General features: G+C 56.2%; 42 protein-coding genes, 1 tRNA gene and 1 pseudogene (1 of these 44 only partly in view). 33 read left to right on the top strand and 11 right to left on the bottom strand.

Going from position 1 to position 43,577, the window contains the following annotated elements; genetic code table 11:
- The 20 genes and pseudogenes from H4684_RS06015 to H4684_RS05920 form a co-directional block, all read left to right on the top strand.
- Window positions 1-303: hypothetical protein (locus tag H4684_RS06015; protein WP_225940275.1), on the top strand; the 303-nt coding region annotated here is incomplete at its 5' end.
- A gap of 330 nt (window positions 304-633) precedes the next feature.
- Window positions 634-1,485, top strand: a complete 852-nt coding sequence (locus tag H4684_RS06010; protein ID WP_192623159.1) for a class I SAM-dependent methyltransferase — start codon at window positions 634-636, stop codon at window positions 1,483-1,485.
- Between the two features lie 182 nt (window positions 1,486-1,667).
- Window positions 1,668-1,844: pseudogene (locus H4684_RS06005) on the top strand (ATP-binding protein); the annotation flags it as partial.
- A gap of 125 nt (window positions 1,845-1,969) precedes the next feature.
- Window positions 1,970-2,434, top strand: coding sequence for a transposase (locus tag H4684_RS06000; RefSeq protein ID WP_192623158.1), 465 nt, complete (start codon window positions 1,970-1,972; stop codon window positions 2,432-2,434).
- A 61-nt stretch (window positions 2,435-2,495) separates the two neighbouring features.
- Window positions 2,496-3,956 (top strand): class I SAM-dependent methyltransferase, encoded by a 1,461-nt coding sequence (locus H4684_RS05995; RefSeq protein ID WP_192623157.1) that lies wholly within the window; start codon window positions 2,496-2,498, stop codon window positions 3,954-3,956.
- Window positions 3,957-4,114: 158 nt separating this feature from the next.
- The gene (rfbB, locus tag H4684_RS05990) at window positions 4,115-5,182 is read left to right on the top strand and encodes a dTDP-glucose 4,6-dehydratase (protein ID WP_192623156.1); all 1,068 of its coding nucleotides are present in this window, start codon (window positions 4,115-4,117) and stop codon (window positions 5,180-5,182) included.
- A 109-nt stretch (window positions 5,183-5,291) separates the two neighbouring features.
- Window positions 5,292-6,200 (top strand): glucose-1-phosphate thymidylyltransferase RfbA, encoded by a 909-nt coding sequence (gene rfbA, locus H4684_RS05985; protein WP_192623155.1) that lies wholly within the window; start codon window positions 5,292-5,294, stop codon window positions 6,198-6,200.
- Window positions 6,197-6,742, top strand: coding sequence for a dTDP-4-dehydrorhamnose 3,5-epimerase (rfbC, locus tag H4684_RS05980; RefSeq protein WP_192623154.1), 546 nt, complete (start codon window positions 6,197-6,199; stop codon window positions 6,740-6,742). The genes rfbA and rfbC overlap by 4 nt, the downstream gene beginning before the upstream one ends.
- A 245-nt stretch (window positions 6,743-6,987) precedes the next feature.
- Window positions 6,988-8,400, top strand: a complete 1,413-nt coding sequence (locus tag H4684_RS05975) for a glycosyltransferase (RefSeq protein WP_192623153.1) — start codon at window positions 6,988-6,990, stop codon at window positions 8,398-8,400.
- A 111-nt stretch (window positions 8,401-8,511) separates the two neighbouring features.
- Window positions 8,512-9,579: a glycosyltransferase gene (locus H4684_RS05970; protein ID WP_225940274.1), complete on the top strand. Its 1,068-nt coding sequence runs from the start codon at window positions 8,512-8,514 to the stop codon at window positions 9,577-9,579.
- Window positions 9,576-10,133 (top strand): hypothetical protein, encoded by a 558-nt coding sequence (locus H4684_RS05965; protein ID WP_192623152.1) that lies wholly within the window; start codon window positions 9,576-9,578, stop codon window positions 10,131-10,133. The genes H4684_RS05970 and H4684_RS05965 overlap by 4 nt, the downstream gene beginning before the upstream one ends.
- A 13-nt stretch (window positions 10,134-10,146) precedes the next feature.
- Window positions 10,147-11,394, top strand: coding sequence for a hypothetical protein (locus tag H4684_RS05960; protein WP_192623151.1), 1,248 nt, complete (start codon window positions 10,147-10,149; stop codon window positions 11,392-11,394).
- Window positions 11,395-11,397: 3 nt separating this feature from the next.
- Window positions 11,398-12,372: a polysaccharide deacetylase family protein gene (locus tag H4684_RS05955; protein ID WP_192623150.1), complete on the top strand. Its 975-nt coding sequence runs from the start codon at window positions 11,398-11,400 to the stop codon at window positions 12,370-12,372.
- Entirely contained in the window at window positions 12,369-13,679 is a 1,311-nt protein-coding gene (locus tag H4684_RS05950; RefSeq protein ID WP_318779618.1) for a glycosyltransferase family 4 protein, read from the top strand. Before H4684_RS05955 ends, H4684_RS05950 begins: the two co-directional genes overlap by 4 nt.
- Window positions 13,667-14,752, top strand: a complete 1,086-nt coding sequence (locus tag H4684_RS05945) for a CgeB family protein (RefSeq protein ID WP_192623149.1) — start codon at window positions 13,667-13,669, stop codon at window positions 14,750-14,752. The genes H4684_RS05950 and H4684_RS05945 overlap by 13 nt, the downstream gene beginning before the upstream one ends.
- A gap of 3 nt (window positions 14,753-14,755) precedes the next feature.
- Window positions 14,756-16,231 carry a glycosyltransferase gene (locus tag H4684_RS05940; RefSeq protein ID WP_192623148.1) on the top strand — a complete coding sequence of 492 codons (1,476 nt, stop codon included), beginning with the start codon at window positions 14,756-14,758 and terminating at the stop codon, window positions 16,229-16,231.
- Complete coding sequence (locus tag H4684_RS05935) at window positions 16,215-16,997, top strand: SDR family NAD(P)-dependent oxidoreductase (protein WP_318779617.1); 783 nt, start codon at window positions 16,215-16,217, stop codon at window positions 16,995-16,997. Before H4684_RS05940 ends, H4684_RS05935 begins: the two co-directional genes overlap by 17 nt.
- Complete coding sequence (locus H4684_RS05930) at window positions 16,987-18,519, top strand: LTA synthase family protein (protein WP_192623146.1); 1,533 nt, start codon at window positions 16,987-16,989, stop codon at window positions 18,517-18,519. Before H4684_RS05935 ends, H4684_RS05930 begins: the two co-directional genes overlap by 11 nt.
- A 159-nt stretch (window positions 18,520-18,678) precedes the next feature.
- The gene (gene cysQ, locus H4684_RS05925) at window positions 18,679-19,485 is read left to right on the top strand and encodes a 3'(2'),5'-bisphosphate nucleotidase CysQ (RefSeq protein ID WP_192623145.1); all 807 of its coding nucleotides are present in this window, start codon (window positions 18,679-18,681) and stop codon (window positions 19,483-19,485) included.
- Between the two features lie 219 nt (window positions 19,486-19,704).
- Window positions 19,705-21,390, top strand: a complete 1,686-nt coding sequence (locus H4684_RS05920; protein WP_264080938.1) for a bifunctional sulfate adenylyltransferase/adenylylsulfate kinase — start codon at window positions 19,705-19,707, stop codon at window positions 21,388-21,390.
- Between the two features lie 171 nt (window positions 21,391-21,561).
- On the opposite strand, the gene H4684_RS05915 is transcribed toward H4684_RS05920, so the two are convergent.
- Window positions 21,562-21,996 carry a DUF2846 domain-containing protein gene (locus H4684_RS05915; protein ID WP_192623143.1) on the bottom strand — a complete coding sequence of 145 codons (435 nt, stop codon included), beginning with the start codon at window positions 21,994-21,996 and terminating at the stop codon, window positions 21,562-21,564.
- Between the two features lie 400 nt (window positions 21,997-22,396).
- On the opposite strand from H4684_RS05915, the gene H4684_RS05910 reads away from it, so the two are divergent.
- Complete coding sequence (locus H4684_RS05910) at window positions 22,397-23,620, top strand: hypothetical protein (RefSeq protein ID WP_192623142.1); 1,224 nt, start codon at window positions 22,397-22,399, stop codon at window positions 23,618-23,620.
- A gap of 98 nt (window positions 23,621-23,718) precedes the next feature.
- Here H4684_RS05910 and H4684_RS05905 read toward each other — a convergent pair whose 3' ends face one another.
- Together H4684_RS05905 and H4684_RS05900 are read right to left on the bottom strand one after the other, a co-directional pair.
- Window positions 23,719-24,933 carry a tyrosine-type recombinase/integrase gene (locus H4684_RS05905; protein ID WP_192623141.1) on the bottom strand — a complete coding sequence of 405 codons (1,215 nt, stop codon included), beginning with the start codon at window positions 24,931-24,933 and terminating at the stop codon, window positions 23,719-23,721.
- A gap of 238 nt (window positions 24,934-25,171) precedes the next feature.
- A tRNA-Met gene (locus tag H4684_RS05900) sits at window positions 25,172-25,248 on the bottom strand.
- 199 nt (window positions 25,249-25,447) lie between these two features.
- On the opposite strand from H4684_RS05900, the gene H4684_RS05895 reads away from it, so the two are divergent.
- Window positions 25,448-25,747 carry a PilZ domain-containing protein gene (locus H4684_RS05895; RefSeq protein ID WP_092192893.1) on the top strand — a complete coding sequence of 100 codons (300 nt, stop codon included), beginning with the start codon at window positions 25,448-25,450 and terminating at the stop codon, window positions 25,745-25,747.
- A gap of 22 nt (window positions 25,748-25,769) precedes the next feature.
- Here H4684_RS05895 and H4684_RS05890 read toward each other — a convergent pair whose 3' ends face one another.
- Entirely contained in the window at window positions 25,770-26,786 is a 1,017-nt protein-coding gene (locus tag H4684_RS05890; protein WP_192623140.1) for an alpha-hydroxy-acid oxidizing protein, read from the bottom strand.
- Between the two features lie 3 nt (window positions 26,787-26,789).
- A complete protein-coding gene (locus tag H4684_RS21110; protein WP_192623139.1) occupies window positions 26,790-27,488 on the bottom strand; it encodes a FadR/GntR family transcriptional regulator in 699 nt (232 codons plus the stop codon).
- Window positions 27,489-27,643: 155 nt separating this feature from the next.
- Between H4684_RS21110 and H4684_RS05880 the strand changes: the two genes are divergently transcribed.
- Window positions 27,644-27,943 (top strand): hypothetical protein, encoded by a 300-nt coding sequence (locus H4684_RS05880; RefSeq protein ID WP_092192887.1) that lies wholly within the window; start codon window positions 27,644-27,646, stop codon window positions 27,941-27,943.
- Window positions 27,944-27,947: 4 nt separating this feature from the next.
- Here the strand turns inward: H4684_RS05880 and H4684_RS05875 are convergent, their stop codons facing one another.
- The 3 genes from H4684_RS05875 to H4684_RS05865 form a co-directional block, all read right to left on the bottom strand.
- Window positions 27,948-28,568 carry an NF038143 family protein gene (locus H4684_RS05875; protein ID WP_192623138.1) on the bottom strand — a complete coding sequence of 207 codons (621 nt, stop codon included), beginning with the start codon at window positions 28,566-28,568 and terminating at the stop codon, window positions 27,948-27,950.
- Window positions 28,569-28,994: 426 nt separating this feature from the next.
- Window positions 28,995-29,585, bottom strand: coding sequence for an NF038143 family protein (locus H4684_RS05870; RefSeq protein WP_192623137.1), 591 nt, complete (start codon window positions 29,583-29,585; stop codon window positions 28,995-28,997).
- An 83-nt stretch (window positions 29,586-29,668) separates the two neighbouring features.
- On the bottom strand, window positions 29,669-30,535 hold the full coding sequence (locus H4684_RS05865; protein ID WP_192623136.1) for an ABC transporter substrate-binding protein: 867 nt from the start codon (window positions 30,533-30,535) through the stop codon (window positions 29,669-29,671).
- A 128-nt stretch (window positions 30,536-30,663) separates the two neighbouring features.
- On the opposite strand from H4684_RS05865, the gene H4684_RS05860 reads away from it, so the two are divergent.
- The 4 genes from H4684_RS05860 to hysD all read left to right on the top strand — a co-directional run bounded on the left by H4684_RS05860 (window position 30,664) and on the right by hysD (window position 35,072).
- Window positions 30,664-31,632 carry a hypothetical protein gene (locus H4684_RS05860; protein WP_192623135.1) on the top strand — a complete coding sequence of 323 codons (969 nt, stop codon included), beginning with the start codon at window positions 30,664-30,666 and terminating at the stop codon, window positions 31,630-31,632.
- Window positions 31,633-31,980: 348 nt separating this feature from the next.
- Entirely contained in the window at window positions 31,981-32,928 is a 948-nt protein-coding gene (gene hysB, locus H4684_RS05855) for a NiFeSe hydrogenase small subunit (protein ID WP_092192877.1), read from the top strand.
- 15 nt (window positions 32,929-32,943) lie between these two features.
- Window positions 32,944-34,488 carry a NiFeSe hydrogenase large subunit HysA gene (hysA, locus tag H4684_RS05850; RefSeq protein ID WP_092192875.1) on the top strand — a complete coding sequence of 515 codons (1,545 nt, stop codon included), beginning with the start codon at window positions 32,944-32,946 and terminating at the stop codon, window positions 34,486-34,488.
- A 116-nt stretch (window positions 34,489-34,604) separates the two neighbouring features.
- The gene (hysD, locus tag H4684_RS05845; RefSeq protein WP_092192873.1) at window positions 34,605-35,072 is read left to right on the top strand and encodes a NiFeSe hydrogenase maturation protease; all 468 of its coding nucleotides are present in this window, start codon (window positions 34,605-34,607) and stop codon (window positions 35,070-35,072) included.
- 65 nt (window positions 35,073-35,137) lie between these two features.
- Here hysD and H4684_RS05840 read toward each other — a convergent pair whose 3' ends face one another.
- Complete coding sequence (locus H4684_RS05840) at window positions 35,138-35,671, bottom strand: DUF2059 domain-containing protein (RefSeq protein WP_161949152.1); 534 nt, start codon at window positions 35,669-35,671, stop codon at window positions 35,138-35,140.
- A gap of 237 nt (window positions 35,672-35,908) precedes the next feature.
- Window positions 35,909-37,090: a formate-dependent phosphoribosylglycinamide formyltransferase gene (purT, locus tag H4684_RS05835; RefSeq protein ID WP_092192869.1), complete on the bottom strand. Its 1,182-nt coding sequence runs from the start codon at window positions 37,088-37,090 to the stop codon at window positions 35,909-35,911.
- Window positions 37,091-37,235: 145 nt separating this feature from the next.
- Here purT and H4684_RS05830 point away from each other — a divergent pair, with 145 nt between their 5' ends.
- The 3 genes from H4684_RS05830 to H4684_RS05820 all read left to right on the top strand — a co-directional run bounded on the left by H4684_RS05830 (window position 37,236) and on the right by H4684_RS05820 (window position 39,630).
- Entirely contained in the window at window positions 37,236-37,787 is a 552-nt protein-coding gene (locus tag H4684_RS05830) for a glycine cleavage system protein R (RefSeq protein WP_192623134.1), read from the top strand.
- A 10-nt stretch (window positions 37,788-37,797) separates the two neighbouring features.
- Window positions 37,798-39,171 (top strand): PFL family protein, encoded by a 1,374-nt coding sequence (locus tag H4684_RS05825; protein WP_092192865.1) that lies wholly within the window; start codon window positions 37,798-37,800, stop codon window positions 39,169-39,171.
- Window positions 39,172-39,252: 81 nt separating this feature from the next.
- Complete coding sequence (locus H4684_RS05820) at window positions 39,253-39,630, top strand: hypothetical protein (protein ID WP_092192863.1); 378 nt, start codon at window positions 39,253-39,255, stop codon at window positions 39,628-39,630.
- Between the two features lie 65 nt (window positions 39,631-39,695).
- On the opposite strand, the gene H4684_RS05815 is transcribed toward H4684_RS05820, so the two are convergent.
- On the bottom strand, window positions 39,696-40,667 hold the full coding sequence (locus H4684_RS05815) for a calcium/sodium antiporter (RefSeq protein ID WP_092192861.1): 972 nt from the start codon (window positions 40,665-40,667) through the stop codon (window positions 39,696-39,698).
- 373 nt (window positions 40,668-41,040) lie between these two features.
- On the opposite strand from H4684_RS05815, the gene H4684_RS05810 reads away from it, so the two are divergent.
- The 3 genes in view from H4684_RS05810 to H4684_RS05800 are tightly spaced (at most 50 nt apart) and all read left to right on the top strand, a layout consistent with a single transcriptional unit that may run on beyond the window.
- The gene (locus H4684_RS05810) at window positions 41,041-41,790 is read left to right on the top strand and encodes a cytochrome c3 family protein (protein WP_092192859.1); all 750 of its coding nucleotides are present in this window, start codon (window positions 41,041-41,043) and stop codon (window positions 41,788-41,790) included.
- Between the two features lie 7 nt (window positions 41,791-41,797).
- Window positions 41,798-42,994, top strand: coding sequence for a 4Fe-4S dicluster domain-containing protein (locus H4684_RS05805; RefSeq protein ID WP_092192857.1), 1,197 nt, complete (start codon window positions 41,798-41,800; stop codon window positions 42,992-42,994).
- Window positions 42,995-43,044: 50 nt separating this feature from the next.
- On the top strand, window positions 43,045-43,577 hold the 5' portion of the coding sequence (locus tag H4684_RS05800) for an RnfABCDGE type electron transport complex subunit D (RefSeq protein WP_092192854.1). It continues 424 nt past the right edge of the window; only the first 533 of its 957 coding nucleotides appear in the window; the start codon lies at window positions 43,045-43,047; its stop codon lies off the right edge, out of view.

Here is a 43,577-nt window from a genome sequence, read left to right as displayed (position 1 = left end):
AACTGGAAAAGGTCGGTGTCTTTCATAGGCGAACGAATTACCCGGATGCGGTCAGGGGTTCAAGGCCCCTACCCACTTGAAACAGCGAGGAACCCTATTAATGTGATTAAAGATGATTTTAGGCTTAAAGGATTTGGTTTTCATGATTATCCTGGATATAAAAATTATGGAGTTGCGTGCATTGCTAAAGAATGGTTTTTTGGGGCTGCTTCCTGTGCTGGTCTTGAAGTTCTCGAATTTAGGCGAGATGTATGGGCTGGTCAGGATGTTGTTGTAGTGAGGCGTCTTAACTCGCTATCTTGATTTGTGGGGTTAGTCAGTATCACGTAACAGCATTTGCTTATTGACAATATGATCGAAATTGCGCCCCAATCTACTCATTTTGTCTTGGAGAACTTCAAGCACTATGGGTTTGTTTAGTCCTAAAATTTACATAGTATATATCTAAAATACTCGCGAATATTAGAAATTGTTTAAAAAAGTTTGGAACAAAAAAAAGTAGTTGCGTTACTTCTTCGTGGACACTTAGGTGTTGAGTTGAGTGCGCTTTAGACTGCTAAAAATTTAGTTTTTAAGTTTTTTAGCACTATTACTTTGTTCACTATATTCCTTATAAATATTTGAGGGTTTCAAATGAATGAATTATTGTACGATAAAATGCGTATGGTGTCCACGAATGAGTGGTTAGCTGGATTGCTACGAGATACAGACAAATTTGAATGGTGCGCAGCGCTGCCAAGTCTTCCTGATGAACAATTTCAGCGGCGCTTTGTCGGGCGGGCTTATAGTGAAGCGATGCAGCAGGCCTTTGATGCGGTCGAGGAATTTAGACAAGGATTAGCAAGACTAGGTTGTCAGTTCGATGAAGATGCTGTCGCCCTCGATTTTGGCTGCGGTTGGGGACGTATTAGTCAAACAATGTATCGCTATTTTAGACCTTATAATATAATATCTGCAGATATACAATCTGACGCCGTAGATTTTTGTTTTAAATCTGGGTTAGCGACAAAAATTATTCAAGTCTACGATAATAATTTACATCAAATTTTGAATGAATCTGTCGACTGTATATTTGCTTATTCAGTATTCTCTCATTTGTCAGAGAATGCTGCGAATATATGGATCAAAGAATTTGTTCGCATCCTTAAACCTGGTGGTGCAATTGCGGTAACTACTAGGGCTCCGTCTATTATACGTCATGCATTAAATCTTCTCAAGCTTCCAAAGCAAGAGATTCCTCTTCATGGTCGAGGACTTATTGAAGCTTTTTTTGATGCGGATAAGGCTTTAGAGGAATATAACGACGGTGTTTTTGTTTATAGGGACTACCCCCATCCTACTAAATCTGGAGTTGATTATGGAGAAGCAATTATCCCGGAGCATTATGTTGCGAATGTGTGGTTGCCAATATTTGGAGGTGGCTACTCTTTCTTACCGCCTGTTAGAACCTTAGATCAGGCCATCATTTTTCTCAGGAAGTTATAATGATAAACAACTCACCGATGCAGCCTAAACAATCGGACCACCAGCGCAGCTTCCTTGTCCGGATCTGTTTGATCACCACGAACCTCAAAACCACATTCTCGGGTCGGCAAAGGTCATCTTGTGGCAGGTCTTCGAGGACAACGTCCGACCGCTTTATGCTGCTTCCGGTCGACCTGGAGAACCTCTCCGAGCAGACGTCGGTGATAATCACCACCAACCTGAGCTTTGGCGAGTGGTCGCAGGTCTTCGGGGACGCCAAGATGACGACGGCGTTGCTGGACCGCGTCACCCATCACTGCGAGATCTTCGAAACAGGAAACGAGAGCTGGAGACTGAGGCAAAGGACATCCGTCCAGTAGCGCTGGTGCGGTCATCGCACAGCCCTCTGGCCGGATGCTTACAGACACCCCTGGAGGGTGTCAAAATTGGACGCCGATCGTGGGTCACTTTTCGATGCTGTTTGACATACAAGGCCAAAGCATCCGTGACCAGGGAGAGCGGCATCATCGTTGGCGCAGTGTCTTTCCAGGGCAACCCCTATGATGCTCCCTCGCTGCCTGCGGTTCTGTCTCAAGTCGATAGCATCTTGGGGCAACGGCTGAACATGGTGACCAGTGATCGTGGTTACCGCGGCAAGCGCAAAATCGGCGTGACCAGCATCGAAATCCCCGAGTCAGGCAAGCGGACCAAAACAGCTTCTGACAAACGTCAAGCCAGGGATCGATTCCGCCGTCGGGCGGCCATCGAGTCGATCATTGGCCACCTCAAGCACGACCACAGGATGCTGTGCAATTACATCATGGGCCAGATCGGCGATGCCGTGAACCTGTTCATGGCCTGTGTTGCGTTCAATATCCGGAAGTTCGTCTGGACGCTGTGTTTTTTGTACCTCAAATTCTTTGGGCACATACTTCGCCCCAATGTTCAGCCCGTGCAGGCCTATGCCTGATGTGACGTTTTAAGAGTTTTTCAGAATCGACTAATTATCTTGCCTAAATCAGAGTACCACTATGACCTTGGTTTTTGACGGCGAGCGTTACGTTCCCGAGATTGGCGGGTTTATTCACGCTGAGCACATGCACCGCTATCGTATTGCCCAGATTTTGACTACGGGCAAAGATGTATTGGATGTTGCTTGTGGCGAGGGATATGGCTCGAATTTACTCGCGGCGGATGCGCTTTCGGTGACCGGAATTGATATTTCGGCAAAAGCTCTTGATAATGCCCAACTGACCTATTCGCGAGACAACTTGTGTTTCATTCAAGGGAACTGCGCTGAATTGCCGTGCAAATCTTCATCATTCGATGTAGTTGCGAGTTTTGAGACCATTGAGCATCACGATCAGCACGAAGAGATGCTTCATGAGTTGCGTCGCGTACTGCGACCGGACGGCGTGTTGCTGATATCAAGTCCCAATCGGCCGGAATACAACCGTTCTCTAAGTGAACCAAATCCATATCATGTAAAGGAGCTTGATTTTAATGAGTTTGCTGTCCTATTGCAATCTCATTTTCAAAATGTCGTTTTTTACGCCCACCGTGTGCTTAACGCTTCCTGCATTGCGCCGCTAGATGATTGTGCACGATTTTTTCGTCATTTTGACATCAGCGGAGGAGGGGCGTTCGATATCCCACGTCCAGTTTATTATCTCGCAGTCGCAAGCAATGGTCCTTTACCGGATTTAGGCGCTTCGGTGTACGAAGTGCAGACAATGGACTTGCTATCACAACGGAATGGGGTTTCCGAAGCTAGACTTTACATTTCAGAAATTGTCGATGAAGAGTTGCAAGCTTACTCAGAATCGCGTGGTGCGGCCGTACTTTACCCAGTTTCAGGGCAACGGCAAGTCCTGCGCCTGCCCATGCCTGCCGATTTAAACCCGCTTGCATGCATTCGTCTCGACCCCGCTAATCGTCCAATGGCTATGTGGATTCATGGGCTGGCCTTGGAGAAAGTGGATGGTTCAGAGCTTTGGCGCTGGAATGGAGACGCAAGGACGTGTGTAAACATCGGTGGGCTTTCCATCCGAAACGAGGCAGATGGCTTGCTGCTACTGTGCCTGAACGATGACCCACAGTTTGACTTGGATTTGCCTGGCGATGTGTTGGCAAGGATGCCGGCAAACGCCTGTCTCGTAATTGACGTAACTCCTCAGCCCTTGACCGATGTCATCGCCGAGGTTTTGAGAAAGAATGATCGCTTGATTGCCGACTTGCGCGCCGACTTGTCAAAGCGTGAGCCGCTCAAGAGTCTTCCATTGTCCGCAGTCCCCGATACGCCAACACTGCACCTTGCGAACGATATTGAAATGATTTCCTCCATGCTCAAGAACACCTTGGACCGACGTGATCAAACCATTGCTCGGCAGGCGATGCAGCTCAAACAGATGCGTGAGCAGTTGCTCCGCGCCGAGGCTCAGCTGGATCTTCTCAAGGATGTGATGCTCGGGGGACCTGACGATCAGTTATAGGCGCTCCTTGCCGCCTTTCCTGTGTCGTTTCTTTCACAGCGCGACATAATCTATATTTCAGAACAGGGATGCTTGCGGAGATGGAACTGGCAAAGTCTGTTTCCGTGCCTTTGGCCGGCGTCCCAGAAGGTCGGATATCTGGAAAACAAGGATATAATATGATCATGGTTACCGGCGGCGCCGGCTTCATCGGCGCCAATTTTATTCTGGACTGGCTGGCGCCGCGCGACGAGCCGGTAATCAACCTCGACAAGCTGACGTACGCCGGCAATCTGCAGAATCTGGCGGCGCTGGAGGGCGATGCGCGATATTTGTTCGTACAGGGCGATATTGGCGATGCTGCCTTGGTCGGGCGCTTGCTGGAAGAACACCGTCCGCGCTCCATCGTCAATTTCGCGGCGGAATCGCATGTCGATCGCTCGATCCATGGGCCGGAGGATTTCATCCAGACCAATGTCGTTGGCACATTTCGGCTTTTGGAAGAGGTGCGGACGTATTGGGGCGGATTGCCCGAGGCCGACAAGGCCGCCTTCCGGTTTCTGCATGTCTCGACCGACGAGGTGTACGGCTCGCTGGCCCAGGAGGATCCGCCCTTTGCCGAGACGAACCGCTACGAACCCAATAGCCCCTATTCTGCCAGCAAGGCGGCTTCGGACCATTTGGTCCGCGCCTATCACCATACCTATGGCTTGCCGGTGCTCACCACCAACTGCTCCAACAATTACGGCCCATGTCAGTTTCCGGAAAAGCTGATCCCATTGGTCATCAACAACGCGCTTCAAGGCAAGGCCCTGCCCATTTACGGGGATGGGCAGCAGGTGCGTGATTGGCTTTACGTCCAGGACCACTGCAGCGCCATCCGCAGGGTGCTCGAAGCCGGCCAGGCCGGCCAAGTGTACAATGTCGGTGGGTGGAATGAGATGCCGAACATTGAGATTGTGAACACGATATGCGCTCTGCTGGATGAACTCCGCCCGGATCCTGCCGGACCATATTCCCGTCTGATCACCTATGTGAAGGATCGACCCGGTCATGACCGGCGCTATGCCATCGATGCCCGCAAGATTGAACGGGAGCTTGGCTGGAGGCCGGCAGAGACGTTCGAAACGGGTATTCGCAAGACCGTGCAATGGTATCTCGACAATCAGGATTGGGTCAGCAATGTCGCCAGCGGCGCGTACCGTGAATGGCTGGGTTTGCATTACGGCGATTCCGGGAATGGATGATTTTCACTCAGGCTGGGCTGACGGCTGTATAAAGATGTCTTCACAGTGGACTGCGCCATTTCCAGGCAAAGATTTGCAGATCCTCAAATAATTACTGTAAGGGTGTTGTATGCTTTCTCGTAAAGGTATCATTCTCGCTGGCGGCGCAGGCACGCGACTGCATCCCGCTACGTTGTCCATTTCCAAGCAGCTCTTGCCGGTTTACGACAAGCCCATGATATATTATCCGCTCAGCACTCTCATGCTGGCCGGAATCCGGGAAATCCTCCTGATTTCGACACCTCAGGACACGCCTCGGTTTGAACAGTTGCTGGGCGGCGGTGAAAAATGGGGTATCGATATCCGGTATGCCGTTCAGCCAAGCCCGGATGGGCTGGCACAGGCTTTCGTGATCGGGAGGGATTTCATCGGCGCTGCGCCGAGCGCCCTGATCCTTGGTGACAACTTGTTCTACGGGCATGATTTCGCTGAACAGCTGAAGTCTGCAAGCAATGGAGCCGCTGACGGGGCTGAAAATCCCGTCGGCGCAACTGTCTTCGCCTATGCGGTGAGCGACCCGGAGCGTTACGGTGTTGTCGAGTTCGATGACAGCCAGCGCGCGATCAGCATCGAGGAGAAGCCGCAAAGGCCCAAATCGCGCTACGCCGTGACAGGGTTGTATTTTTACGACACGCAGGTGTGCGACATCGCCGCCTCGATACGGCCTTCTGCCCGCGGCGAATTGGAAATCACCGACGTGAACCGCCGGTACCTGGAAAAGGGGCAGCTCAATGTCGAGATCATGGGGCGCGGCATGGCGTGGCTCGATACCGGGACCCACGATTCACTGCTGGAAGCCGGCCAGTTCATCGCCACGTTGGAAAAACGTCAGGGTCTCAAGGTTTCCTGCCCGGAAGAGATAGCCTGGCGGCAAGGCTGGATCACTGACGAGCAGCTTGAAGCAGCGGCCGATACGCTCGGCAAAAGCGGCTATGGTCAATATCTTTCTCATCTTTTGGCTGAAAAAGTATTCTCATGAAGCGTATCGATACGGCTATTCAGGATGTTTTTCTGATCGAACCTAAAGTTTTTGGCGATGAGCGCGGCTTTTTTTACGAAAGCTGGAATAAGCTCGCGCTGGCTGGTTTGGGTCTCGATATGGATTTTGTGCAGGACAATCACAGCAAGTCTGCTCGCGGCGTATTGCGCGGCCTGCATTATCAGATCCGGCGCCCGCAGGGTAAACTCGTCAGGGTGGTGGCCGGCGAAGTGTATGATGTGGCGGTGGATTTAAGGTGTTCGTCGCCGACATTCGGCCAATGGGTAGGCTTCACCCTTTCGGCGGAAAACAAGCGGATGGCCTGGATACCCCCGGGATTTGCGCACGGTTTCTACGTGACTTCGGAGTCGGCAGAGTTTCTCTATAAGACGACGGATTTCTGGTGCCCCGAATTCGAACGCAGCCTCCTCTGGAACGATCCCGCGGTGGGCATCGGTTGGCCGCTCAAGGGCGAAAGCCCGAAGCTGGCCGCCAAAGATGCGGCGGGGACTCCTCTCGCGGTCAGTGAGACATACGAATGAAAATTGCCATTGCCGGAACCGGCTACGTTGGCCTGCCAAACATTGATGTTTGTCACGACACAACCGTTTGTTTCAATCGACATTGTCCTTAGGAATGTCGCGGTGCTCAACGTCGAAGAAACTCCTGTCGAAGCCTCCCGGAACCGAGGCCGGCAAACAACGGGCGTAGAAATGCAAAGCCTACAAAATGGATCTTGTTCCACTGACTGCGCGACAAACACAAGGCTGTGACAATCGTTTTCCATATGAATTTACTTCAGCAGGCCAATGAATATCTTCGAATGAAGTGTTATGATGAAGCCATCCGTGTTTACGTGGAGGCACTTCAAACCTATCAACCGTTGACCCATGTCATTCTGCCCAGCCTTGAACGTGCTCAGGCTTGCAGAGAGATGGCGCGTTCTTCTGTCGATCTCCCACGCGTGTTGATATGTGGGTGGGACCTCTCGGGAAATGCTGTTGGGCGCGTTCATACTTTAGCTGAGATTTATAAAGAAATTGCGGATGTGGGTGTTATTGGATGCTTCTTTTCAAACAGGGGTGACATCTTTTGGACTCCAATGAAGAGAGTATGTAGTATTATAGATTCAATCCAAGTCCAGGATCAGAGAAATTTTATCCCACAAGCCGTAAAACTTGTTTTAAATAATCCTTGCGACATTCTTCATCTTTCAAAGCCTCGGTTTCCAAATATTCTTATAGGGATCCTGTACAAGCTCGTGTGGAATAGTTGCGTATTTATGGATATAGACGATGAAGAACTCGCATTTGTCTCAGCAGAAGAGGCGTTAAGACCTGACGAGTATTTGACTATTCATTCTTGCCTTCCAAAACTTGACGATCTGACAGGAAAGGGGTGGACCCAAATTGGAGTTGCCCTGGCGAGGATTTTTGATGGAGTCACGGTTGTCAATCCACCCCTCCAGCAGCGGTATGGAGGGGCCATAGTACGGCATGCGCGAGATGAATCAGTGTTTAAGCCTTCATTGGAACGCCGCCAATCCAGTCGGGCCATGCTCGGTATAACTCCTGAGCAAAAAATAATACTCTTTCTTGGGACTCCACGAGCGCACAAGGGCTTGCTTGAAACTGCCAAGGCTATCGCTACCCTTGAGCGTGACGATGTCCTTTTTTTGATTGTCGGGGACTTTCCGATGTCCCTGCAATGGCTTAAAGCCGAAATCGAAGGACTCTCAAATTTGAATAAACGTTTCCTTGCTAATCAACCCTTTGAAAACATACCGGATATTCTTGCAGCAGGGGATCTTTGCGTACTTTTGCAAGATCCAGACAACTTGGCCGCACAATTTCAAACCCCTGCCAAGCTCAGTGATGCGTTAGCTATGGGGCTGACTGTTCTGGCCGAGCCGACCCCCGCCTTGGCTGATTTGGCTGAAAAAGGGGCATTTCAACCAGTAAGCAGAAGCAATCTCTCTGAAGTACTTGGGGCCGCGCTAAATCAAATCTCCGGCGTGCATGGTGAGCCTACAGCACACCCTGTATTTAATGAGTACCTTTCCATAGTTTCCAATCGACCAGTCGTTGAAAGTCTCATGAATGCCCATAAATGTAATCCACGGCAGTTTTTTCACAATAATCCAAGCTTGAAAATTGTTGCAAAAATTGCAAATTTAGAATTTTTATTGCCTGTTCATTAGCATTTCAAGTTCTAATTGATTTTATAAAAAAGTTTTTTAATTATACATTGAATAAAATTTTTGATCAGTCTAGCATGTGCTCACTTGGTATCAATTTTGGAGTTTATAAACTTGCCGAAATTTGTATTTTTTTGTACGAATGGTGTTGGTTTAGGTCATATGTCGCGCTGTTTATCCTATGCTCGACGTCTACAATCAAATGCGTCCATTACTTTTTTCTCTTTAGCATCTGCAATTGACATCATTGAAAAATTTGGATTCGAAGCTGATTATTTCGTCTCACATTACTGGACTTGCAATACGTCATCCGAATGGAATCGCGAACTTGCCGTCCGTTTCGGAGTAATGCTGGAACGAGTGCAGCCAGATGTGGTGGTTTTTGACGGCACTTGGCCTTTTCAGGGATTCATGGCTGCGTGCAACGCCTATGGAAGACCTGCTTTGGTCTGGTCGAATCGTGGCTTGAATAAGGAGAGGTCGTCGTCGCTATCAGTTGACGAGAACCTTTTTGATTTGATTATCGTTCCCGGTGAACTGGGTGCTTCTTTCGGCACTGAGTCCCTGGCGGGTGGGCGCAAAAAAATCACAGTGCCCCCGGTTACGATCCTTGATGACCATGAATTGATGAGTCGGCGTGCCGCCCGCGATGAATTAGGATTGGATGCTGTGGGGCGGTACGCGTTGTTTTCTCTTGGAGCAGGCAACATAAATGATATTGGCGGAGTCGGAGCTGACTTGATTGCCCGTTTGGAGTCCGAAGGGTTTTCCATCGTATGGACACGTGCGCCTATCTCTATGAGGGATGTCGAACTTCCGCCCAAAGCTGAGCCGCTTTCAGTTTACCCCTTAGTGCGTTATCTGCGCGCTTTTGACGTGTTTATTGGGGCTGCCGGGTACAACACGTGCTGCGAGGTTGTTCAGGCTGGAGTGCCGAGTCTCTTGATTCCCAATGCCAGCACAAGGCTGGATGATCAGGCCAGGCGCGCTTCTTTGGTTGCGGAGCATGCCCCGGTAGTGGTGTCCGATTGCCAGACCCCGGCGGAGTGTTCTGCGGCTGTTAAGGATTTACTGGAAATGCTTGGTCGTTCGACCTCTCGCACGAGCTCTATCCCGATGAACGGCGCGGCCATGGCTGCGGACGAAATTCTTGCCTTGGCCCGCCGCCGGAGAAAGCGATGACGCTTGCGCAGGAAACCGAGGCGCTTCGCGCCCGGCTGGAGGAATGGGCCGATGACCCGGAATGGGCCCTGCTGGTGCGCTACGAGCTGCTGCCCCAAAAGCCCTCGCCGGTCTGGCACCAACGCCTTTCGCACAAAGTGGGACGTTTGCTTCGAGTGTTGGGCTTGGGCCGATCCCGGTATCTGAAACAGCCCTGGCATTCGGGTCTGAAGCATGTGCAGAGCCCCCCGCAAGCGAGACCCTTGCTGATCTGGTCCGAGGGACATGATCGCCGGTTTGTGCGCGACGCGTGCGAAGGGATGAAGCTTTTGCTGAATGATCATGAGGAATTTTTGCCGGTCCTGGTGACCGATGTGGCGGACTTCGCCTTTTACTCCCGTCTGGGCTGGCTGGTCGAATACCTCTCGGAATTGAGCGGAAGCGGGCCTTCGTATCGTGACAGAAAGCGGCGTTATCTGGCCTGGCGTTATCGTGACGCGCTGGCGGTGCCGCTCGCGGCGGGGCTGGCGAGCAAGGAGGAATGGGAGCAGGTGCTTGGGATAACCAGCGTATGAGGATCGCGGATTCGTGTTGAATATAAGTGATGACATCGAGTCGATGCGTGACTTGTCCAGATGGGAACGGCCTGTGCATGGTCACGCCAGCCTGGATGCATTTCTGGCCACAAAGTCACTGCAAGATGGAATTCACGCCATTGCGTACCGCGGCGTGTATCTTGAATTCAACCTGCATCGCCGTGCCTCGAAGTCCATGCTGGTGTTTTTCAATGCGGCCTTGTCTTCCAGGACTTCAGACGTAAAGTTGCCCGCATTTTCCGGAACCAGGGCGCCACATGCAACGGATGCCTGCGTACTCATGGTCAGCGATCCGGGGCTGTATTTGGACAGGGATATCCGGCTCGCCTGGTATGCCGGCGCATCGGGGATGCGCTTGCAGGAAGATATGGCCAAGGTGTTGCGGCACATCCAGGACGTCCTGTCGATTGCGCGCATGGTGCTGTACGGGGCGAGTGGGGGCGGTTTTGCGGCGCTCTATTACGCGCCGTTTCTCAGGAACGCCATTGCCGTGCCCTGCAATCCCCAAATAAACCTGCTCATTTATTCCCCGGGTATTCTCGGGCGCTATCTGAGAACTGCTTATGGATACAAGGGCGCTCCTTCTGCGTTCGAGAGTGCCGACATACCCGACAGGCCGACCGTCAGAATTAGACCCGAGCACGTGCGTGGCTCGCGCATCGTGTATCTCCAGAACGCCTTGGACGCGCGGCATTTCAATCGGGAGTTTCTGCCCTTTCTGCACGAGCAGGGCTTCAGTCGGGGCCGGGGGGTGGTGGAAGTTCATTCCGATCGTCTCGTCTCTGTCTGTGGCGATAATTGGGGGGAGGGGCATCGCGCTCCGCCTGCGAAGTTCGTCTACGACCTTTTGCACAGTCTGACCAAGACGGACGGATGGGATCGACTTCCGGAGACGATTCCGGCCCTTTATGCACGAACGGCTAACCGGTTCCGGCAAGTCGTGCTCAAGCTCGAGAATGGCGGCTTCACAGCCCAGGCTGTGCTGCATGAACCACAAGGCGAAGATGAAATTACCATGGTGCTCTACAGGGATGACATCGAGATTGAAACCATCCGGGTGGCCAGCGCTGAATTTGGGCGGTTTTCCTGCGCAGCGGACAACGGTCGGTATCGTGTCACTGCCAGAGCTGCACGGGATCACTCCACAGAAGAGAAAACCTGGGGGGACCGATTGTTGAGTTTGTTTCGAACCAGAAACGTTTTTGACGAGATGAGGTCTCGGGTAGTGGTGGTCGGCTAGGTCATGCCGGGAAAAAATCGTTACGCGATGCTGACCGTCGATACGGAGGCCCTGCCCAGGCGCGCGGCTGAAGATCATGTGCAGAGGTTGATCTGGGGGAGGCATGGAAATGCCTCCGCCGGGATTCGCGAGATGTGCCGGATCGGCGACGAGGTCGGGGCCCGGCATGTCTTTTTCGTCGACGTGTGCGGCGCGTATGCTTACGGGGATCAAGTCGCCGAGGTCGTACGCTGGCTGGATCAAGCCGGACAGGATGTCCAGCTGCATGTCCATCCCGAGTATTTGCCGGAAGCGTTCTGGGTGGAGCACGGCTTCGACTATCGACCCAGATTCATGAACCAGTTCGGCCTGCCCAAGGCCGAGTTCACGCTGCGTCATTTCGGCAAATTCATCTCGGATATCACCAACAAGCCCCTCGTGGCATTCCGGGCCGGTTCTTTCCGCTGGAACGCCGCGACTCTTCGCGCGCTTCGTTCCACAGGCATTGCGCTGTCCTTCAACAATTCCATGAAGGCGTTTTTGGACGGCGTCTGTCCTTACGGCGAACCGACCAACGCACCCTTTGCCTGGTCGAACGGGATCATCGAAGTCCCAGTCTCCGAGAGGAGGCCGTTGCCGTTTCATGACGGGCTTGGCTGGGAACGGTTTTCATGCCCCTATTCGAACACGTTTTTTGTGCCTCCATGGCGGATGGTCTGGCCGTTTGCGCTGGGCATCGACAGTTCGTTCCTGGTGCTGCTCATGCACTCCTGGAGTCTGCTGCACTGGGATGAGAATGGCCATGCGCACTATCGCGACGATCGGCGGATCGAGAGCTATCGGCGATTGGTCCGCAAATTGTCAAAGGACTGCGACATCATCACAACAGGTGATTTTCTGGATTTGCATGCGCGTGGAAAGATCAGGACAACACATTCCGTGGATATGGCGCTGACAGAACTGAGGATCCCGGACAGCCGGGGAAAGGTGATATCGTGATTTCCGAGCATTACTTGTCATTGAGCCGCCAGGTCACAGGAGCGACGCTTTCGTGGCGGTTGCGCCAAGCAAGACGGTCTGAACCGGCATTCGTGCCGGTTGCCGACCGGATGCTCTATGTTCCGGCCAGTTGCCTGCCCTATCACATCAGCGGCTACACCACGCGCACCCAGGCCGTGATCCGTGCGTTGCGTGATGCCGGCACCAACGTGTGCGCCATGACGCGTCCGGGCTATCCGTGGGATCGCAATGACAGGTGTTGCGATGCCGCCGAAAGCCGGACGCTTGCGGGTGGCGTGGAATACCGCCATGCGCGGCGTCCATTCAATAACGTGCCGGTGCTGGCCTATGCCTTTCTTGCGGCCAAGCCCATCATCAGGATGGCAATCCGGGAGCGTGTGGCGGCAATCCATGCGGCATCGAATCATGTCAACGCGTTGCCCGCGCTCTTGGCGGCCAGGCAGCTGGGCATACCGTTTCACTATGAGATGCGGGGCCTTTGGGAACTGACGCGCATTTCCCGAATGCCGGAATACGAAAGGTCACAGGCATTCAGGCAGGGCCTTGAGCTGGAAGCGCTGGTTGCCCGCAACGCGGACAGGCTGTTCGTGATTTCAGAGCAGCTCGGGCGCTACGTGCGGGAGAACTGGGGAGTACCGGCAGAGCGGATGTCCCTGCTTCCCAACTGCATCGACCCTGGCGATGTCCTGGCGGCTGACCCCGCAATGGCCGAGCCGAACACCATAGGGTACGCCGGATCGCTGATCGTCTACGAAGGATTGGACACCTTGCTTGAAGCTGTCGCGCTGCTTGCGGGGCAAGGCCGGGCGGTTCAAGTCAGGATCGCGGGCGAAGGGGAAGCCAGGCGGGATCTGGAAGCCTTGTCCGCTCGTCTGGGTCTGACGCGGCAGGTGCGCTTCCTGGGACGGATGGAGCCGGCCGTGGCGCGGGACATGATCGCCCGCTGTTCCCTGGTCTGCCTGCCCCGCAAGCCCTTCCAGGTCTGCGAGATCGTGCCGCCCATCAAATTGGTGGAGGCCCTGGCCATGGCCAAGCCCGTCATCGTGCCGGATTTGCCCGTGTTCCGCGACGAGCTTGGGTCCGACCCCGCCGGCTGGTTCTTCCGGGCCGGCGACGCGGCGGACCTGGCCGGGGTGATCGAGGGGGCGCTGCGCGAGCCTGCCCGGCTGGCGGGTCTGGGCGCCAAGGCCAGGCAGTATGTGCTGGGGCACAGGACCTGGGATCGATTCGTGGGCGGGGTGCTTGAGCCGCACGGGCAAAGCGAGGCAAAGCCATGCTCGGACTGATCGCCCGCAAATTCAGCGCCACGTTCTACAACTATCCCCAGGCCCCGGTCGTGACCGAACGGAAGGGGGAATTCGCGAGGCTCAAGGTCGCCCTCATCGCCGACCATTTGACCGAAACCTGCCTGACCTTCGAATGCCGGGTCCGAAACGTCACGCCCAAGAACTTTTCTGACGTGCTGCGCTCCTGGCGGCCGGACCTGCTGCTCGTGGAGTCGGCCTTTCACGGCTGGTGCGGGTGCTGGCGCTACGAGTTGGCCAGGCAGTCGCGCTGGATGCGGCTGACCAGGCCGACGGCCATCTTCCGCGTCCTGGACTGCGCCCGGTCCCTAGGCATCCCCACCGTGTTCTGGAACAAGGACGACGGCGCGTTCTTCGACCACTTCATCGACGTGGCCAAAAACTTCGACCATATCTTCACCACGGACGCGACCTGCGTCCCGCGCTACCGGGCCGTCGCGCCCTCCGGCACCACCGTCGGCACGCTCATGATCCCGTATCAGCCGGCCTTCCACTCCTTTGACGGCTTCGATTTCTCGACCCGCACGGCCTGCTTCACGGGCAGCTATTACCGCAAGATCCTGAACTCGCGCCGCCTGTACCTGGACATGCTTTTCGAGGCCGCGCAGGAGTCAGGGGCGCGCATCGATGTTTTCGACCGCAACCACGACCGCCTGTCCAGGCGGTTCGAATTCAGCTTCCCCGAGACGGGCGCGGTCCGGGTCCACCCGCGCGTTTCGCACTGGGAAACCGGCCGCCTCTACAAGAGCCACGCCCTGTCCATCAACGTCAACTCCGTCACGGACTCCGAGACCATGTGCTCCCGCAGGCTGCTCGAAATCCTGGCCTGCGGCGGCATCGCCATGACCAACCCCAGCGCGTGCGTGACCAGGCATTTCGCCCCGTACTGCCAGGTGGTCTCCACCCCGGAGGAGGCCAGGGAGACTTTCGCGCGCCTGCGCCACGGCCCGGACAGCACGGACCTGGAGCGGGCGGCCGAAGGGGCCCGTTATGTGAGCACCGCCCACACCTGGAGCCATCGGCTGCAGGACATCTGCGCAACGGCCGGGGTCTGAACCATGATGCAGTTTTTGGCCACGCTGATGGAACTGGTCTTCTACGCCGTGATCGCCTGCTTCGCGGTCTACGTGCTCCTGGAACTGCGCATGGTCCGGGTGTCCAGCCAGGCCCAGCGCCGCAAGCTGGCGGAGATCCGCCTGTGGCCGCAAGAAGAGGAGGAATTCTTGCCGCGGGTGGGGGTTTTCCTGCCGGTCTGCAACGAGTCCGGGGTGATCGGCCGCCTCATCCATGCGGCCTGCAGTCTGCGCTATCCACGGGAGAAGCTGGAAATCGCGGTGCTCGACGATTCCACGGACATGACCACTGATCTGGCCAAATCCCTGGTCGAGGAGTACGCGGCCCGGGGCGTGAACATCCGCTACCTGAAGCGGCGCTCGCGGCGCTGCTCCAAGGCCGGAAACCTGAGCTACGGCGCGGCCCAGATCGACGCCGAATTCCTGGCCATTTTCGACGCGGACTTCGTGCCGCCCCCGGATTTCCTGCTCAAGACCATACCCTGCTTCAAGGACCCGAGCCTCGGCTTCCTGCAGACCGGCATCGACTACGAGAACCGGAACGCGTCCTTCCTGACGCAGTTCCAGGCCATGGAGATGGGGCATCAGCAGTTCGTCACCGTGGGGCTGAGCGAGGAGGGCAACATGGCCTCTCTGAGCGGCAGTTCCTGCGTCTGGCGCCGGGCCTGCATGGAAGCCCTGGGCGGCTGGAAGGCGGCCACGGCCACCGAGGACGTGGACATCGGCTACAAGGCCCAGCTTGGGGACTGGAAATACGCGTACCTGAAGGACGTGGTGTCCATGTCCATCCTGCCGGAGACGGTCAGCGCCTTTCGCGTCCAGCGCGAGCGCTGGGGGCGCGGCCTGATGCACAGCGCCTTCCGCCACGGCGGAAGCATGTTCCGCAAAAAAATGCCGCTGCTGCGGCGTCTGCACGCCATGTCCATGATGTTTTCGTCGCTCTTGCTGGCGTCCATCTACGGCCTGTTCCTGCTCAGCCTGCCCCTGACGCTCTTCATGCAGTTCGAGGGCGCCGGGTTCGTGCTGGCGGCCCTGGCCTTCTTCGCCCTCGTGGCCGTCTGGGGCTTTGCCAACATCGTCGGATCGCCCATGTGGGAGGATTTTGCGAGGGGCAGGGGAGTCTTGCGCACTCTTCCCCATGTCTACGCCTACGTCAGCCTTTTCCTGCCCATGGCCCTGTACTATTTCGTGGGCGGCATCCGCGCCGCCCGGGGCGTGTTCGAGGAGTTCAACCGCACCCCCAAGTGCGGGGATGAGGCCTGCCTGGAGCGGCCGAAAATAGACGCCTGGCTGCATCGGGGGGAGATGTTTTCCCTCGCCTACGCCGTGCTGACGACGGTGACTGGGGTGATGACCGGGAATGTCGTCCTCTTGCCCATCAGCGTCACGGCCTGCCTGGGTTTCGGCATGGTTCTGCACTGGGGCCGGCGGGACAGGAGGCTGCGTGGCGAAGCGAAATGACGGAAACGGGCGGCGCGTCCTGATCACGGGCGCGACCGGGGCCATCGGCTCGGCTCTTGCCGGGTTGTACGCCACCGAGGGCGCGACCCTTTTTCTGCACGGCAGGAACGTTGATCTTCTTGATAGCCTGGCCGCCTCGTGCCGGGCTGCCGGCGCGCAGGTGCATGTCCACGCCTGCGACGTGCGCGACACGGACGCTTTGCGACTCTGGGTGCGGACGGTCTGCGCGGCGGGGGCCCCGGACGTGGCGATCCTGGCGGCGGGCATGAATACCAATGTCGGCCCTGCGGGGGAGCCTGAGCCCTGGGGCGAGGCCGAGGCACTCATGGACGTAAACGTGAAGGGCTGCATGGCCGTCATCGACGCCCTGCTGCCGGACATGCTTGCGCGCGGGGCAGGGCAGATCGCCATCTTCAGCTCCCTGGCCGGGTACTTCGGCCTGCCGCTGACGCCGTCCTACAGCGCCAGCAAGGCGGCCCTGAAGGCCTACGGCGAGGCCTTGCGCGGGTGGCTCGGGCCCAGGGGCATCCGGGTCAGCGTGGTCATGCCCGGCTACGTCGCGTCCGCCATGTGCGACCACATGCCCGGCCCCAAGCCCTTTCTCTGGCCCCCCGACCGGGCTGCGAAATGCATCCGCCGGGGCCTGGAGCGGGACCGGGCGCGCATCAGCTTCCCCTTCCCCCTGAACTGGGGCACGTGGTGGCTGGCGGTGCTGCCTGCGGCCCTGTCGACGCGCATCGTGCGCTGGCTGGGCTATGCGCGCTGATCACGCCCTGCTCGCCCCTGTGGCGGCCGCCATAGCGAGTATTCTCGTGGCTGCGGCCCTGGAGCTGCTTCTTAACCCTCGGCCGTCGTTCGCGCGCCCGGCCAGGGCCTGGGCCCTGCACGCGGGGGTGCTGTCCGTCATGACCGGAATCCTGACCGTGCTGCTGGGCAACCCCTGGCTGGCGACGGGCTGTCTGGCGGTGCTTTTCCTCATCCTCGTGCTGGTCGGCAACGCCAAGGCCGCATCCCTGGGCGAACCCTTCGTCTTTCAGGACTACGAATATTTCACGGACATGGTCCGCTACCCGCGCCTCTACATCCCCTTTTTCGGCTGGGGGAACTTCCTGATTTCGGTGGCGGGCGGCCTCGCGCTGCTCTATTTCGCCGTCACCCAGGCCGGATCCCTCCTGCGCTTCGACTGGAGCGCCTCCGCCTTTGGCGGCGGCGCCGTGGCGGCTGTGGGCCTGGCCTGCGTACGGGCGGCCGAACGACGCCCCCTGTCCATGAGCTTCACCCCCCGGCAAGACCTGCGCGCCTGTGGTTTCGTGGCCAGCCTCTGGCGTTACGGGGTGTCCAGCCGCACGCTCCCGGCCGTGACCTCAGCCTTCGAGGGATTGGATGTACGCATCGCCTCTTCGGCTCGTGAAACACATGAGCCTCTGCCCCACATGGTGGCAGTGCAGAGCGAATCCTTTTTCGACCCCCGTCGGCTTTATCCAGGCATACGTCCCGAGCTGCTGGCCGAGTACGACAGGGTCAAGGCCGGGGCACGGGCCTGGGGCACTTTGCGCGTCCCGGCCTGGGGAGCCAACACCATCCGCACGGAGTTCTCCTTTTTGACCGGCGTGGACAATGCCCTGCTCGGAGCGCACCGCTTCAACCCGTACCGGGCCCTGGCGCGAGGCTGGGAGGTCATGACCCTGGCCGAAGTCCTGCGCTCGCACGGCTACCGCACCCTGTGCATCCATCCGTACCATCGGGGCTTCTACCTGCGCGACAAGGTCATGCCGCGCATGGGATTCGACGATTTCTGGGGGATCGAGAAATTTGCCGGCGCCCGGCGCTTCGGCCCGTACGTCAGCGACACGTCCCTGGCCGAAACCGTCCTTGACGCCCTGCAAAAGGCCGAGGAACCGACGTTTATCTTCGCCATCACCATGGAAAACCACGGCCCGCTGCACCTGGAAAAAGTGAACCCGGGGGATGCGAAGCGCACCTTCACCACCCCGCCGCCCGCCGGCTGCGACGACCTGACCATCTACCTGCGCCACCTGCGCAACGCCGACGCCATGATCGGCATGCTCGCCGAAGGAGCGTCAGCTTGCGACCGGTCCGTGGAATTGTGCTGGTACGGTGACCACGTCCCCATCATGACCAGGGTTTACGCCGAACTGGGAACGCCTTGCGGAGATGTCGAATACGTCCTGTGGAGCAGCGGCGGAAACGTCGGTACAGACCGGCGCGACCTCGCAATGGATCAACTGGCCGGCGAGTGGCTTTTCCTTTCAGGGGCGCACGGGTAAGGACGTCATGTGTGCGACGCACAACAGACCGGCACCGGCAGGATGTCATTCCCGCGCAGGCGGGAATCCAGTTCTTCGAAATGACCGGACACCTGCAGCCTTCGTCTTCAGGCCGAAGCCATCTTCTGTCACGAAACGCAAAGCAACTTGGAACACATCATGCGCCACAACGACCTGCTGACCGCCATCCATGCCGCAATGGCCGGAGGAAAAGCCATCCTCGACATCTACGGCTCCGCGGATTTCGGCATCGAAACCAAGGCCGACAACTCCCCCCTCACCCTGGCCGACAGGGCCGCGCACGCCTGCATCCAGGAGCGTCTCCAGGACACCGAGCACCCTATCCTGAGCGAGGAGGGGAGGGGGATCCCGCACGATGAGCGCCGGCACTGGACGACCTTCTGGCTCGTCGACCCGCTGGACGGCACCAAGGAGTTCATCAAGCGCAACGGGGAATTCACCGTCAACATCGCGTTGATCGAAAACGGGTGCCCAGTGCTCGGCGTGGTCTACGCACCGGTTCTCGATACGCTCTATTTCGCTGCAAAGGGAGCGGGGGCCTACAAGCTGGGCATGGCCTCGACGTATGCCGGGCGACCTCTGGGTGAAATGGTTGCCGCCTCGTGCTCCCTGCCCTGTGCGCAGCCGGAAGGCGGAGTCTACACCATCGTCGGTTCCCGCTCCCACCAGACACCGGAGTTCGCCGCTTTCGTGTCTGAGAGAGAAAAGGAGCATGAAGGTGTGAGTGTCCGCTCCATCGGCAGCTCCCTGAAGATCTGCCTCGTGGCCGAAGGTTCGGCGGACGTGTACCCCCGCCTCGGTCCGACCATGGAATGGGACACGGCAGCGGGGCATGCCGTGGCGGCCTGCGCGGGGTGCGCCGTGGTCCGGGTCGACACTGGGGAACCGCTGGCCTACAACAAGCCGGAGTTGCTCAACCCGTTCTTTATTGTCGAACGACGCTAATCGGCCGTTGAAAAATCCGTTCTGGACTGCGTTGTTCAGCAATTTTGAAGGCTTCATGTAGACGGCTACACTTCACCCTCCAAAATCACTTCACGCCTTGCCAGAACGGTTTTTGAACGGCCTCGGGAATGCCTGAAATTTTGTAAGCAGTCTGATTATTCAAAAAGTAGCAAGCGCTCTAACCGGACTCAAACAACACGAACTGTTATGGGGCAGACAATGTACAGTGAATCGCTTCTCGTCCATTTCCAGCGTGCCGAGGCCCTGCGCTCCGAGGCGGTGGCCCTTCCTTCGGTCAACCTGAAGACCCGCCAGCTCTGCGACCTCGAACTGCTCTTGAACCGCGCGTTCTTTCCCCTGAAGGGTTTCATGGACCGGGCTGACTACGAGAGCGTCCTGTCGGACATGCGCCTTGCCTCGGGAGAGCTTTGGCCCTTGCCGGTCTGCCTGGATGTTTCCTCTGAGACTGGGCAGATGCTTGAGGCAGGGAGCAAGCTGGCGCTCAGGGATCAGGAAGGTTTTCTGCTGGCAATCCTTCAGGTGTCCGACGTATGGATCCCGGACCTTGAACGGGAGGCGGCGGCAGTCTTCGGGACTGCCGACCCGGCGGCGCACCCTTCCGTGCGCTTTCTCCTGTCCAACACCGGCCGGTATTATGTCGGCGGAAGCCTGGAAGGGCTTTCACTGCCCCTGCACTTTGATTTCCAGGATCTCCGGTTGTCCCCGTCGGAAATGCACCGCCGGTTTTCGCAGAATGGCTGGCGCAAGGTTATCGGCTTTCAGAGCGAGCAGCATCTGCACTGCGCGCACAAGGAGATGATTTCCCGGGCCGCGCGCGAGGCCGGTGCGTCTATCCTGCTGCACCCTGCCGTGGGCGTGCAGTACCACGGCGATCTGGACCAGTACACGTTGATCCGGTCCTACCAGGCCTTTGTCCGCCAGTTCCCCCGCACCATGATCAGTCTCGGGCTCGTGCCTCTGTACCAGCGCAAGGCCGGACCGCGCGAGGCCCTGCTGCAGGCCATGGTCCGTCGCAATTACGGCTGCACCCATTTCGTGGTGGCAGGGGATCAGGCGGATCCCTTTGCCGAAACCGGTGACACCTTCTATCCCAAAGGCGCGGCCCAGGAACTGGTCCGCGCTCACGAGGGCGAGACGGGCATCGCCATGATTCCCATGCGGGAGATGGTCTATGTCGAGGAGAAGGCCCAATATCTGCCGGAAGACGAGGTGGAGGAGGGCATGAACGTGCGCGCCATCACCTCGCAGGAGCTGCGTCACCGGCTGGAGCACGGCATCGAAATCCCCGACTGGTTCTCCTTTCCCGACGTGGTGGAGGAGTTGCGGCGGGCGCACCCTCCGCGCAGCAAGCAGGGCTTCACCATCTTTCTGACCGGGCTGTCGGGGGCGGGCAAGTCCACGGTGGCCAAGGTCCTGCTGGCGCGCTTCCTGGAAATGCGCGACCGGCCTGTGACCCTGCTCGACGGCGACATCGTGCGTCGCAATCTTTCGTCCGAGCTGACCTTTTCCAAGGAGCATCGCGAACTCAATGTCCGCCGCATCGGATTCGTGGCCAGCGAGATCACCAAGAACGGCGGCATCGCCATCTGCGCCCCCATCGCACCCTATCCCGAGGCGCGGGAGCATAACCGCAATCTCATCAGTCAGTCAGGGGGATTCGTCGAAGTCTTCATGAACACGCCGTTGGAGGTCTGCGAGCAGCGCGACAGGAAAGGGCTGTACGCCAAGGCCAGGGCCGGGCTCGTCAAGGGCGTCACGGGCATCGACGACCCCTACATTCCCCCGGCGAACCCGGAGGTGACCATCGACACCACCGAAATGACGCCCGTCGAAGCGGCGCAGGTCATCCTGCTCTTTCTGGAGGAGCAGGGCTATATCCGGTAGGTGGTTTGCAGGCTGATGTTGACTTCTGGCCAGGGGAGGGTGACCTGCCCCGAATACTCGCGGCATCAAAAATGATTTTTCCAACGCACCCTGCTGACGCGGAGGCGCAAAATGGGACGGCCCGGTTTCGGTGGAAACCGGGCCGCTTACTGTATTGTCGGACTGTGCGGGTCAGTTGGTTTGATAGGACTCGGTCAAGGAAACTTCCCGCATGCCGGTCTCTTCGTCCAGCTCCACGAGAGTAAAGGCGCCAAACACTCCGGGTTCGGCTTTAATGAAGTACGCTTTTGCGGCCTTTGTCTCCAGGACCATGGAGTCTAAAGTGTTGCCGATGAAGTCGTTGACCCGCAGTGTAATGGTATTTTTTCCGGGGTCTGCCTGCACGGCGATGTAGCTCTTGTTGATCAAAACGCCCTTGGTCTGGTCGTTTATATCTACCCGGACCTGGCTTCCACGGCTCAGAAGACTGTCGGGCCTGAAAATGTAAAGAAGGGACTTGCCTTGCACCGTCTCGGTTTTTGTGAAGGGAGTCGTGGTGACGCAACCGGCGACCAGAAAAATAAGCGCGTACAGGATGAGAGTTCGAAATCCGGAGAATACGTTCATTGTTACCTCGCTCTAAGGGGGTAAATTCGCAACTGAAGTCCAGAGCCTGTCTTTTCGATGAAGGCTTTGCAAGTTATCGCGGAAGGACAAATATTGCAAATTTCTAAGATCTTCCGCTCGGGTGGATTATTTATAGGCGCTCTAAGAACCCAATCTCCCGATAATTTCAAACCATTTATATTTTGTTAACGACCTGGGAGGGAATCTTGGCGGTGAGTCTTTTTGGCTTTTATTTCAATTAAATACGCAATTTAATCCGAAGTTTTAAAAATTGACTATCATTAGATATTTTTGTACATTTTAAAAAAATTGATTGAATAATTTTACTTGTATAGTAGGTTATACAAGTAAAACCTACTCAATTTTTGGGACCAGCCATAACAAGGGAGTTCATCCTCGAATGAGCCTGACCGTTGTCACCCGAATCGACCGCCGAGACGCTGGGGAATACTCTGGGCAGCGCTCTCATGATCACCGAATTGGGACTAAGGAGCACCCGATTCCCGGTTATGTGGATCAAAGCAGGACGCACCTTAACAGCACGATTTTGGTTGCTCCTGAATGTTCTGGAATGCACCTTAAAAATGAAGCCCTCAAGCACAAGGCACGGGAACGCGCAGCGCTTAACTACGCCAAGGCCCTGAAGTCCAAGGATCCTCAGTCCATCAAACTGGCTTGGAGCGCGAAACAAGCGTGCAGGCAAAAGTATTCGCGAGGTGACGTCGTGGCGTACTCACTCCTGATCGGATTCGGATACGAAGCGCAAAAAATTATCGATCAACTGGAATACACCGAGCAAGATCGTCTATTTGTGCAGGCTGTAATGGACGTTGCCCATGCCATGGATGTCGAGGTCGTTTCATTGGTGGTGCATCGGGATGAAACTGCCACGCACTGTCAGGCTCAAACGACAGCAGTGACGTTCAAAGGTTCCAAAGTCAGGATGCAACCGAGCGACTGCGCACGACTTCAAGACATTGGTGCTAGGCCATTCGCGCATCTGGGTATCAAACGTGGAATTCAAAAAGTGGAACGCCAATCCAATGGTGATGAATGGAATAAAATTAATCATAGAACAGTGAAGCGATTGCATGAGGACCTTCCCCGAGAAATTGCCCAGAAAGAGCAAGAGTTGGCTATGATTCAGGAGATGTACCAAAAGAAACAAGCCAAGCTCGCGGTCCTGATGAAGGAATACGAGAATGCTCAATCGTTATTGCAGGAGATAGTCGCCGAGGTGGAGCGATATCATAATATCGAGGGAGAGCTAAGGGCCTGGGAAGAAGCAGTGGCAGCCCGAGAATCGAATCTCGAACGGGAAATTGAGCCGGTCCGGTTAGAATTGGCTGAAGTTAAACGGAAAGCTGAATTGTGTACGGGAGCTCTTGATGAATTGATATTCTATGCTGTGCAGGCGGACCCTGATCTGGCCAAGGAGCATTTGGATTCATATGTGGAGCGGCGAATAAAGCAAGGTTTCAACTACGAAGAGATTAATGATGCCGTAGTAGGGACGATGGTTGAGAATCAGATTGGCGAAGCCTGCAGACGAGTTGAGGAAAGGCTGAGTCATGATTCGGAGCAACTGCAATCAAAAAAATCTGGTCCCAAGTTGGGATTCTGACCTGCCGTGACGCAGGGCCCGAGGAGGGAACGGTCTGCTTCAGACGTTCCTGAGCCCCCCCGATCCCGTTGAAGTTCCCCTCAAGTGAAACTTCCAGCTCAGATATCTTTGGCTGGCGCATCCGGGGATCGTAAGTTATCCAGATAGTCGGCCCAAGCCTGCATCATTTCCTTTCTTTTGGCCAGAAAGCGAGTCCGGTTATACGCAGTCCCCAAGGCATCGGCAACGCGGTGCGCAAGCTGGTGTTCAATGACCACCGGATCAAAGCCCAGTTCCTCATGCAGCAGGGTCCGTGCGGTTGCTCGCCAGCCGTGGCCGGTCAGTTCGGTCCTGGTGTCGATGCCGAGACGCTTGTACGCTGCGTTGATGGCGGACTCGGACATTGGCCGGTCCGCCGTGCGTCCTCCGGGGAATACGTATTTTCCTTGGCCTGTGATCGGCCTGAGCTCATCCCTCAATATCTCCAGCGACTGGCGGGACAACGGAACGTGATGAGCTTCCCGCATTTTCATTTTTTCCCCAGGGATATTCCACTCGGCCTTTTCGAGGTCTACTTCCGACCATTCCATTTTTCGGAAGGTCCCTGGTCTGACGAAAACCAGGGGAAGCAGGCGTAGGGCGGCGGACACAATTTGTCCGCCCGTGAAGGCGTCTATGATGCGGAGAAATCCGGCAACCTCACCAGGAGTGGTCGGGGCCGCCATATGTGAGGGTGTCACGGGCAGCAGCGCGCCCCGCAGCGAAGGGGTGGGGTCGATGGTGAGGCGGCAGGTCGCCACCGCGTAGCGCATGACCTGGCTGATGTTTTGCAATGCCCGGTGAGCGGTTTCGATGGCGCCGCGCTTCTCTATAAGCTGAATGACCCGGAGGATGTCCGCAGGCGTGATTTCAGTGACAGGGTTCCTCCCTATATAAGGATAGATGTTTTTTTCAAGTCGGGAGACGACTCGGGCTTTATGCGCAGGGGCCTTGTTTACGAAGTGACGGCTCGTCCATTCTTCCGCGATGGCCTGGAAAGTGTTCTCCATGGCCGTCTTGGCCTCGACTTTGGCCCTTTTTTTCTCAGCCGCCGGATCCTTGCCGGAATTGATGGCACGCTTGGCTTCGTCGCGCTTGTCGCGGGCGTCTTTCAGTGACACGACCGGATAGCGCCCCAAGGATAGCTTTTTCTCCTTTCCGAGATAGCGGTATTTCAATTTCCAGGCCTTTCCACCGGCAGGTGAGACTTCAAGATACAGGCCGCCTGAATCAGCAACTTTGTAGGGCCTTTCTGACGGCTTTAGTGCCTCAATTTGTTTGATATTTAGAGCCATATGGTTCCCGTGTTCAATGGGTTCTGGGTTCGGTTCCTGTATATGGTGGGGGCCGAATTTGTATCGACGGGGGCTTTTTGGGGGCTTGGCCCGAATTTGGCCCCCGGACGGAAGTTTACACAGATTGAAGGGAAATGAAAGCAGCTGAAGAGACGGATGTATAACTGCTTGAAATAATGGAGTGTGGGTGGGGTGAAAACAAAAAAAAGCCCGCAAAAGCGGGCTGTTTTTTGTGTATTGGTAGCGAGGGAGGGAATTGAACCCCCGACACTGCGGATATGAGCCGCATGCTCTAACCGTCTGAGCTACCTCGCCGTATTCGCTTTGAGTTGCCCCGAAAGCGAAGTCGGTTAATATAGAGCAGGTTTGCAAATGGCAAGTTTTTTTTGAAGATATTTTCAGGAATAGAATATTTGCCTCTTCTGCTTGAATCGGCTATGAAATTACCTGTCCAAATTGTGAGAGTTTCACTCCTGATCCATGAGGATCAGGGCAAAACGCGAGGAGGGATCCAATGTCTGAAAACAAGCGCATGCATATTCGAAAAGATTGCCTGGTGCCTGTCCGTTATGTCTACGAAGGGCAGAACAAGACTCAGTATGCCCGTTTGATCAACTACAGCGACGGTGGCCTGTGCCTTAAAACCCGTACGCCCATCCAGAAGGACGCCAAGCTTGAGCTCTCCCTGGAAGGTTACTCCCCAGAGACATCCATGGGTGAATTCGACCGCTACCCAGTGGCTGTATGCTGGAGCAAGGAAATTCCGGAGCGCGGGTTGCCGGTTTACGAGACCGGGTTGAAATATAGAGGATAGGGCCGGTTTTCCGGCCCTTTTTTTAAGCCTTGCCGTAGAGCAGCGCAGGGGAAATCTTCGCCACTGATTCCGTGCCGGTCATGACCATGGCCTGCATCAGTTCGGTGCGAAGCGTTTCGCTGTAGGCGACAACGCCTTCGGTCAGACCGCCCATGGCCGCGATGCTGAACGGCCTGCCGACCATGACCGCGTCCGCTCCCAGCGCGAGCATCTTGAGCACGTCAGCTCCGGCCCGTATCCCGCCGTCCACGATTATTCCCAGCTTTCCTTTCATTTGCTCGGCTATGGCCGGCAATACTTCGGCTGTTCCCGGCGTGTGATCAAGCACTCGTCCGCCATGGTTAGAAACCACAATGGCATCTGCGCCGGCCTGCAGGGCCAACGCGGCGTCTTCCGGTGTCATGATGCCCTTGATGATGAACTTCACTCCGGTCCTGGCAATTATTTCCCGCAACGTGTCCACCGATTTTGGTGAAACAGGACGGCCCATTTTGCGCAAGGTGATGAGGCCGGCCGCGTCGATGTCCATTCCTACGATCGTGGCTCCACTGTCCTTGGCCTTGGCCAGTTTTTCGTAGAGTTCGGCGTCTTCCCACGGCTTGATGAAGGGAATGCCGTGTCCTCCGGCGGCCGCGATGGCAGCCAGGCCCGATTCGTGGATGACGGGCGGCACTCCGTCTCCTGTGCAACCGATGATTCCTGCCTGCCTGCTCCCGTCAATGATGGCCTTGATGTATTCCTCTTCAGTGCGTTTGCCTCCCATGTTGAATGATATGCCTCCGATGGGGGCCGCCATGACGGGCATGGACAGGTTCATTCCAAGGATGCTGGTGCTGGTGTCGGGTTCGGTGATTTCATGCACCAGACGCATGTTGAAGGTGATTTTGGCCAGGGCCTGCACGTTGGCCATGAAGGCCGATCCGGTGCCGAGTCCGCCCATGCCCGGGACTTCTCCGGCACAAGCCTTGCCGTTGCAGACGGGGCAGACACGACAGTAGCCGGTCATCAGGTCGCGGGCTGTTTTACGTACTTCCTTCATTTTTCATTCTCCCGTGGTTGAAGTGAAAACAATTTCCCTGGTATGCTTGAGGTGGTCCGTCATGGCTTCCCGGGCACGCTCCGGATCGCGCATGCTCAAGGCCTCCAGGATTTTTTGATGATCCTCCAGCGATTTGGCGCTGCGAACGGATGATTGCAGCGCTTCGTCCCGGCTTTCGCGCAGCAGTTCGTGCATCTGGTCCATGAGCAGCGTGATGGACTGGTTGCCCGTTGCGGCAGCAATGGCGTCATGAAACGCCTGATCGTAGAAATAGACGGGGAGACCATCCCGCATGTTTTTTGTGTAGGCGCTGATAAGCGACTGCATTTTTTGGAGCTCCTTTTTCGTGATGCGCTGGGCGGCCAGATGGGCGATTTGAGGTTCAAGCAGGAGGCGCAGTTCAAAGATATCGTCCAGACGGTGCCTCTCTCGTGCAAAGGCGTCTCCCATGGCCATGGCCAGGTTTGCCTGGCTGTTTTCGGCAATGTAGGTGCCTGCCCCTGGCTTGCTGATCAAAACACCGTGCTGCTCCAGGCTTTTGATTGCCTCCCGCACAGAATTTCGAGAAACTCCAAACATTATGGCAAGTTGACGCTCCGGTGGCAGGCGGTCCCCAGGTTTGAGATCGTCGTTTTGCTCCATTGTTTGCAGACGTGATGTGATTTCTTCGTAGATTCTTTTTTGTCTGATGGATATTGTCACAGTTTTTCTCCCGTGAAATTGGTCCTACCAATACGCCCGAAGCTGGTCAAAGGGCAAGTCTCCGCTTGGGGGTTGCCGAAGAGCGGGGAAAATGCTTTTTTCTTCCGTGGGAATGCAACTGGCCGAAAAACATGCAGGATCGAAAGGAGTAAAAGATGGATGGAAAACAAATTGTCGAAATATTCGAGGCTTTTTTTGAAAAATACAAGAAGACCGAGGGCGACCGGAGCAGTTGGTCGGCACATTGGACAGTGTACAACCAGGGCCACAGCTTCGAGATAAATCTGACAAAATGTCCCAAGGGAACGCGATTCAAGATCTTTTGCGACAGGAGCAAAATCGAGGAAATCGAGGGGTGGGAAGGGTTTCTTGCGAGCCTGGACCGACTGGAAAAAGCACATGCTCCGGCTTTTGAGCGTGGGGATTTTTTTACTCAGATGCAAGAGATGCTGTGATTTGTCAGGAGGCCGACTTCAAGGCCTGCGTGTCCGGGGGGAAAATCATTTCGGCTTCATGAAGGGTCAGGCTGGCTATGCCCATGTTCATCTTTTGCACGACTTCGAAGAGATCTTGAGCCTCTCCCTCGATTCCCGGCAGCAGTGCAAGGTTGAAATCCTGTTCCGCCTCGATGAAGCAGGCGCAAAAAGACAGGTAGGCGGCTTTGTTTTCGTATCCGCTGCGAACCAGTGCCGCATGGCAGTTCCCTTGAGAATTCAGCAGCAACAGGTAGTGGGCCGTGAGCAGGGTAATCCATCTGAGGTAATGGGGTTTGGCGGGTGGGGGCATGTCTCCTGCGTTTTCCAATAGCTTGTCGACGTTCACTACTGAATCCGCCATTTTGGCCGCCATGGCGCTTTCCAGGGCATTCCTCCGAAGAGTCAGATAGTTGTGGGCGAATTCGTCTAGCCCAGATGAATACTGCTTCAATTTATGAGCATAGAAAACGAAGACCATGGGGATGAAACTGGCCCAAAAGGGTGGTTCGGGTTTTTCCAGGACCATCAACGCAAGCCGGTTCGCCATTTTGGTTTCTTGATCTAGAATAATTCGCTTTTTTTCTTCCGTGCACGGTGTGTTCATCAGTGTTGTCAACTCCAGTGCGTGTATGTGCTGATTGGTGGATCAGTCGCAAAGAGGTTGATGTGGATAACTGACGGTAGATTTTTTTTCGACTTGAATCAACTCAAATCGGATTTATCTCCTGAGGATGCGCAGGCTTCGCAAAAAATTCGGATATATTGCCCTAAGAAAATGAATTTCATGTTGTATTGACGCGTGCGTGTGTGATGTCAAAGATAGCCAAGGCTTTGATTTGTGGCCATTCGCAAAGTGCGTGCGTGCAGCATGAATTGTTTTGTTCGCTTATGCAGATACATGAAGAATAATTATTCTTAAATGAAAGGGGCAACGCCGTATTGCAATACGGTATTGCCCCTTTAGATTGGTGATTGTTTAAGCGAGACCGGATTGCGGTCTTTTTTTAAGGTGTCTTTTGCGCTTTTGTGTTTAGGAGAAAATTGTGTCGGCATCCTGGCGGCGAAGATTCGTGACACAGACGTTTATTTTTTGGATGACGTGATGCAGGTCCTGGTTGTCTCCGTCCATTTCAGGAAGAAGGGCCATGCTGTATGCATTTTCGGCTTTGTTCAGGCAATTGCAGAACAGAAGATAATTCGTCTTGCTTTGGTAGCCGGCGCGGACCAACTTGGAATGGCTGTTGCCTTGCGAGGTCAGCAGCAAGCGGTAGTGGTCCACCAGGACGTTCATCCATTCCGCGAAAAGAGGCTTTGCCTGTTCCGGAATGTTGCCCACTTTTTCCAAAAGTCCGGCCACGTTGGCCGGCCTTCCGGTTTCTTCGGCTTCCAGGGCCGCTTCCAGGGCGTAACGTCGTGATTTGAGGTAGTTGTCCACGAATTCCGTCAGGCCGCTTTTGTACTGGTTCATCTTCTGCACGAAGAAAACAAAGAAGATCGGGACAAAGATCATCCAGATGGGAGGTTTGGGCTTTTCAAGAACCTGCAAGGCCAACTGGTTGGCCAACTGCGATTCATGTTCCAGAATATGCTGCTTTTTTTGGTCGGCGTTTTTTATGCTCATGGACAAGGCTGGTAATGAGTGACCTGCTTCGGGTCAAGGAGTGGTTCCTGGTGGTTCTTTCGGGCGCGTGGTTTCATCATGCTTCAAGGCACCAGAACTGCCTGCTCCCTGATTTTTTGCGGCAGCACGATGCCGAATCGCGTCATCTCATGGATGCTGAACTTGTAGGAGCCTTCTTTTGCGGAGCGTGGTGGAATTTCCGCAGGCGCGACGCCGCTGAGAATTTCCGACACTATCTGGCCGCCTGCCAGACCTTGGTCGCGACCGTTCAGTACATACCCGCCAATAGTCTTTCCCTCGCCGACCGCGAAATCCCAAAAAGCGAAAATGGGCACGGGGGCGTTGGCGCTGGCCCAGGCGATCACCTTTTCATCCGGTACGTGCTCGCCCATGCCGTTGCGCAATGTATGGTAGAGGCCGATGTAAACGGTGTCAAAGCCCTCGGATTTGGCATTCAGCAGCGCATTTTGCCAGTCTTCCAGCAATTCGAACTGTTTGAGTTCCACGCGTACCTTGCCAAGATTAAAAGACTTTTCACCCTTGAAAGCCTCGTGCAGGACGGCATCGGAAGTGGAGTCCGAGTCAAAGAGAATGAGCACCTTGGTGTCTTCCGTATTGACCAGGCGGCACATGGAGTGCAGCGAACGCTTGAGCAGGGGGCGTTCAAGAATCCCGGTCATGTTGTTGGCCGGAAAGAGGCCGTAATCTCTGGGATTGCGGTTGAGCCCCACGTAAACAACCGGAATCGATTTGTTTTTGAGGTGCGGACCCAGATACTTGGCCGCATTGTCGTCGCAGAGGATGATCAGGTCAGGCCGGCTTGACGTCAGGTGACGCAAGGCTTCTTTTGCTCGCTCCTCGTGCTGGGTTTTGGGCAGGCGCTTGGTATTCAGATAGAAATGATCGAGAGTCGCGTTTTGGGGCAAGGTGTCCAAAAGGCCGCTGGTCAAACTTTGCTCCCAGGCGTACTCCTTGTGATAGCTGTGAACGATGCTTATTGTTAGAGTTGCAGCAGCGTCGGATGTTGCATTGCACATTATGAGCATTGTCAAGAACAGCTTCAGCATATCCGCCTCCCGTGGAACGCTTTGATATTCTTTTAAAATTATCACGGGTCGGAGGAAAGAACAACATGATTCCTTCCGTGACGAGTTTTCAGGCTTTTTTTGGTTCCGATCAGGATGTTTCGGAAAGCAAATCACATGGACCTGCACAGGCTGGTCATATTTTCGGCATCACAAAATTTGAATTATCAGGCTGTGTTATTTTGTCGCTGCTTCTGCATGTTTTCGGTGGCTGGATTGCTGATTTTCGGCCTGTGCAGGAGTTGATTCAGGACAGGCTCATTCTTTTGGACATTGTCACGCCCGCCCCAACCCCTCCTGCCGAGCCGCTAGTCGCGCCTGCTCCTGTCGAGGTCCCTGTGGCCGAGACGGAACGGTCGGTTCCAGTTCCTTCCCCGGATGTAAAAATGTCCGCGCCTGTAACCCACGAACGCCCGGTTCATAGCAATGTTTCGGAGAAAACCATGCCGGAAGAAACCGTGCCCCGCGCAAACCCGAAATCTCGCGTCCAGAACGTGTCAGCGCCGGAAGTCGTGCATGATCCCGTTCCTGTGTCTCGGACGGTCGCCAAGAGTGCCGTGCCGATAGGGCAAGTCGTTCCTCGCGCCGGAGTGACCGTGCTGGCCAATGAATCGGGACAAGACGCCCTCAAACATGGCGCGGAATCACGCTTCATGCATGGCGTGGCCACGGAGGAATTCGTGGAGGAGAATTACATCGGCGAATATTCCATGGGCAAGGCCGGGAAGGTTTGGATCGAGGATGATCGTGCGGGAAGCGGACATCTCATCCTGCATGCCGAGTCCATGGGGCTAAGACGTCCGCTTTTTCGGTTCAACCGCTTCATCTATGTCTACGGAAAAAATCCTGGTTCTCCGGAACCCATTCTAGGGTCGGTGACTTTCTTTTCCGACGGCTATCACATCCACCAGTTTTTATGGCAGCACAACTCGACACACGCCTATTTTCCACGCCGTGACTGAAAACATTGCCTCGCAGCTTGCATGTATCGAAACGTCGCCTGAACAGAAAATTAATCGAAGTCATTTTTTAGGAAGCTTGCACTTCTGAGTGTAGCGTCTTGCGCTTCAGTCATTTGAAACGAAGAAGCGCTAGTGTTACGATTTTAAGATGTGTAATATTTTTCAGGTACGACGCATGTGAAAAAGTTAACAAGTCGCACGCTGTCCATGTTGTGGCGAACAGATTATCGCGATCATGATTTTCGATCCAAAGTCCGTTGACATATCAAGAAATTTAAGGATATCTGATCGCTCGTGAAAAAAAGGCCGAAGTCTCTGCACGCTATTACCTTTTTGAAGGAGGAGGGTATGAGTCTTAGCAGACGTGAGTTCGTAAAACTGTGCTCCGCAGGTGTCGCCGGATTGGGAATTTCCCAGATTTATCATCCGGGCATCGTGCACGCCATGACCGAAGGGGCCAAAAAAGCTCCGGTCATCTGGGTACAGGGACAGGGTTGTACTGGTTGCTCCGTTTCTCTTCTCAATGCAGTCCATCCCAGAATCAAGGAGATTCTGCTGGATGTGATCAGCCTTGAGTTCCATCCCACCGTCATGGCAAGTGAAGGTGAGATGGCATTGGCGCACATGTACGAAATTGCTGAAAAGTTTAACGGCAACTTTTTCTTGCTGGTGGAAGGTGCCATCCCCACCGCCAAGGAAGGTCGCTACTGCATTGTCGGTGAAACTCTGGATGCCAAGGGGCATCATCATGAAGTCACCATGATGGAACTGATCCGGGATCTGGCACCCAAGTCCCTGGCCACCGTGGCCGTGGGCACTTGTTCCGCTTACGGAGGCATTCCCGCCGCCGAAGGCAACGTCACCGGCTCCAAGAGTGTGCGTGACTTCTTTGCCGATGAGAAGATCGAAAAACTGCTGGTCAACGTGCCCGGATGTCCGCCCCATCCGGACTGGATGGTCGGCACGCTGGTTGCCGCATGGAGCCACGTCCTGAATCCCACCGAGCATCCCCTGCCCGAACTGGATGATGACGGACGTCCTATGCTGTTCTTCGGCGACAACATCCACGAGAACTGTCCGTATCTTGATAAATACGACAACTCCGAATTCGCGGAAACCTTCACCAAGCCCGGTTGCAAGGCCGAACTTGGCTGCAAGGGTCCGTCCACCTATGCCGATTGCGCCAAGCGTCGCTGGAACAACGGCATCAACTGGTGTGTCGAGAACGCCGTGTGTATCGGCTGTGTGGAACCGGACTTTCCGGACGGAAAGTCTCCTTTCTATGTAGCGGAATAATCAAGGAGGACGCACGTGTCACAAGCAGCTACTCCCGCAGCTGACGGGAAAGTTAAGATTTCCATCGATCCGTTGACCCGGGTTGAAGGTCATCTCAAGATTGAGGTTGAAGTCAAGGACGGCAAGGTCGTCGATGCCAAGTGTTCCGGCGGAATGTTCCGCGGGTTCGAGCAGATTCTGCGCGGCCGCGATCCCAGGGATTCTTCCCAGATCGTACAGCGTATCTGCGGCGTGTGCCCCACGGCGCACTGTACGGCTTCCGTCATGGCCCAGGACGACGCCTTCGGCGTCAAAGTAACCACCAACGGCCGCATCACCCGTAACCTGATCTTCGGCGCCAACTATCTGCAGTCTCATATTCTGCATTTCTATCACCTGGCCGCCCTGGATTACGTCAAGGGTCCTGATGTCTCTCCCTTTGTTCCCCGTTACGCCAATGCGGATCTTTTGACGGATCGCATCAAGGACGGGGCCAAGGCCGATGCAACCAACACCTACGGCTTGAACCAGTACCTGAAGGCGCTTGAAATCCGCCGCATCTGTCATGAGATGGTCGCCATGTTCGGCGGTCGCATGCCTCATGTTCAGGGCATGGTCGTGGGCGGTGCAACCGAGATTCCCACGGCGGACAAAGTCGCGGAATACGCGGCCCGCTTCAAGGAAGTCCAGAAGTTCGTGATCGAGGAATATCTGCCTCTGATCTACACCCTGGGTTCCGTTTACACGGATCTGTTCGAGACCGGCATCGGCTGGAAGAACGTCATCGCCTTCGGCGTTTTCCCCGAAGACGATGATTACAAGACCTTCCTGCTCAAGCCTGGCGTATATATCGACGGCAAGGACGAGGAATTCGATTCCAAGCTGGTCAAGGAATATGTCGGACATTCCTTCTTTGACCATTCCGCTCCCGGCGGCCTGCACTACAGCGTCGGTGAAACGAATCCCAACCCGGACAAACCCGGTGCGTACAGCTTCGTCAAGGCTCCCCGTTACAAGGACAAGCCCTGCGAAGTCGGTCCGCTGGCCCGCATGTGGGTCCAGAACCCCGAGCTCAGCCCCGTTGGCCAGAAACTGCTCAAGGAACTTTACGGCATCGAAGCCAAGAACTTCCGCGATCTGGGCGACAAGGCTTTCTCCATCATGGGCCGCCACGTGGCTCGTGCTGAAGAAACCTGGCTTACCGCAGTGGCCGTTGAAAAATGGCTCAAGCAGGTTCAGCCCGGAGCCGAGACCTACGTCAAGTCCGAGATTCCGGACGCCGCAGAAGGCACCGGATTCACGGAAGCTCCCCGCGGCTCACTGCTGCACTTCCTGAAGATCAAGGACAAGAAGATCGAGAACTATCAGATCGTGTCCGCGACTCTCTGGAACGCCAACCCCAGGGATGACATGGGACAGCGCGGCCCGATCGAGGAAGCCCTCATCGGTGTGCCGGTTCCCGACATCAAGAATCCCGTTAATGTGGGGCGCCTGGTGCGCTCCTACGACCCGTGACTGGGCTGTGCCGTGCACGTGCTGCACGCTGAGACCGGTGAAGAACACGTTGTCAACATTGACTAACGCGGATTGACTGAACCATGAAGGGCCGGGAAACCGGCCCTTTTTTTTAGTGCGCCCGGCATGGAAGTCATGAATGCGACTGACGCCGGGAGAACGTTGGATCTGGAGAACATGGCATGAAACGACTTTTGGTTCTTGGAGTGGGCAATCTGCTTCTGACTGACGACGGCGCTGGTGTGCACGCGGTCAAGGATCTTGCTCTGGAGGAGGAATGGGATCCGGAAAAGGTCGATTTCCTGGATGGGGCCACCTTCACGCAGGATATTTTTTATATTTTTCAGGAATATGAGCGTGTGCTTGTCCTTGATACCGTCAAGGGCGGGCGGGAACCGGGGACGGTCTATCGTTTCACGGAAGACAATTTGCGGGACAATTATCAGCAGCGCCTGTCCCTTCACGACATCGATCTTCTCGATTCCCTGAAAATGGCCGAGTTGCTGGGCAACAAGCCGGAACTCATGGTCATCGGTATCGAACCGCTGACAATCAGCGAATGGTCCATGGAGCTTTCCGAGCCGGTCAAGGAGAAGTATCCGCGGTTTCTTGAAGCCGCTCGGCGAGAGATCCGCACTCTGCTGTCCTGACGGCATGAAAAAAGGCTCCACCGTTATGCGGGGGAGCCTTCTTTTTCTTGGTCGGACGGAATGGTCTACTGCTTCGGAGCCGGAGCCGTCTGGGCAGGAGCCTCTGGGGCTGCTGCGCCTTCGAAATCCACACGCATTTCCTCGGTCAATTCTTCGAGCTTGGGCACGACACCCTGCATGTAGGTGCGGGCCACGGTCATGCTCTGCTGCATGAGTTCGGGCATCTTGGCGGTGACCTTCTTGCCCAGATCGGATTTGTAGAAGTCGACCAGACCCTTGGTTTCTTCCTCGGTGAAAACGGAGGTGTAGAGATCCAGATACTGCGTCTTAACCTTTTCCCAGGACATGTCTTCCTTCAGGATGGCGTCGAAGCGGGCTGAGTATTTTTCCAGCTTGGGTTTGTCGGCTTCCTGGATGTTCATCTGGGACGCGATCTGCTGGAAGATCATGGTCACTTGGGCTTTCATCTTTTCCATGACCGTGTCGCCGTCGGTGATCTTGATCAGCTCTTCGGCCAGTGCCCGATGTTCTTTTTCTCCGCTGTAGGCGGTGCTGCAAGCAAGTACGAAGCAAACAATAAAAATCATTTTTTTCAACATGTTGTCTCCTTGGCGGACAAAGGGGGCGATCCGTTTGCGCGGGTTGAACCGAAGCATGGCGGGATCTTGCCGTAAGAATGTTATGGCGGACATCGCCAGGACCGTGAATTCCTAGTGCAAGCCATCTCGGATTACAAGGGCTCAGGGCTCGTAAACAAGCCCGAAGCCATCGTCATCGAAGAGTCATGATCAGGACTGTGGATACACAAATCCGCAGCTCTGATCACGGGCTGTTTTCTAAAGCTGGATCGTGACCGCCGACGCGGCGTTCTTGGCCTTTTCCAGCGCTTTTTCCAGGCTTTCGTCTCGGGCAAGGGCCACACCCATGCGCCGCTTGCCGCTGACCTCTGGTTTGCCGAAAAGGCGCAAATCCGTATCCGGTTCGCTTAAGGCCGCCTCAAGATTTCCGAACAGCACCTGCCGCGATTCGCCTTCAACCAGAATGACACTGGAGGCGGCGGGGCCATGCTGGCGGATGTTTGGCACGGGCAGGCCGAGGATGGCGCGGGCGTGCAGCGCGAACTCCGAAAGGTCCTGGGAGATGAGCGTGACCAGTCCCGTATCGTGGGGGCGGGGGGAGACCTCGCTGAAGTAGACGGTGTCGCCCTTGATGAAGAGTTCCACGCCAAAGATTCCCCGTCCGCCCAGGGCTTCGGTCACGGATTGGGCCATCCGCCTGGCCTCGGTCAGGGCCGCCTCGTTCATGGGCTGCGGCTGCCAGGATTGCTGGTAGTCTCCATCTTTCTGGAAATGGCCGATAGGGGCGCAAAAGGATGTGCCTCCGGCGTGGCGCACGGTGAGCAGCGTGATTTCGTAGTCGAAATCGACGAATCCTTCGACGATGACCTTGCCCTTGCCCGTGCGTCCGCCTTCCTGGGCGTATTTCCAGGATTTCTCGGCGTCGGCCGGGATCCTCACCACGGATTGCCCCTTGCCGGAGGAGCTCATGATGGGCTTGACCACGCACGGGGTGCCCACGGCTTCCACTGCGGCCAGGTATTCTTCGTAGGTCTCGGCAAAGCGGTAGGGCGAGGTGGCAAGGCCCAGTTCCTCGGCGGCCAGACGCCGGATGCCTTCACGGTTCATGGTCAGTTTCGCCGCGCGGGCCGTGGGGATGACGGTGTGGCCTTCGGCTTCCAGTTCCACCAGGGTGTCGGTGGCGATGGCTTCGATTTCAGGGACGATGTAGTCCGGTTTTTCATCCTCGATGATCCTGCGCAGAGCCGGCCCGTCCAGCATCGAGACGGTGTGGCTGCGATGCGCGACCTGCATGGCCGGGGCGTTTTCGTAGCGATCCACGGCTATGACTTCAACGCCAAGCCGCTGCAGTTCTATGACAACTTCCTTGCCCAGTTCGCCGGAACCGAGCAGAAGAACTTTGGTGGATGATGGGGAGAGGGGGGTGCCTATTTGTGCCATTTTTTCCTCGGTGGGGTTGATGTATCAGGGTGCCCGCCACGTAGCCTATCTCGTTTTGTTTGACCAGAGCCGGGTGGGGATAAGGCTTGACGCATGCCCGCGCCCCAAGCAATAGACCAGGACTTTCCCACGATTTGGAGGATCAATGAATAAATTCGTGCTGTCGGTCATCGGCAAAGACAAGCCGGGCATCCTGGCAAAAATATCGACCATCCTGTTCACCCATGGCTGCAACATCGAAGATGTCAGCCAGACCATCCTGCAAACCGAGTTTGCTTCTATCTTCATCGTTCTCAATCCGGACGACCATCCGCTGGATGAAATCGGGAGCAGTCTGAACGCCGCCCTTGAGGACATGGAGCTCAGCGCCCATCTGCGCCCCATGGCGGCTTCGGCACCGGTTGCGGTTTCCGCCGCGCAGCCCTTCGTCATAACCACCAGGGGCGTGGACAAGCCCGGCACCATCGCCGCCGTGACCGAGGCCATCGCCTCGCTTGCCTGCAACGTGGTTCACTTCCGGGCCATCATCACCCAGGATGACGGCGTGGACGAGATGATCATGATCTTCGAGGTCGATGTCCCCTCGGGTGTGGAGCATCGCCATCTGCGGCGGGTCATGCAGGAGACCTGTTCCAAATTCGGCCTTGACGTCTCGGTCCAGCACCGCGACATTTTTGAAACGATTCATAGAGTTTAGGAGACCAGGCATGCTCAACGACCGCGAGGTTCTTTCCACCCTGTCCATGATCAAGAACGAGAATCTGGACGTACGCACAGTGACCCTTGGCATCAGCCTGCTCGACTGCGCTTCCCACGATCTGTCCAGATTTACCGACACCATATATAAACGGATAACGACCCTGGCCAGGGATCTGGTCACGGTGTGCGACGAAGTTGGCGACCGTTACGGCATTCCCGTGGTCAACAAGCGCATTTCGGTCAGCCCCATCGCCGTGGCCGCCGCTCCCTTCGACAGCCGTGGCATGGTCGAGGTGGCCAAGACCCTGGATCAGGCCGCCAAGGACGTGAACGTCGATTTCATCGGCGGATTCGGGGCACTGGTCGAAAAAGGGATGGCCAAGGGCGATCTGGCGCTCATCGACGCCATTCCCGAAGCCCTGGACGTCACCCACCGCATGTGCTCGTCCATCAACGTAGCCACCACCCGGGCCGGCATCAACATGGACGCCGTGGCGCTCATGGGGCGGACCATCAAGGCTGCCGCCGCGCGCACGGCCGACCGCGACGGCTTGGGCTGCGCCAAGCTCGTCGTCTTCGCCAACATCCCCGAGGACGTGCCGTTCATGGCCGGGGCCTATCTGGGCATTGGCGAGGCCAGTTCCGTCATCAACGTCGGGGTCAGCGGACCGGGCGTGGTCAAGAAGGCCATCGATCGCGCCTTGCAGGACAATCCGGGGGCGCATCTGGGAGAGCTGGCGGACGTGATCAAGCGCACCGCCTACAAGGTCACCCGCGTGGGCGAGATCATCGGCCGCGAAGTGGCACGCATCCTGGCCGTGGAGTTCGGCATCGTGGACCTGTCCCTGGCTCCGACCCCCAATGTCGGCGACAGCGTGGGCGAGATCTTCCAGTCCCTGGGCCTGGGCGCCATCGGTGTGCCCGGTTCCACGGCAGCGCTGGCCATGCTCAACGACGCAGTCAAGAAAGGCGGCGCCTTCGCCAGTTCCCGCGTGGGCGGCCTGAGCGGCGCTTTCATTCCGGTCAGCGAGGATCTGAACATCGCGGCCGCCGCCTCGGCCGGACATCTTTGTCTTGAAAAGCTCGAAGCCATGACCGCTGTGTGTTCCGTGGGCCTCGACATGGTGGCCTTGCCGGGCGACACCACGGCCGAGACCCTGTCCGCGATCATCGCCGACGAAATGGCCATCGGCATGATCAACAAGAAGACCACGGCGTGTCGCCTCATTCCCGTTCCCGGGAAGAAGGCCGGCGACCGGGTCCACTTCGGGGGATTGCTGGGCGAGGCAGAAATCATGTCCGTGCGCAGCAACGGTGTTTCGGCTGGATTCATCAATCGGGGTGGAGGCATCCCGGCACCCTTGCAGGCTCTTATCAACTGAGTTTGAGTCTGACGCCTTGTCCGGCTGAGATTTGTGGCCTGAAAAAGGCATTTTGCGGCGAGTGCCGCTTGGGAGGCATCTATGGAATCAAAAGACGTATTCGGAAAGGATCGCTTGGCTGCGGGGCTTGCCGCCTGCACCATCCTGCTTCTTTTTGTCTTTTTTTACGCCCTGCATCAGAATGTGGCCGGGCTTGGCAGGGAGATCGACGAGCTCAAATCGCTGAACAGCGCCGTGCTGGACCTCGATGCCCGGCATGCCACGCTGGACGGCAAGGTGACTGAACTTGGTACGCTCCCGAGACGGACATCGCTCATGACCATGGAGAATCAAGTCAAGGCCATGGCGCATGCCGCCGAGGACCTGGACCAGCGCCTGGATGGGAAACATCGCGACAAGCTCGCGGCCATCCGCCTGATGTTGCAGGAGATTGGCGAGGATCTTCATTCGGCCAAGTGAATAATGAAATAAAGTTGGCAAAGAGGCCCGCAAGCGAAAGTTTGCGGGCCTCTTTGCGTTCATTTTCAAGGGAACAGGGTCGCTTTGACCAGAAAGGCGGTATAGCCGACATAGCAGGCCAGCAGGGCCATGCCCGCATAGCGGTTGATGCGTCCGGGGCGTTTGAATCTGAAACCAATGACGAAAAGGGACAGGGTCAGGGCGGTCATGACCGGCAGATCGCGCGTGATGACATCCGGTTCGACATCCATGGGATGGATGACACCGGCAATACCCACCACGGCCAGGGTGTTGAAAAGGTTGGAGCCAAGCACATTACCGAGGGCAATGTCGTGTTCGCCCTTGCGGCTTGCGATTATCGAGGACGCCAGTTCCGGAAGCGAGGTGCCGAGCGCCACGACGGTCAGGCCTATGACAAGATCGCTCACGCCGAGGGCGTGGGCGATCTCCACCGCGCCCCAGACCAGAAGGCGGGAGCTGGCGATGAGCAGCACAAGGCCCGTGGCCAGCCAGAAGTAGGCGCGGCCCAGCGGCATGCACTTTGCGCACAGTTCCTCTCCCATCTCGTCCCCGAAGGCGTCGGGCTGGGTCTGCATGCCCTGACGCACGGTCCAGAACATGACCCCGGCAAAAAAAGCCAGCATGATCAGTGCGTCGGAGCGGGAGAGGGTGCCTTCGTGAATGAGATATGCCGTAACGGCGGTCATTGCCGTGAGCAGGGGCAATTCCTTGCGCAGCACCTGGGAGTGGATCTCGATGGGTTTGAGCAGGGCCGTGAAACCGAGGATGAGCGCAATATTTGTAATGTTCGAACCAAAGGCGTTGCCCAGGGCTATGCCGGGAGTTCCGTTCACGGCGGCCAGCGCGGAGACGACCATCTCCGGGGCTGAAGTCCCGAATCCGACGATGATCATGCCGATGAGCAGCGGTGGCATGGAGAAGTGGCGTGCGACACTGGCCGCGCCGTCGATGAAATGGTCCGCGCTCCAGACAAGCACGGCAAGTCCGACACAAAGGGCGAGAAAAGCGATAAACATGTGACACCGTATTCGCTAAAAATTGATCCGGACGCCTTGGATCCCGGATGATGGCAGGGCGACAGGCCACGTCACCCTGAAGCATGAGCCTGATATCATGTCGCGAAAAAAAGGCGAGGTCCAGACGTCATTTTCGACGGCGCCCATGGCTTTCCGAAGACCGGGGTTTTACGGGAGTATTCTGAGCAAAACAGTTGAGTTTAAAACCCATTTCAGATTTCTGTTTACAAAAAATCGATAATTGAATAGGCGTTCCGTTTAAGCAGGCTTTTGACGGGAAAAAGCTGCCTTGCGTTGTTGTTTTGTGGGGATGGATGCTTGAGTGAAGCATCCTGTCTTTAGTTGCGTCAAACCGGAGCACAAGGACACTGTCTTGAAAAAACGTTACGTACCCATCACCATTGTCTGCGGTATGTTGGCGCTTCTGGCCCTCGGCGGTCAGTTTGCACCAGCCCCATCGGAAGAGCTGCCCGTTCGTCTTCGGTTGGACAACAAGGGCGGCGATGTTGTCTTCACCCATTCTCGTCACGTGCAATACGTTGAAAAAGATGGTGGCAACTGTGCCAAATGCCATCATGAGAGTGAAAATCCAGGTTTGACTCCGCTGCCGTGTGGCTCATGTCATGCGACGGAATTTGATGCGAAGTTCTCTTCGGACCACCAGACCAGTCTGCCCGAGGAGACCTGCGCGCGTTGTCATCATGCCGAACTGGGCAAGCTTGTCTACAGTCATGACGACCATGCTGAGCAGTATGCTTCGAGCTGCACCGATTGCCATCACGACACGGACATCGAGGCCGAGCCGGGTGCTTGCAACCAGTGTCATGGCGAAAAAGCAGATGGCGACACGCCCGCCTTGCGCGATGCCGTACATGCCAAGTGCGAAAGCTGTCATGCCGAGATGTATGAGGAAAAATTGGAAGGTTGTAACGAATGTCATGAATTGCTGCCCGGTAAGGCTGGAAGCCTCCAGCCGTCCTGCAATTCCTGCCACTTCGATACTGACGCCACGCCCTTGCCGCATCGCATGGAGTCGTTTCACGATCAGTGCATGACGTGTCACGAAGAGGCCGGCAAAGGACCTTTTGGCGAAAAATCGTGTACCCGCTGTCATACCAGGTAAGACCATCATGATGAAACTACGCCTGAACACCTCGGTTGAGATCAAGGACACTCTGCAGGAAGTGCCGGCCCCCTTGCGGGTCAGGATTCCTATTGAGAGCAAACACAAACCCGTTGTAAAAAAGAAGCAGATTTTGGGGCGCGGCCAGGTCATCGCGGAAAATCCCACCAAGGGCGCTTACGGAATCGGCTTTGTGCATTCTTCCATTGATGGCATCGTCGAGGACATTCAGCCCGACGCCATCATCATAGGCCCCATCCCCGCGCCCAAGGAAGGGGAGGAGGCCGTGGCCGCTCCGAGGCCCGAGCCATGTAGCGAGCTGGATTCTCTCGGCAACGAGGAACTGTGCCGCAAGCTGCTGGAAATGGGCGTGGATACGAGCAGGTTTCACGCGACGCGCAACCTGATCATAAACGGCCTCAATCCCGAGCCCGGAGTGCTGGTCAGCGAGCAGCTCATGAAGGACGCTCAGGAAGTCCTGAAAGCCGGTCTCCAGATTCTGGAACGGGCCATCAAGCCCGGAGTGGTGAAACTGGTCGTCGCCAACGGCAAGCAGCTTTCCCTGCATGGCTGCACCACAGTCTATGCCAGCGACGTTTACCCGGCCACCATCGATCCCCTTGTCGTTTACGCCGCTACCGGAGCCGAAAGACCGGACAATGTCGATGTCATCTCGGTTTCGGCCCTGTACCGGATCGGTCTTGTGGCCATGACCAAGCTGCCTCTCATGGAAGCCGCCGTCAGTGTCGGCGAGAAGGTTTACCGCGTGCCAACAGGCATGACGGTGCAGGATCTGCTGGACACTACAGGGACGGCGTACGGAACAGAATGGAAGCTGGCCTTGAACGGTCCCATGCGCGGTGTTGCCGTGAGTGATCTTGGCGTAGGCATCGCACCCACCTGCACCGCCGTGACCCTGGTTCAGGAAGGGCTCTATCCTCCGGTACAGCCCAATCCCTGCATCAACTGCGGCGAGTGTGTTCTGGCCTGTCCCGCCCGGATTCATCCCGGGATGCTCTCCCGGTATGCCGAATTCAATATGTTTGAAAGTACTCAATCACAGCATGTCGGAGCTTGTTTTGAATGTGGCATGTGTACTTTCGTGTGTCCGGCCAATCGTCCCGTGATGCAGTATCTGCTTCTTGCCAAGAAGCAGTTGGCAGCTCAGGACGAAGCAGTGTCTACATGCAGATTGCAGGACTGATGCTTCCCGCGTCGTTTCAATCAGTCATGAACAAGGAAGGATAAAAACACATGGCAAGCCAGGATATTTCAAAGAAAATGTATTCCGTTGCTTCGGCTCCGCTGTGGCATTCCGGAGCAACACTACAAAAAAACATGCTTCATACGCTGCTGGCAATTTTGCCGGTGGTGGCGATGGCTGTGTATCGTTACGGTTATGATGCGGTAGTGGTCATGGCGTGGGCCGGGTTCACCGCCGTGGTCACGGAAGCCGTCGTGCAGAAGCTCATGAAGCAGGCGCCGACCTCTGACGATTTCAGCGCACTGGTGGATGGTCTGCTCTTTGCCTTCTTGCTTCCGGCCACTGCCCCTGCGTGGATGGTCATTCTCGGGACCGCGTTCATGGTCATCCTCGGGCGCATGGTCTTCGGCGGATATGGCGGCAGTCCGGTCTGCGCTCCGGCTCTGGGTTGGGCCGTGCTGGCCATCTCCTGGCCGGATCTCGTTGACCTGAACGGGATGCTTCTCAAATGGGACCTCATCGAACCATTGAGCGAACTCAAGTACTTCGGCCTTGATGCCATCTCCTCGGTCACTCCCATGAG

Source organism: Desulfomicrobium macestii (assembly GCF_014873765.1).
GTDB lineage: Bacteria > Desulfobacterota > Desulfovibrionia > Desulfovibrionales > Desulfomicrobiaceae > Desulfomicrobium > Desulfomicrobium macestii.
The sequence above is the reverse complement of the archived record's forward strand: the minus strand, read 5'-3'. Positions and strand labels throughout refer to the sequence as shown.

Bases quoted from the DNA above. Each gene is read 5' to 3' on its own strand.
- H4684_RS06010 (WP_192623159.1), top strand. From the start codon at position 634: ATGAATGAATTATTGTACGATAAAATGCGTATGGTGTCCACGAATGAG.
- H4684_RS05995 (WP_192623157.1), top strand. From the start codon at position 2,496: ATGACCTTGGTTTTTGACGGCGAGCGTTACGTTCCCGAGATTGGCGGG.
- rfbB (WP_192623156.1), top strand. From the start codon at position 4,115: ATGATCATGGTTACCGGCGGCGCCGGCTTCATCGGCGCCAATTTTATT.
- rfbA (WP_192623155.1), top strand. From the start codon at position 5,292: ATGCTTTCTCGTAAAGGTATCATTCTCGCTGGCGGCGCAGGCACGCGA.
- rfbC (WP_192623154.1), top strand. From the start codon at position 6,197: ATGAAGCGTATCGATACGGCTATTCAGGATGTTTTTCTGATCGAACCT.
- H4684_RS05975 (WP_192623153.1), top strand. From the start codon at position 6,988: ATGAATTTACTTCAGCAGGCCAATGAATATCTTCGAATGAAGTGTTAT.
- H4684_RS05965 (WP_192623152.1), top strand. From the start codon at position 9,576: ATGACGCTTGCGCAGGAAACCGAGGCGCTTCGCGCCCGGCTGGAGGAA.
- H4684_RS05955 (WP_192623150.1), top strand. From the start codon at position 11,398: ATGCCGGGAAAAAATCGTTACGCGATGCTGACCGTCGATACGGAGGCC.
- H4684_RS05945 (WP_192623149.1), top strand. From the start codon at position 13,667: ATGCTCGGACTGATCGCCCGCAAATTCAGCGCCACGTTCTACAACTAT.
- H4684_RS05940 (WP_192623148.1), top strand. From the start codon at position 14,756: ATGATGCAGTTTTTGGCCACGCTGATGGAACTGGTCTTCTACGCCGTG.
- H4684_RS05930 (WP_192623146.1), top strand. From the start codon at position 16,987: ATGCGCGCTGATCACGCCCTGCTCGCCCCTGTGGCGGCCGCCATAGCG.
- cysQ (WP_192623145.1), top strand. From the start codon at position 18,679: ATGCGCCACAACGACCTGCTGACCGCCATCCATGCCGCAATGGCCGGA.
- H4684_RS05920 (WP_264080938.1), top strand. From the start codon at position 19,705: ATGTACAGTGAATCGCTTCTCGTCCATTTCCAGCGTGCCGAGGCCCTG.
- H4684_RS05915 (WP_192623143.1), bottom strand. From the start codon at position 21,996: ATGAACGTATTCTCCGGATTTCGAACTCTCATCCTGTACGCGCTTATT.
- H4684_RS05910 (WP_192623142.1), top strand. From the start codon at position 22,397: ATGAGCCTGACCGTTGTCACCCGAATCGACCGCCGAGACGCTGGGGAA.
- H4684_RS05905 (WP_192623141.1), bottom strand. From the start codon at position 24,933: ATGGCTCTAAATATCAAACAAATTGAGGCACTAAAGCCGTCAGAAAGG.
- H4684_RS05895 (WP_092192893.1), top strand. From the start codon at position 25,448: ATGTCTGAAAACAAGCGCATGCATATTCGAAAAGATTGCCTGGTGCCT.
- H4684_RS05890 (WP_192623140.1), bottom strand. From the start codon at position 26,786: ATGAAGGAAGTACGTAAAACAGCCCGCGACCTGATGACCGGCTACTGT.
- H4684_RS05880 (WP_092192887.1), top strand. From the start codon at position 27,644: ATGGATGGAAAACAAATTGTCGAAATATTCGAGGCTTTTTTTGAAAAA.
- H4684_RS05875 (WP_192623138.1), bottom strand. From the start codon at position 28,568: ATGAACACACCGTGCACGGAAGAAAAAAAGCGAATTATTCTAGATCAA.
- H4684_RS05870 (WP_192623137.1), bottom strand. From the start codon at position 29,585: ATGAGCATAAAAAACGCCGACCAAAAAAAGCAGCATATTCTGGAACAT.
- hysB (WP_092192877.1), top strand. From the start codon at position 31,981: ATGAGTCTTAGCAGACGTGAGTTCGTAAAACTGTGCTCCGCAGGTGTC.
- hysD (WP_092192873.1), top strand. From the start codon at position 34,605: ATGAAACGACTTTTGGTTCTTGGAGTGGGCAATCTGCTTCTGACTGAC.
- H4684_RS05840 (WP_161949152.1), bottom strand. From the start codon at position 35,671: ATGTTGAAAAAAATGATTTTTATTGTTTGCTTCGTACTTGCTTGCAGC.
- purT (WP_092192869.1), bottom strand. From the start codon at position 37,090: ATGGCACAAATAGGCACCCCCCTCTCCCCATCATCCACCAAAGTTCTT.
- H4684_RS05830 (WP_192623134.1), top strand. From the start codon at position 37,236: ATGAATAAATTCGTGCTGTCGGTCATCGGCAAAGACAAGCCGGGCATC.
- H4684_RS05825 (WP_092192865.1), top strand. From the start codon at position 37,798: ATGCTCAACGACCGCGAGGTTCTTTCCACCCTGTCCATGATCAAGAAC.
- H4684_RS05820 (WP_092192863.1), top strand. From the start codon at position 39,253: ATGGAATCAAAAGACGTATTCGGAAAGGATCGCTTGGCTGCGGGGCTT.
- H4684_RS05815 (WP_092192861.1), bottom strand. From the start codon at position 40,667: ATGTTTATCGCTTTTCTCGCCCTTTGTGTCGGACTTGCCGTGCTTGTC.
- H4684_RS05805 (WP_092192857.1), top strand. From the start codon at position 41,798: ATGATGAAACTACGCCTGAACACCTCGGTTGAGATCAAGGACACTCTG.